Origin of the sequence: Segatella paludivivens DSM 17968 = JCM 13650, assembly GCF_000373185.1 — a bacterium.
Taxonomy (GTDB): Bacteria; Bacteroidota; Bacteroidia; order Bacteroidales; family Bacteroidaceae; genus Prevotella; species Prevotella paludivivens.
The window spans coordinates 1-57,671 of record NZ_KB890634.1 but is presented as its reverse complement, the minus strand read 5'-3'; the positions used below and the strand labels follow the sequence as shown (position 1 = coordinate 57,671).

General features: G+C 37.2%; 34 protein-coding genes. 22 read left to right on the top strand and 12 right to left on the bottom strand.

Features of this window, described 5'->3' with window-relative positions:
• Positions 1 to 1,137 precede the first annotated feature (1,137 nt).
• From B045_RS0104405 to B045_RS15840, 8 genes are all read right to left on the bottom strand, one after another.
• Positions 1,138 to 3,294: a DEAD/DEAH box helicase gene (locus B045_RS0104405; RefSeq protein ID WP_018463061.1), complete on the bottom strand. Its 2,157-nt coding sequence runs from the start codon at positions 3,292 to 3,294 to the stop codon at positions 1,138 to 1,140.
• A 6-nt stretch (positions 3,295 to 3,300) separates the two neighbouring features.
• Positions 3,301 to 4,626 carry an ATP-binding protein gene (locus B045_RS0104400; RefSeq protein ID WP_018463060.1) on the bottom strand — a complete coding sequence of 442 codons (1,326 nt, stop codon included), beginning with the start codon at positions 4,624 to 4,626 and terminating at the stop codon, positions 3,301 to 3,303.
• A complete protein-coding gene (locus B045_RS0104395; protein ID WP_018463059.1) occupies positions 4,623 to 6,596 on the bottom strand; it encodes a tellurite resistance TerB C-terminal domain-containing protein in 1,974 nt (657 codons plus the stop codon). The genes B045_RS0104400 and B045_RS0104395 overlap by 4 nt, the downstream gene beginning before the upstream one ends.
• A 927-nt stretch (positions 6,597 to 7,523) precedes the next feature.
• Positions 7,524 to 8,348 carry an ABC transporter permease gene (locus tag B045_RS0104390; protein WP_018463058.1) on the bottom strand — a complete coding sequence of 275 codons (825 nt, stop codon included), beginning with the start codon at positions 8,346 to 8,348 and terminating at the stop codon, positions 7,524 to 7,526.
• Positions 8,345 to 9,259: a daunorubicin resistance protein DrrA family ABC transporter ATP-binding protein gene (locus B045_RS0104385; protein ID WP_018463057.1), complete on the bottom strand. Its 915-nt coding sequence runs from the start codon at positions 9,257 to 9,259 to the stop codon at positions 8,345 to 8,347. The genes B045_RS0104390 and B045_RS0104385 overlap by 4 nt, the downstream gene beginning before the upstream one ends.
• 46 nt (positions 9,260 to 9,305) lie before the next feature.
• Complete coding sequence (locus B045_RS0104380; protein ID WP_044067611.1) at positions 9,306 to 9,905, bottom strand: RNA polymerase sigma factor; 600 nt, start codon at positions 9,903 to 9,905, stop codon at positions 9,306 to 9,308.
• Positions 9,868 to 10,035: a hypothetical protein gene (locus B045_RS15490; RefSeq protein ID WP_205619109.1), complete on the bottom strand. Its 168-nt coding sequence runs from the start codon at positions 10,033 to 10,035 to the stop codon at positions 9,868 to 9,870. The genes B045_RS0104380 and B045_RS15490 overlap by 38 nt, the downstream gene beginning before the upstream one ends.
• 210 nt (positions 10,036 to 10,245) lie before the next feature.
• The gene (locus tag B045_RS15840; protein ID WP_018463054.1) at positions 10,246 to 10,575 is read right to left on the bottom strand and encodes a 4Fe-4S dicluster domain-containing protein; all 330 of its coding nucleotides are present in this window, start codon (positions 10,573 to 10,575) and stop codon (positions 10,246 to 10,248) included.
• A gap of 387 nt (positions 10,576 to 10,962) precedes the next feature.
• On the opposite strand from B045_RS15840, the gene B045_RS0104365 reads away from it, so the two are divergent.
• The 12 genes from B045_RS0104365 to B045_RS0104310 all read left to right on the top strand — a co-directional run bounded on the left by B045_RS0104365 (position 10,963) and on the right by B045_RS0104310 (position 36,504).
• Positions 10,963 to 13,740 carry a glycoside hydrolase family 2 protein gene (locus tag B045_RS0104365; RefSeq protein WP_025883924.1) on the top strand — a complete coding sequence of 926 codons (2,778 nt, stop codon included), beginning with the start codon at positions 10,963 to 10,965 and terminating at the stop codon, positions 13,738 to 13,740.
• A complete protein-coding gene (locus tag B045_RS0104360; protein ID WP_044067609.1) occupies positions 13,737 to 16,877 on the top strand; it encodes a glycosyl hydrolase in 3,141 nt (1,046 codons plus the stop codon). The genes B045_RS0104365 and B045_RS0104360 overlap by 4 nt, the downstream gene beginning before the upstream one ends.
• A 7-nt stretch (positions 16,878 to 16,884) precedes the next feature.
• Complete coding sequence (locus B045_RS0104355) at positions 16,885 to 18,294, top strand: sialate O-acetylesterase (RefSeq protein ID WP_018463051.1); 1,410 nt, start codon at positions 16,885 to 16,887, stop codon at positions 18,292 to 18,294.
• 12 nt (positions 18,295 to 18,306) lie between these two features.
• A complete protein-coding gene (locus B045_RS0104350) occupies positions 18,307 to 20,862 on the top strand; it encodes a glycoside hydrolase family 2 protein (protein ID WP_025883927.1) in 2,556 nt (851 codons plus the stop codon).
• Between the two features lie 21 nt (positions 20,863 to 20,883).
• Positions 20,884 to 23,781, top strand: a complete 2,898-nt coding sequence (locus tag B045_RS0104345) for a two-component regulator propeller domain-containing protein (RefSeq protein WP_018463049.1) — start codon at positions 20,884 to 20,886, stop codon at positions 23,779 to 23,781.
• Positions 23,782 to 24,027: 246 nt separating this feature from the next.
• Positions 24,028 to 25,755 (top strand): hypothetical protein, encoded by a 1,728-nt coding sequence (locus tag B045_RS0104340; protein ID WP_018463048.1) that lies wholly within the window; start codon positions 24,028 to 24,030, stop codon positions 25,753 to 25,755.
• Positions 25,756 to 26,080: 325 nt separating this feature from the next.
• Positions 26,081 to 26,707 carry a Type 1 glutamine amidotransferase-like domain-containing protein gene (locus B045_RS0104335; protein ID WP_018463047.1) on the top strand — a complete coding sequence of 209 codons (627 nt, stop codon included), beginning with the start codon at positions 26,081 to 26,083 and terminating at the stop codon, positions 26,705 to 26,707.
• A 293-nt stretch (positions 26,708 to 27,000) separates the two neighbouring features.
• Positions 27,001 to 27,432, top strand: coding sequence for a hypothetical protein (locus B045_RS0104330; protein WP_018463046.1), 432 nt, complete (start codon positions 27,001 to 27,003; stop codon positions 27,430 to 27,432).
• A 1,161-nt stretch (positions 27,433 to 28,593) separates the two neighbouring features.
• Positions 28,594 to 29,475 (top strand): sugar phosphate isomerase/epimerase family protein, encoded by an 882-nt coding sequence (locus B045_RS0104325; RefSeq protein WP_018463045.1) that lies wholly within the window; start codon positions 28,594 to 28,596, stop codon positions 29,473 to 29,475.
• Positions 29,476 to 29,514: 39 nt separating this feature from the next.
• Positions 29,515 to 30,966, top strand: a complete 1,452-nt coding sequence (locus B045_RS0104320) for a DUF4992 family lipoprotein (RefSeq protein ID WP_018463044.1) — start codon at positions 29,515 to 29,517, stop codon at positions 30,964 to 30,966.
• Positions 30,967 to 30,990: 24 nt separating this feature from the next.
• Complete coding sequence (locus B045_RS0104315) at positions 30,991 to 34,299, top strand: SusC/RagA family TonB-linked outer membrane protein (protein ID WP_018463043.1); 3,309 nt, start codon at positions 30,991 to 30,993, stop codon at positions 34,297 to 34,299.
• A gap of 30 nt (positions 34,300 to 34,329) precedes the next feature.
• A complete protein-coding gene (locus B045_RS0104310) occupies positions 34,330 to 36,504 on the top strand; it encodes a RagB/SusD family nutrient uptake outer membrane protein (RefSeq protein WP_018463042.1) in 2,175 nt (724 codons plus the stop codon).
• 237 nt (positions 36,505 to 36,741) lie between these two features.
• On the opposite strand, the gene B045_RS0104305 is transcribed toward B045_RS0104310, so the two are convergent.
• Entirely contained in the window at positions 36,742 to 39,327 is a 2,586-nt protein-coding gene (locus B045_RS0104305) for a hypothetical protein (RefSeq protein ID WP_018463041.1), read from the bottom strand.
• Positions 39,328 to 39,619: 292 nt separating this feature from the next.
• Here B045_RS0104305 and B045_RS0104300 point away from each other — a divergent pair, with 292 nt between their 5' ends.
• The 8 genes from B045_RS0104300 (at position 39,620) to B045_RS0104265 (ending at position 50,709) form a co-directional block, all read left to right on the top strand.
• Positions 39,620 to 40,462 (top strand): alpha/beta hydrolase, encoded by an 843-nt coding sequence (locus tag B045_RS0104300; RefSeq protein WP_018463040.1) that lies wholly within the window; start codon positions 39,620 to 39,622, stop codon positions 40,460 to 40,462.
• A 5-nt stretch (positions 40,463 to 40,467) separates the two neighbouring features.
• Positions 40,468 to 41,574, top strand: a complete 1,107-nt coding sequence (locus tag B045_RS0104295; RefSeq protein WP_018463039.1) for an alpha/beta hydrolase-fold protein — start codon at positions 40,468 to 40,470, stop codon at positions 41,572 to 41,574.
• Positions 41,575 to 41,798: 224 nt separating this feature from the next.
• On the top strand, positions 41,799 to 42,299 hold the full coding sequence (locus B045_RS14235) for a glucosaminidase domain-containing protein (RefSeq protein WP_025883936.1): 501 nt from the start codon (positions 41,799 to 41,801) through the stop codon (positions 42,297 to 42,299).
• A gap of 125 nt (positions 42,300 to 42,424) precedes the next feature.
• Positions 42,425 to 44,161 carry a polysaccharide lyase gene (locus tag B045_RS0104285; protein WP_018463038.1) on the top strand — a complete coding sequence of 579 codons (1,737 nt, stop codon included), beginning with the start codon at positions 42,425 to 42,427 and terminating at the stop codon, positions 44,159 to 44,161.
• Between the two features lie 13 nt (positions 44,162 to 44,174).
• Positions 44,175 to 44,789 carry a DUF3826 domain-containing protein gene (locus B045_RS0104280; protein ID WP_044067608.1) on the top strand — a complete coding sequence of 205 codons (615 nt, stop codon included), beginning with the start codon at positions 44,175 to 44,177 and terminating at the stop codon, positions 44,787 to 44,789.
• Between the two features lie 11 nt (positions 44,790 to 44,800).
• Positions 44,801 to 47,755 (top strand): DUF6298 domain-containing protein, encoded by a 2,955-nt coding sequence (locus tag B045_RS0104275; RefSeq protein ID WP_025883940.1) that lies wholly within the window; start codon positions 44,801 to 44,803, stop codon positions 47,753 to 47,755.
• A 131-nt stretch (positions 47,756 to 47,886) separates the two neighbouring features.
• A complete protein-coding gene (locus B045_RS0104270) occupies positions 47,887 to 48,447 on the top strand; it encodes an RNA polymerase sigma factor (RefSeq protein WP_018463035.1) in 561 nt (186 codons plus the stop codon).
• Positions 48,448 to 48,459: 12 nt separating this feature from the next.
• A complete protein-coding gene (locus B045_RS0104265; protein ID WP_025883942.1) occupies positions 48,460 to 50,709 on the top strand; it encodes a DUF5703 domain-containing protein in 2,250 nt (749 codons plus the stop codon).
• Positions 50,710 to 50,732: 23 nt separating this feature from the next.
• Here B045_RS0104265 and B045_RS0104260 read toward each other — a convergent pair whose 3' ends face one another.
• Genes B045_RS0104260 through B045_RS0104250 form a run of 3 tightly spaced genes read right to left on the bottom strand, consistent with a single transcriptional unit; the run spans position 50,733 to position 54,502 of the window.
• On the bottom strand, positions 50,733 to 51,755 hold the full coding sequence (locus B045_RS0104260; RefSeq protein WP_018463033.1) for an L-rhamnose/proton symporter RhaT: 1,023 nt from the start codon (positions 51,753 to 51,755) through the stop codon (positions 50,733 to 50,735).
• A 3-nt stretch (positions 51,756 to 51,758) separates the two neighbouring features.
• Positions 51,759 to 53,012, bottom strand: a complete 1,254-nt coding sequence (locus tag B045_RS0104255; RefSeq protein WP_018463032.1) for an L-rhamnose isomerase — start codon at positions 53,010 to 53,012, stop codon at positions 51,759 to 51,761.
• 14 nt (positions 53,013 to 53,026) lie between these two features.
• On the bottom strand, positions 53,027 to 54,502 hold the full coding sequence (locus B045_RS0104250; protein ID WP_018463031.1) for a rhamnulokinase: 1,476 nt from the start codon (positions 54,500 to 54,502) through the stop codon (positions 53,027 to 53,029).
• A 137-nt stretch (positions 54,503 to 54,639) separates the two neighbouring features.
• Here B045_RS0104250 and B045_RS0104245 point away from each other — a divergent pair, with 137 nt between their 5' ends.
• Together B045_RS0104245 and rhaD are read left to right on the top strand one after the other, a co-directional pair.
• Positions 54,640 to 55,515 carry a helix-turn-helix domain-containing protein gene (locus tag B045_RS0104245; RefSeq protein WP_018463030.1) on the top strand — a complete coding sequence of 292 codons (876 nt, stop codon included), beginning with the start codon at positions 54,640 to 54,642 and terminating at the stop codon, positions 55,513 to 55,515.
• A gap of 119 nt (positions 55,516 to 55,634) precedes the next feature.
• Positions 55,635 to 56,447, top strand: coding sequence for a rhamnulose-1-phosphate aldolase (gene rhaD / locus B045_RS0104240; protein ID WP_018463029.1), 813 nt, complete (start codon positions 55,635 to 55,637; stop codon positions 56,445 to 56,447).
• The last annotated feature ends 1,224 nt before the right edge of the window (positions 56,448 to 57,671 follow it).

The window sequence follows — 57,671 nt, the reverse complement described above, 5'->3', positions numbered from 1 at the left end:
ATATGAGGCTATGATAGTAAAAAAATGCATAGTAAAAGAAAAAAACATCTTTTTCTGTGTAATTTATTACTATATTGCGCATTGCAAACAGTTATACTCGTATCTACATATAATGTAGTGTAGCATATTATTTTTGGCTTAAATTTCTCTGTGTCGATTTGATTTTTGTATGTTTAGGGGGCTTTCCCTACGTTTTTCGTGCTTTTTAGCTACGTGAACTACGTATTCTCTCGCAAATCCCATAAACAGGGGCTTTGACGATACGTAGCTAGGTCAATTTAACTACGAAAGCTACGTTCTAGCTACGTTGTCTATTTCTATTATATATTATGTACGTGCGCGCACGCACTTAGGACTTTTTAAAAATACTAGTGTCGAAGTGTCAACATAATGAATATCAATATATTATCTGTCATTTTTAATAATATATGATGACGGTGATATGACGAAGAAGCCTCAAATTTTATCATGCTTTTTACGAAGAAATGCATTGCGATTTACGTTGTTTTGGGGAGTGATAAGGGCCTTATCACTCGGCAAAGTAACACGAAACGCAATTTAGTTTTCCGCAAAAATTTGTATTAGAAGATTATGAAAAGTACTCAATTAGATTTTTGCTTGACACATTTTCGTCACTTGATTATTCTCGAAAAGAAGTCTAACAAGTTGATATTCAACGGATAGACATTTCGACGCTGGTATTTTTGAAAAATCCAAAGTGTGCGTATGCGCATGTGTTATTATGTGTAGCACCAGTAATTGAAACTTTGGCTAACTGCCCAAACTTGATTTCATTGCATGGATAAAAATCTTGAAGTATCTTTGCAGAGAATTCAGTGGAATTCGGCAGAACGTTTAATCAAGCTTGAAAATTCTGTTTTCGTTTACTGAATCTATGTATCCATCCTCAGTCCCTCAGATGCAGTAACGTTTCTTTGACAAATTCAATTATGAAATACATTCCATCCTCCAAATAATCCAAGTTGCCGTAGCTAAAACGTAGCTATCGTAGCTAAATCCTACCAGCTACGTATCGTCAAAGCCTCTGTTTATGGGCTTTGAGAGAGGATCCGAAGCTCACGTAGCTAAAAACAAGAGAAATGATAGGGAAATTCAATTGTGTTTTTTAGTTTGTATTTATTGCATCTTTAAAATTATATAACTATTTAGTTCTATTAATATTTCCCAAGCATGGTCTATATCTAAATAAGTATTTGCGTATTCAATATTCAAAAGCTCATCAGAAAGTAGATAGTCGTATTTTTGCTTTTCTTTAGCTCCTCGGTTTATAAGATTTGCTAACTCAATAGCATCTACTTTACCAAATCTAATAATTGATTCTATATCATTTATTTTGAGGTCTGTAATATATAAATGATTGTAGCTAATGCGTTTATCTAAATAATATTTAGCCATTAAGTAGATCGTTTTGTTAATTTTATCGCCTGCCCAAGTAAAAATATAGGTTTTAGTGCGGTATTGTATTATAGAACTCTTATCCAGTCCAATTTTCTTAAGAAAAGAGCGTGCTCTTAATAAGTGCTTGGGAGTATTAGTATTTTTATCAAGGTACGGATATATTTCATCCGATAAGTATATATCTCGCATCTTTTGTATGATAATATTGTCTTTGGGAACGAGACTCCCAGAGTAGTGTGTTATATTTCCTAGTCCGTTTTGTGTTACATAAACCTTATTATTCCTATAGTTTATATATTCTATTTTCCAACTTATTCCTGCTAAAATAATAGAGTTTCCTACTTGTGGATCTTCTTTAATATAACCAATGGGGACTGTATTATTCTTATTTATAACCATGTATCCTTTATCGCTATTGAATGCGGAATAAAAATCTTTCTTATTAAGAATACTCTCTCCTTTTGAACCAATAATAATTTGACCATTTCTCATTTGTGATATAATATCATTTTTTGCTAAAGACTTTATAATTTCCAAAAAAAGTTTAGCTGAGATATTACAAAAAGCGCCTTCTTGACAAAGGAGCTTCCATCCATTCTTTGGATGAAAGCTACCAAATTGCCCAATAATAGCAACTATCTGTTGTATTAGAGTTGAAAAGTGATAACCAGAAATGTCTGGGCTTTGGAAATGTTTTTCTTTTGTGAGTTCTACAGCTGCTATATTTTGGACAAGATTACTACGTAAATAATACATAATATTGTTACCTCTATCAATAGAATATATTCTTAATTTGGAAGAATCTCCTGCTCGTCCGGAGCGTCCCAGCCTTTGCATTAGACTAGATACAGAATTTATTGATTCAATTTGAGCTATAGATTCTATTTTGCCGATATCTATACCAAGTTCTAATGTAGAAGAACAAAAGACAGAAATGGGATACAAACCATTCTGTAAATCTTTTTCTGTTTTTTCTCGTATGGTTTTACTTAAACTACCATGATGAACTCTGAATGCATCTGGAATAAATAGTCTTTTACACATATTTGATAATAATGATGCATATTTTTCAGAATCATAGCGGCTATTTGTAAAAATAAGATTATTACTACCTCTAAGTCTTTTGAATATATCTTCAGTGATATTTTTAATATATGAGATATGATCTTTGGTTGTATATTCTTTAATAATTATCATCATTTGATGAGAATCATCGCCTTTTGATGGTATCTCGCATGGTATTATACTATCGTTTCTTAAGAATTTTTTAACGAAATTGTAATCAGAGAATGTTGCACTCATGGCAATTCTTGGTATCACTCTTTGCTGACAATGTTCAATTCTTGACAACAGAGATTGTAATTGTATCCCTCTCTCGTTCCCTATGAATGTGTGTAATTCATCAATAATTACATACTGTATTGCTTTGAATAAATTATGTGCTTCATCCTTACGATTTATTAAAAAAGATTCTAAAGATTCTGGTGTTATAATAAGAATTCCATCAGAATTTTTTAAGGATTTTACTTTGATATTATTTGGTACATCACTATGCCAAGAAGTTATGGGTATGTTTAATCCATAAACCATTTTTATTAACCGTTCATACTGATTATTTATTAAAGCTCTTAATGGACTTATGTACAAAACTTGATATCCATTGTTCCTTTTTGATTTGAGAATTTGACTTATTACAGGAAGAAAGACGGCCTCAGTCTTTCCTCCTGCTGTAGAAGCACTAATGATTACATCGCAATTTTTTCTCAATATAGGTGGTATGGAATTCTCTTGTATTTCTCGAAGAGAATTCCAACCTTGTCGTGCTATCCATTTTTGGATTCTAATATCTAATAATGTTAACGAAGATGGTTTCATATCGTTTTATATATTAAACGACGCAAATTCTTCATTTAAATTAGAATCTGATTTTTCATTCGTCATTAAATAACTTAAATTGTCAGATTCTATATCTTCTGTAACTTCTGTTTTTTCAACAAGATCTTCCCATTTGCTTTGGGGGGATTGCTCAAGCACTGATAATAGATCTATAAATCCCTTTATTGTATTTCGTGGAGTTCTAAAATAACTTTCACCAATTACCGAATTGCAATGTTTCATATATGCAATAATAGCTTCATCTGGTACAAGATATGAATCTTTTTTCCCATATGCATAAACATTGCGAATATTTTTTAATAGTAAAAGTAGTTCCTCTTGATGTAGATTTGCTAATCGTAGTACCGTTGAGTTGTAATCAGTTATTCCAATCTTCTTAGCAAAGTTGTTTTCTGCCAGTCGTGATCTTAATGCTTCATAACTATATAGTCCTCTTGTTTCATCTGTAAGAAAATCTGGTGTACCACTCATAATAAAACCAATATTTGATATTGTACCTTGATATGTATTATTCAATATGTTTAGTATTTCTTCGTAGTTTGATTTGCGAGATTGAGAATTTGTTATCTTATATAGATTAACCATTTCATCAAGACATATAAGTAATCCTTTATATCCTGCTTTTCTGACAAGTACAGAATAAAGTTCCATTATATTGAAAAAAGTATAGTCTGCTAAGATTTCTCTCACATTGAGATCTTTTTTAGCATCTGTTCTAGATTTGTATTCGCAACGTAACCATTTTATGCATTTGCTTTTAAGATCATCATTATTGTTATTATATGCGTACCAATAACAAGCTATAACCTTTATGAAACTTTCCCCTCCATAATAATCTTCCAATTCTTTAAGCATTTTGTATATTTCAGAAGCTACGTCATCTTTATTGGTTTGGGCTTCTTTGTTTGCCAAAGTGATTACTCTTTCCAATATGTAGCTAAGCGCATTACCATCTTGCTTAGTTCTAGTTGAAATATTTGCTATAAGTTCAGAAACTAATTTCTTTGGTTGATCTTGACTACCACAAATCCTCTTGCTTGGAGACAAGTCAGCATTTAAAGTGACAAGTCCTTTCTCTAACGCAATACTTCTGACAAGTGATAAAAAAAAAGTCTTTCCTGAACCATACTCTCCAATTACTAATCGAAAAGAATTTCCCCCATCAACAATGTTGGTTATGTCTTTTATAAATGAGTCTAATTCTTTTGCTCTACCAACTTGAATATGTTGGAGACCAATTTTTGGTACAATACCGCTTCTCAGTGAGCGAATGATTGCCTCACGCTCCATTGGCTTTATTATCTTCTTCATAATAACAGTTCTTTATAATCTTGTATAACAAATATATTCTCCCCATTATCTTCTATAATTGAATCTTCAATTTTAGAATATGAGTAATCATTTATTTTTTCTAAAACAGAGCTTGTTATCAAGCCTTTTTGTTTGCAAATATCATCTACTTCTTTTTTGCTCCACATTTCTTTTGAGAGCAATGTTGAGAGAATTTCTAATATTTTATTGTTAGGGACTATATCTTGTTCTTTCATTTCATTAGTAATAAGATCCTCTTTCTGACTAAATATTTCGTCTAGTATATTTTGAGACAAAAGAGTTTCTTCTTCTAATTCATTAAGTCTTCTTTTATTAATATTTACTTGAGTCTTTTCTTTGTTATTAATCAATTTGTTGACGTTTTTAAAGTCATTTACAGAGGGCTCTCTGCTAGTTATTAAATTGTGGATTTTTCCATGAATATTATTATTTTCTAATCCTAATAATAATAGTAAATTAGCTATAGCAGATGTTCTCTTAGGCCTTACTTCCCCTGTGCTATATGTAAATCTGAACAAGATTTCTCCAAACATTTTTTTCCTTTCATTGCTCAGTTCTTGAATGTTATCCTTTCTTGATTTGTACAAAATCACTTTTTTCGTATTCTGCCATCTAATAAATGCAGAAAGATAATGGCGTTCATTCACATTGTCAATTAAACTGGAAATTATTTTGTCGAATAGACAGAAATCTGCATTTGTAGCAGAATCAGCTTGCATCAATTTGTTTATTAATATTGAGAGCAAACAAAAATCCTCTATGTCTTTATTTCTGTATACAGCCTGCTCTCGTCTATATAAAACGCATTTATTTTCGTATGTAAAATTTTCTGGTATAATGCCATATCCTAAGCGAGATAAACTTCTTATAAAAGGATCTTGAATTTCTTCCAAAGTAGTTTCATTTAATTTTTTTGCAAGATTGAAAATTTTAACAATCTTATCTATATTTAGCGTTGGATAATCAGAAATACTAAATAATCGTTCTATTTCTTTATTAAAATGAATACATTTCTTATTATCTCTTATATCAATATAATGCGGCAAGTATGCTAGTGCTAAAATATTATTAAATCGTCCAAGATATTTAAAATCATCATTTATTTTTTTGCAAGCATCCTTAGTTGCTTCTAAATAAGAGTGTACCGTTTGTGTAGTTGTGTATATAGTGACAGATGATTTACTATCATTAAAAGCCTTTTCTATGAAATAACCTAATCTAATATTATAATCTTTATCATAATTCTGTGTATTTTTTTGCTCAGGAAGATTAAAATCACTAATAAAATATGTTTTGATATCTCTTTCAAACGAAGATATGGCAAAATGGTTAATATAAATTTTCGCAGTCTCAAAAATTAACGTTTTGTCAATTTTTGCAGATTCCTTGATTTTGTTTATAAAATAGAAATCTTTAATTTCATCCATATCGTCTATTATACGACTCTTAATAAGAGTTAGTATCTTGTCGGGAAAAAATTTGATTATTAAGGCTTGTATAAAGTTACTAAGAAAATATTTGTCTAAAGATGGCAGAATATTTTTATTATATAGCATAAGTACTCCTCCCAAGATGGATTCTTTTTCTATAATAGATGTATCTTCATTAAAGAATACTGTTTTTTTTGCAAGCCAGATATTATAATTGATTTGTTCACTTGTATATCCTTCTGTGAGATTAAAGTTCGAGAAAAAAAGCAAACACGCTTGTTTATCTGACTCAGTAATGTTAATGTCTTCTGATTCTTTTTGTTCCGAAATATAAAAATCCTTTTCATCTGTTTTTTTAGGTCCGTTTATCGTTAAATATATAAATGCCCCGATAATACTAATTAAGAGTAGTGCAGCTATAATTATAGCGTATATATTATTTGATTGGATCATTCCTGAAATAAGAAATAGTAGCCCAATTAGTATATACCAAATATTGCAACCATTATTTGAATTCATATGTAAATGGTTTGTTTTTTTGTGATTGTACTTGTTTTTTAATGCAAGTATTTTATAATTAATAGACTCATAATCGTCTTTACGAACATTACGGGGATTCTCATATCTAAAAGATCCTTGTAAGGCTTTGTTTTCATGGGAGTTATTTTATACATGTTTGATTTAGATATGTTCATATAGCTATTTTTTACATCATGTACAAATTTAAATATAAAATTATCAATATCCAAATTATTCTTTGTTTTTCTTGTTATTTGATTTTGTCATTATTATAATGATCTTATTTTTAATTACGGGAAATAATTTGCTTTCATAAAGGCTCAAGCGTCTTCTTGATTGTATATGTAGCTCTTTGTTATATTAATTATCTAAAATAAAAAGAAAATGTGATGTCATATATTTTGAATTTATCATTATATTAGTTTATTTTGTATGATAATAAAATACACGAAGAACATTGTAAATTAACAACTAATGAAGCTAAAAAAGAAATCGGGTATGATATATACTAAGAATACTAACAATGCTATTGTTATTATATATTACTTTATGTTCTGCTAAGCTTTTGATTATAAATAGCATACTTGTCTGTTCTCTGCTTTTAATACTAATATGGCTTTTATTTGCAGCATTTCACAGGTTGCATAAAAAATAGTGATAAAAATAAAACGAATATAACTTTACTTGTATTGTGACTAGTATTCTTGCTTGTTCATTATGTTACTATTGTGTGGTGGCTATGTAAGCTTTCTTCTTGTCGACAAAATGAATTAGCAAATTTCAAATGAAAGAATCCCAATATTTTATAGGGATTCTTTCATGCATATAATAGTAACTATCTTTTTATTTTGCTAAAAACATTTTTAGGAGCCTTTGGGTGTTTATTCAAGAGAATAAATCTTCTAAGAATGTCCTTAAATTCAATTATTAATGCCCGTGCTTGAATATTTTGATTCTTGAAAAATCGGCTTTGGAAAATTGCTGTACGCTTAGCATCAGGAAGATAAGGCAAATGACCATAATTATGACAAAACTCATCCATGGCATGATTGTGAAACTGCCCACTTGAAACGCTATGCCACTTTTCACCATTTCTGCTACCGATAAATGATCCATTTTCAATGTTACTTCCCGGAACAGAGCTGTGGCGTATGTCAGGGGATTTATCAGGACGATGGGAAGCATAAATTTGGGTAACGCAAATGTCGGAATGTAGGCTCCAGACAAGAACGTAAGGGGAAATGATATGATAGTGACCAACAGCTGAAAATTGCTTGATTCGCGTGTAATTGTTGCCAGATATAATCCCAAAGCACTGAATGTGAGTCCGGCTAAAACCATAATGAGAACCATACCGAGTCCGTGAACTGTATCAAGGTCTAATCCCATAAACAGACCGATGATTACGATAATAAGTCCCTGAATAACAGAGATAACGGTAGACGATAACATATGCCCGATAGCAATCTGCCAACGAGAGATCGGTGCTACCAGAATTTCTTTCATAAAACCGCTTGAAATATCATCGAGGATATTCATAGAATTATTCAAAGCAATTTGGAAGACGGTCATGATGATGATACCCGCAATCAAATAATTCATAGGGTTGGTAATGCCCGTAGCTGTGCTCTTCATTACAAATGAAAAGACAAAAAGCATGATAACAGACATGAATAGATTCATAAACAGGCGCATTCTATCGCGCACAAGTTTCAATAAATTTCTATTTAAGATGGCTAAAATGGCTCTCATGATTCTCTGATCTCCTTTCCTGTAATATTTAAAAATACGTCGTTGAGTGATCCTTTCTTAACTTCAAGGTCTTTGATATACTGTTTGTTGGTGGACAGGATCTGCAGAAAGTCATCGTAATCATTGATGTAGACCATAACTAAATCGCCATCCATTTTATATTTCATGTGATGCTGATTAAGAAAATCGACAATCACTTCGGGTTGATCCGATTCCAGTCTCATGACGGTTGATGTGTATTGCTTTTTTAGGTTGAACGGCGTGTCGTAAGCAATGATCTTTCCTTTGTCGATAATAGCAATTTTATTGCATATCTCTGCTTCTTCCATATAGTGTGTGGTGAGAAATATGGTGATTTTCTTTTCTTTTTGCAGTTTATAAATATACTCCCACACGTTGGAGCGTGTTTGTGGATCGAGACCGGTAGTGGGTTCGTCCAAAAACAAAACTTTGGGAAAATGCACCAAACCACGGGCTATCTCGGCACGGCGTTTCATGCCTCCCGAAAGATTCTTGACCGGTGAATTGCGCCTTTGTTCAAGGTCAACCAAATCGAGTACAAAGTCGATACGTGATTTTACTTCTTTTTTGGGTACGTTATAAAAATCGCAATGCAGTTTTAAGTTTTCTTCAATGGTAAGCTTATCATCAAGTGTAGACTCCTGAAAGACAATGCCTATGTTGTTTCTTACCTGCGCCATCTGTGTGCTTACGTCGAACCCATTTATAATCATGTCGCCCGATGTCTTTTCCTGAATGGTGCATAGCGTATTGATCGTGGTACTCTTACCCGCTCCGTTTGGACCAAGGAATCCGAAGATACTCCCTTCTTCCACTTCGAAAGAAATATTGTCTACCGCTATGAAATCACCGAATTTCTTTGTAAAGTTTTTAACTTCGATACTATTCATCTTAATTGTTTTAATTTTATTATCCTAATTCTTGTATCTTTTGTTTTTATGTTGAGATCAAGTCGTTGTAGATTGTTTGCAAACGCTTCCGCAGATAAACGATAGCGTAATGTTTGCGCGAAAGCAATGTGTTGACCGGTACACCGATAGTTTTGGAAATCTCTTTCACAGGGATACCGTCCAGTTCCGTCATCTCAAAAATCTCACGTTGTTCGGGTGGTAATTCTGCCAAAGCATTTTCAAGTTCCGTCCATACTAGTGAACGCAGATATTTCGTTTCAGGAGAGTCTTCGTCTTCCACTTCGTGAAACAGTAGCCCCGATATTTCTTCCAGCACATTTTCGTCTTCATCTTCCTGAAACACCGGCATCCTTACTTCCTTCTTTTTTGTTTCGGCATTGATGATCTTATTTTGCGTGACACGATACAGCCATGCAGAAATGTTTTCAATCGGGTTCATGGCATTATCCACGTTTTTTGCCAATTGATAAAACACATCCTGCAAAATATCATCCGCATCATCACGACTTGATATCTGCCCTCTGATAAACGATTTTAACCTCGGGGTGTATTTTGCAATCCACTCTTTCAGTTTCTTTTGGTTTGAATTATTGCTCACTGTTGTTTTCGCTATGGGAATGTCCATGTCCAAAAGGATAACCGTGGAAACCGTGGTGTCTGTTTTTAATAAATTCTTCACGTTCTTTCTCGTTCATCTCGGCCCATTTCTCATATAAAGGATGTCTGTGATGTCTGGCCATCTCTCTTCTTGCCATCCAACCGCTAGGAAATGATCCGAACAGTAGGCGCGAAAGAACCAATAGACCGAATGCCTGCCAAATGTTAATGCATGAAAGCCCGAAAATAGTTGGCATCAACCAATTCCAAAGCAACATGACAATAGCAGAAAATACGGCTGCAAACCCCAAAAAGCCTAAAAAATGCAAGAGTGAATGTTTAAAATAAGATTTCATAATGTATGTATATTAATGTTTATTATTAAATTGAATTTTTTCTTGTGTTGAAGATAATTGTATCTTATCAATCAGTCTGATGGCTCCAAAGTTACAACTTTTTATGCAATGTTCGCACTCCGTACATAGATTTGGATTTTTTACAGTTACATGCATATCCTTTCCTTCCTCAGGTTCCATTTTGAGAACACCGTTTGGACAGTGCGTAATACAGCTGTTACATCGAGCACACTTCTTATCGTCGATAGATATTATTCTATTAGTTTTTCTCTTTTTCCTTAATAAGTGCGTTACTAGATAAATTAGGAATACAGCACCTACTGCAAAATAAAGTTGTATCATTTGTCATATCATTTTTTATATTATAAATAGCTTCCTATAGATTAAGACAGATGAGTGCTGCAAATATTTTAATGAATTGCGAATTTATATCATTTTTGCAATAGATTTATCATTTCCTTAAATTGTTTTTATGAATCAGTGGCTTATCAACTTATTTTTATAAGCATTGGTTTTTGATGTAACTTTAGTCTCAATTTACCATCCTGGAGATCGAATTCCTAGATGGGAACAGAAAAAATATAAAGTATAGAGCAGTAAAAGAAAAGAGCTTAATCTGATTTTTTACTGCTTTTATAATTTATGGATTATATCATTGCCATTACTTTTTCGCTCTTTGTTATAGACAAAAACGGGAGTTTTGAGTCTTATAATAAATTAAGTAATGATATGAAAAGGTTTGCAACTTATATAGTGTTTTTCTTTGTTACGTTGGCAGCATTAGCTCAAAGCGATGTTGATACACAACGAATGTATCTGTCGGGACATGGATGTGACGATATGGTGAAATGGGATTTCTTATGTACAGGAGGACAAAATTCTGGCAAGTGGACAAAGATTGGTGTTCCGTCTTGTTGGGAATTGCAAGGCTTTGGAACTTATCAATATGGCATGCGCTTTTATGGTATTCCAAATCCTGAAGGTATAGCAAACGAAAAGGGACTTTATAAATATGAATTTAACCTTCCGAAGTCATGGGAAGGAAAGCAGATTGAACTGGTGTTTGAAGCTGTCATGACAGATGCGAAAGTAACCATTAATGGGCGAAAAGCTGGAAGTGGATTGCATCAGGGCGGTTTTTATCGCTTTATTTTTGATGTCAGTGATCGTATCTTCTTTGGTAAACATAAAAATATTCTTGAGGTAGAGGTTAGTAAAGAAAGTGCTAACACACAGGTAAACATGGCTGAAAGGCGTGCAGACTATTGGAACTTTGGAGGAATATTCCGCCCCGTCTTTGTTGTTGCTAAACCGTCTTATAATATTTCCCGAGTCGCTATTGATGCGGATATGAATGGTGTTTTTAAGGCAGATTGCTTTATTAATCATGCTCTAAACGGATCAAAAGTTAAGGTGAAGATAAATTCACTTGGTGAAAGTGTGGCTGAAGTAAGGGGAGATGTAGCACATTTTGATTTTAAAACATCAAATCCTAAACTGTGGACTGCAGAAACACCAAACATCTATACAGCAGAGTTTTCTTTAATGGACTCAAATAATAAAGTGATTCATCGTGAGAAACAGAAGTTTGGTTTCAGAACAATTGAATATCGCCAGTCAGATGGTGTTTATATTAATGGCAGAAAGGTGATATTCAAGGGTGTAAACCGTCATTCATTCCGTCCAGAAAGCGGTAGAACTTTGAGTAAGGCAAAGAATATCGAAGATGTGAAACTTATTAAGAGTATGAACATGAATGCAGTGAGATTGAGTCATTATCCTGCAGATCCTGAATTTCTTGATGCATGTGATTCGCTTGGACTATATGTAGAAAGTGAACTTAGTGGATGGCATTATGCTCACGAGACTATCATAGGTCAGCAGCTTGTGAAGGAAATGGTAACACGCGATGAAAATCATCCAAGTATCATATTCTGGAGCAATGGAAATGAAGGGGGATTTAATTACGAGCTTGAACCTGAATTCTCACGTTGGGATATTCAAAAGCGTGTGGTGCTATATCCTTGGGCAAACAGAAATGGATTTGAAACGAAGCATTATCGTTCATATGGCGAAACAGAGGAATACATGCGCCAGAAAGAAATATTTATGCCTACAGAATTTCTGCATGGACTTTATGATGGAGGCCATGGCGCCGGACTTGCTGACTATTGGAAAATGATGATGGCGAACCCAAGATGTGCTGGTGGATTCTTATGGGATCTGGCTGATGAGGGAGTGGTGCGTACAGACAAAAATAATATGGTTGACTGCATGGGCAACTTTGGAGCTGATGGAATCGTAGGACCTCATTTCGAGAAAGAAGGTTCGTATTATACTGTTAAGCAGGTGTGGAGTCCTGTTACGTTGTCGTTGTCTGGAAATAAATTGCAGGCTGTGAACACTTACAACTTCACAAATCTTCGCGACTGCCATTTCTCGTATAAGTATTTATCAATGCCGATGTTGGGCTCTTCTGATGTTAAAACAATTTCAGCTGGAAACCTTGTCTCTCCGAATGTAAATCCTGGTGATACAGCTTACATGGCATTACCTGATGGTTGGAAGAAAGCGGACGTGATTGAGGTGAAGGCTATTGATAATCATGGAAACGAATTATTTACGTGGGATTTCAAACAGAACGTAAATACGCTTGCACGTGTGAATGTAAACACATGCAAGATTGATTCTACAAAGGACAATCTGATCATAAGTTCAGAAGGTCGTACCTATAAATTTTCACGTGTTGACGGACAATTGAAAGGTGTAGCTGTAGGCGATAGAAATATATCATTTGCAAATGGTCCACGCTTCGTAGCAGCAAGACGTAGTGATCGAAGTTTTGACCAGTTTTATAATCATGATGATACTGATGCCGAAAAGAAAAAGACTCAATATACTCTTTATAAAGACCAAGGTGTGTTGAAGAGTATGCAGATCATAGGCAATGTGCTCACTGTGAAATATGATCACGGTTCACTTAATGAAGTGAAATGGCGTTTCCTTTCTGGTGGAAGTGTTGAGATGAATGCATGCTATAGCTTTGGTGGAGTTGTTGACCTGATGGGAATCATGTTTGATTATCCAGAACAAAATGTAGAGAGCAAGCAATGGGTTGGCGACGGACCTTATCGCGTATGGCAGAATAGAATGCAGGGACCTCAATATAATTTATGGCAGAATAAATATAATGACCCTATACCAGGAGAGAGCTTTGAATACCCAGAGTTTAAGGGATATTTCTCTAATGTGACATGGATGCAGATTAAAACAACCGAAGGACGTGTTGGAATAGTCAACGACAGCAACAGTTTCATCGGAGTTTATCAGCCACGAGACGGCAGGGATAATCTGCTATATACTTTGCCGAAAACAGGAATATCATTGCTGAGAGTGATTCCCGCAGTCAGAAACAAGGTGAATTGCACCGATCTCAACGGTCCTTCTGCACAACCAGTGTGGAGCAGTGGCAGTATGTCAACAACAGCAACATTTAAATTCGAATGAGAAGATTATCATATACTATATTGATTGCCTTTCTGATGGCAGCTTACGTCTATGGGGATTCTCGCCCTTGGACTTTTTGGTACTGGATGTATGGTGCGGTTTCTAAAACCGGAATACATGCAGACTTAAAGGGAATGAAAGATATCGGACTTGGTGGCTGTTACCTGATGCCGATACGTGGAAAGGCTGACAAAACAGAATTTGATGGCGACGCTACTCAGTTATCGCCTAAATTCTGGGAGATGGTCGATTATTCTTTCTCACAAGCCGACTCATTAGGTCTTGATATGGGTATTCATATCTGTGACGGTTTTGCACTAGCCGGTTCTCCTTGCATATCTCCTGCTGAAAGTATGCAGAAGGTTGTGTGGAGTGACACGATAGTTGCTGTCAATTCATCATCGCCAATCAATATAAAATTGGCTCGCCCAGAGGCTTATATGGGATATTATGAGGATATAGCAACATTTGCTTTGCCAGTGAAATACGACACAGCAAAGGTTAAACCTATTGTCGTGTCGCATTCTGATGATGTAGTTGTGAATCCTAATGGCAGTTTTAGTGCTTCCAAAGCCTGTTGGATAACCTATGACCTTGGTAGAAAGGTTACGCTGCGCAGTATAGATATTATTCCTTCTGGAAACAATATACAATGTCAACGTGTTAAGGTGATAGTGTCGGATGATGGGAATGATTATCATCAGGCTTCACAACTTCAACCGGCACGACAGGGATGGCAGAGTAATGGATATGGTTTTACTTATGCTATAAGTGCTGTTTCGGCAAGATTTGTAAAACTTGAATGGAGCCCTGATGGAACAGAACCTGGCAGTGAAGATTTGGATGCTGCCAAATGGAAGCCAAACTTTAAGTTGAAAGATGTGAAATTCGGTTTATCGCCAGTTATTTCACAATGGCGTGGCAAAGCGGGCTTTACATGGTTAGTGTCTCCAGAGACAATCCAAGATGAAGTTCCTGATAAAGATTGCATAAAGAAAGCAGAAGTAATAAGATTAAAACTGAATAATAATAGTGTTGTTACGAAACTTCCAAAAGGAACATGGCGCATATTGCGCATGGGACATACTTCTACTGGGCAGATGAATGCTACGGCAGGAGGTGGTAAAGGTTTGGAAGTAGACAAATTCTCTTCATCTTCCATAAACAAACTTTTGAGTAATTGGTATTCTCTTTTTCTTGCACGCCCACATTCATCGGTTGTGAAATATCTTCATGTAGACAGTTGGGAATGTGGAACTCAAAATTGGGGAAGCTCTTTTGCAAGAGAGTTCAGGTCACGCAGAGGTTATAATCTTGTGGATTGGCTTCCCGTAATGGTTGGAATACCAATGGAGAGTGCTGCAGAAAGTGAAAGAGTTTTGCATGATATAAGAGTTACGCAGAATGATCTTGTGAATGACATCTTTTTCAAAACAGTCGAAAAGTATGCACATAAACACGCACTTAAAGTGAGTCATGAGAGTATTGCGCCTACGTTTGTTGCTGATGGTCTTGAACATTACAAGTATTCAGATGTGCCAATGGGAGAGTTTTGGTTGAATTCGCCAACTCATGATAAACCTAGTGACATGCTTGATGCAATAAGTGGCGCTCACATATATGGAAAACCTATCGTTCAAGCTGAAGGTTTTACAGAGGTAAGAGGTGTCTGGAATGAAACTCCAGCAATGATAAAACCACTTCTCGATCATAACTTTGCCTTGGGAATGAATAAGTTGTTCTTTCATGTCGATACTCATAATCCGTGGACAGACAGGAAACCCGGCATGACGCTTGATGGGATAGGACTTTTCTTCCAGCGCGACAATACTTGGTATCATGAGGCTGGTGCGCTTGTAGATTATATCAATAGATGTCAGAAACTCTTGCAGAGTGGCACTCCCGTTGTTGATATTGCCGTGTTTACCGGTGAGGAAATGCCTTCGCGTTCGTTTACTCCTGATCGTCTTGTAGATATTCTTCCGGGCTTGTTTGGTAAGGAACGTGTGGAATCTGAACGTAGACGCATGGAGAATAAAAACCAACCTCTTGAAGAAAGTCCTGTCGGTGTAGTTCATGCATCAGGTATTATGAATCTAAGTGATTGGATCAATCCGTTGCGAGGGTATCATTATGACTCAATGAATAGTGATGCTCTTCTTTATGCTAAAATTGTAGATGGGCGTATTGTAATGCCTGGTGGCATAAGCTATGGAGTTTTGGTTATGCCAGGAAAGGCAAAGATGACACCTTCATTCTCGGGATATTCCAAAGTTATAGCTGATAGAATAGCGCAACTTCGTCAGAGTGGCGTTACTGTTATTAATGTTCCTTATACAGATGATGCATTCAACTCTGTTGGAATTCCACGAGATATTGTGCTGCCTAAAGGTATAGCTTTTAATCATGTAAAGGCAAAAAATGGCGATGATATTTATTTTCTTAGTAATCAGCATGATAGCGTTATGATATTCAATGCTGTTATGCGACAATCTGATATAAAAGGATGTATGTTGTATGATGCTCAGAAAGACATTTATTTCAGTCCTTCAACATGTAGCATTGATAACGGTCTTGCAAATGTAGAAATAACGTTGCCGTCTTATGGTTCCGTTTTCGTAATTTTTCCACATCACGCCTTGTCAACATCTCTAGAGAAGTTGCCAATATATAATAACGTGATGAATGTCACTGGTGATTGGAAGTTGACTTTTGGTGCTACCGGAATTAGTCTAAATACTCAACTTCCTGATGATTGGAGTCTCAATGAAAATGAGAAGATAAAATATTATAGCGGTTCGGCTGAATATTCAACTCATTTGAAATGTGATATACTAAAAGGACAGAAAGCAACGTTATCATTAGGAAGAGTATGTGATATAGCACATGTCTTCGTAAATAATGTTGATTGTGGCGTGGCATGGACATCACCTTATGAGGTGGATGTAACAAAGGCTTTGAAGACTGGAGACAACATCGTTAAGATAATCGTTACAAATACATGGGCCAATGCCTTACGTGGTAATGATATGGGAAAAGCTCCTTTCTCTGGAATCTGGACCAATGCGTCCTATAGAATGAAAAGCGATAAACTACTGAATGCGGGACTTATTGGACCTGTGGAATTAAAATACTAAAATCTATATGATATACAACAAACTACTTGTTGGTGTGGCAATGACATTGTCTGCCATAGTCATGAAAGCAGAGGTCAAACTTCCACGAATGTTTGACGACAATATGGTCATGCAGCGTAATTCTAATTGTAATATATGGGGAACTGCGGATGCTTTAAAAACCGTGACCATAACTACGTCATGGAATGGCAAAACTTATAAGGTTAAAGCTGGAGATGACGGCAAATGGAAACTGAAGATAAGTACTCCTGATGCAGGAGGTCCATATAATATAAAACTTTCTGACGGAAAAACGCTCACTCTTCATAATATCCTTATTGGTGAGGTTTGGATATGTAGCGGACAGAGTAATATGGAAATGCCGATGAAGGGATTTAAAGCGCAACCTGTTGATGGTGCTTTGCAGAAATTGATGACAGGAGCTGATAGTAACTTGCGCCTGTTCACGGTCAGTCGCAATGCTCGTTTACAGGCTGTTGATACATTGCTGGGAAAATGGAATGCTGCAAATGCAGAGTCAATACGTCAGTTCAGTGCGACGGCATATTATTTCGGCTCAACATTGCGTAAGAGTCTGCGAGTTCCTGTTGGATTAATCGTCACTTCATGGGGTGGCAGTGCCTGTGAGGCATGGATGTCTTCTGATTGGTTGAAGGCTTTTCCTGATGTGAAGTTACCCACCAACCAAACTGATGTTGACAAGCGGGCACAACGTTGTCCTACAGCTTTATATAATGGAATGTTGCGTCCTTTGATTGGTTTCACCATGCGTGGCGTGATATGGTATCAGGGAGAGGATAATGTAAATCGCGCATCTTCTTATTCTGCTTTAATGGAAAAGATGATAAGCGGTTGGAGAAATGAATGGAATGAGGGATCCTTTCCTTTTTACTACTGTCAGATAGCACCCTACGATTATTCTTTAATCAATTGGAATTACAACAGTGCGTATCTTCGTGAACAACAGTCTATTGTAGAAAACAAAGTGGAAAATTGTCGCATGGCAGTCTTGATGGATGCTGGTTTACAATATGGAATTCATCCACGCAAAAAGCGTGAGGCTGGTGAACGTCTTGCTATGCTTGCTTTGAAAAACACCTATAATGAAAGTGGACTTCCTGAATTTGCAGCATACAGTGGAGTGAAGTTTAGCGGTGATACTGCTGTGGTTTCATTCAGCCGTAGTCGTGAATGGGTATATTTCAATAATTCTACATCAAGTAATTTGTTTGAAGTAGCCGGAGCAGACAAGGTGTTTCATCCAGCAAAGGCTTGGATAACACGCAATCAGGTATATGTGAAGAGTGACGAAGTAAAGAATCCTGTGGCTGTGAGATATGCATTTCATGATTGGGCTGTAGGAGATTTGTTCCATGACGGACTGCCGGTAAGTTCTTTCCGTACGGATAATTGGTAAATAATGTTTAGTATGAAGAAAATAATTTTATTGTTTGTGGCTGTATTGTCATGCATTACTAGTATGGCAAAGAACGATACGTCTGTAGATGGACTTTTCCCTATCGCCTCTCAAGGTCGCCAAGTATGGAATTTTAATCCTGAATGGCGTTTTTGCCTTGGTGATGTACCCAATGCAGAATCAGTAGGTTTTGATGATAGAAGTTGGGAAGTGGTTTCAACTCCACATTGCGTAAAACTCGAACCTGCTGAGGCTAGTGGCTGTCGTAATTATCAGGGGAAAGCTTGGTATAGAAAGCATTTTGTTGTACCTGCAAATCATAGTGAGATATATTTTGAAGCCATAATGGGCAAACAGCAGATATATATCAACGGTAAACTAGCCACGACTCATTTTGGTGGCTATCTTCCAATAATAGTTAATCTGGATGAATTTGGACTTCATAAGGGTGATAGTTGTGTTGTTGCTGTGATGGCTGATAATTCAGATGATAAGAATTATCCTCCAGGCAAACCACAATACGCTCTTGACTTTGCTTATCATGGCGGTATTTATCGTGATGTGTGGCTCATAGCTAAAAACGATGTGTTTATTACCAATCCACAAGTTGAAGACAGACGCGATGCTGGTATATTTGTTCATTATGCTAATATATCAACACATTCAGCTGATGTGATGGTAGATGTGAATGTTAGAAATATATCAAATAAGGAACGTCGTTTGAATATTGAAAATACGCTTGTTGATTCTTGTGGAAAGACAATAAAGAGAGTGAGTAAAGGTCTTTTAATTCCTGCTGGGCAGAAGAGTGTTACTCTGAAGTTTACAGTACGCAATCCAAAACTATGGTCGCCTGAAAGTCCATATCTATATAATCTTGTTACACGTGTTAAGGAAGGTTCAAAAACTCTTGACGGTGGAATGACAAAGATTGGAATTCGTTCTATCGAATTTCGTGGAAAGGATGGCTTCTGGCTTAATGGTAAAAGATATCGCAAACTGATTGGTGGTAATCGTCATCAGGATTTCGCTTATGTAGGTAATGCTGTTCCAAACAGTCAGCAGTGGCGTGATGTCATGAGATTGAAGAATTGCGGATTCAATATAATCAGAACAGCTCATTATCCTCAAGATCCTTCATTCATGGATGCATGTGATGAGTTGGGTGTTTTCGTTATTGTAGCAACTCCGGGATGGCAATTCTGGAACAAGGATACATTGTTTGAAAATCGTGTGTTAAGTAATACCCATAATATTATTCGACGCGACAGAAATCATCCTTCTGTGCTGATGTGGGAACCAATCCTTAACGAGACACATTATCCGCTTGAATTTTCATTGAAATCATTGCAGATTACCAGAGACGAATACCCTTATCCATATCGTCCAGCTGCTGCCGCTGATTTAAATTCAGAGGGAGTTCGTGATCATTACGATGTAGTATATGGTTGGCCGGGTGATGAGCTAAAGTCAAATAGTCCGCGTCAATGTATATTTACACGTGAATTTGGTGAATTTGTTGATGATTGGTATGCTCATAACTGTATCAATCGTGCGAGTCGTAGCTGGGGTGAACGCCCTCAACTTGTTCAGGCATTATCACTAGCTAAGACGACAGGCGAAATGTTTACTCCAACGACTCAGTTTATTGGTGGCGCTCAGTGGCATCCTTTTGATCATCAGAGAGGTTATCACCCAGATCCTTATTGGGGAGGAGACTTTGATGCTTTCCGTCAACCCAAATATGCGGCTGCTATGTATGAAACATTGGGCAGCAAACCAGTTGTGAATATAGCTAATGAGTTGACTCCATTCTCGGACAGTGATGTAGTTGTGTTCTCAAATTGTGACAGCGTACGCCTTAGTGTATATGATAATGAAAAGAGTTGGACATTACCTGTTGTTCATAATCAGCAGTATTCTGCTCCTGTTATCTTCAAGGGCGTATGGAATTTCTTTGAAGCTCGTAACTATAGTTATGTAAAAAAGAACTGGCAGAAAGTGAATATGGTTGCACAAGGTATTGTAAATGGCAAAGTAGTTTGCACTTCACGTCGCATGCCTTCACGTCGCAGCACCCGTCTTCGTTTATATGCTGACACAATGGGAAAACCTTTGGTTGCTGATGGTTCCGACTTTATTGTTGTTGTGGCTGAGGTTACAGATGATAATGGTAATGTGCGTCGTTTGGCTAAGGAATGCGTTAAGTTTACAGTCACTGGTGAAGGTAGTATTATTGATGATGGTACAATAAATGCCAATCCTCGTGAAGTGGAATGGGGCTCTGCTCCAATATTGCTTCGCTCTACACGCAAAGCAGGCAAGATACATATCCGTGCAGAGGTGCAATTCCCTGGTACGCATGCACCTGTTCCTGCTGAACTTGACATTGAGTCGGTTCCTTATGAAGGCAGTTTTTGCTTTATAAATCAGCTGGATAAGAATAATTCCGAGAATTCAAATAACGTGGTTGAAAAGCATAATGGTATTGTATTATCTGCAAAGGAGAAAGAAAAAATGCTTAAAGAGGTAGAACAGCAGCAAGCAGATTTCGGAATATCAAAATAATTTTGTATTTTTGGCGGTGTAATGAGAAAACTAGCCTACATACTGCTTTTTGTTTTACTTTCCGTTTCAGCTTTGGCGAATAATTCGGGAAAGGATGATTTGTTGGTTTCTCATTACACTGAACAAAATGGATTGCTAAACAACATCGTAAACTGTTCCTTAAAGGATAAGGAAGGGTTTATGTGGTTTGGCACATGGTATGGCCTTACACGTTTTGATGGAACACGTTTTCAAAACTTTTCCAGTGCAGTGAACATTGTTTCCGACCAACCTCCACGAAAGATAGAGACTATTGTGGAAGATGGACAGGGAAATATATGGATAAAAACGTTGGACTGGAAGCTATCTGTATTCTTTAAACGCACTGAGCGTTTTGAGAATATCTTTGATGAACTGAAACCGTATTCTCGTAATCTACAGATCATAAAGATACAGTCGACACCAGAAGGACGGGTATTACTGCTTACGAAAGACAAGAACTTATTACAAGCTTACACATTGCCAGATGGAAGAATTAAAGTTCAGTTGATTGCGTCTTCTCGTGGAAAGCTTAATACGTTTGATTATCAACTGAAGGATAATTTTGTAGATATACGTTCTGGTTATGCTGGTTGGGTAGGAAAAGACTATCGCATTTTTGTTCAACCGATTAAAGGGTGTAAATGGACAAAGAAACAATGGTATGATTATTTTCAGCGAAAGTCTGTAGAGTCTAATGTTTATAAGGATCGCTTTGGATGTTTATGGACTGTTGGCACTACTTCAATAAAATATTTCAATCCTCGTAACGGCAAACAAAAAATGTTTCCGTTTTCTTATTTCGGTCGTGTAACATCCCCTTCATTTTGCGATGCTGGAGAACATGGCATATTCTATCTCACTGAGGCGGGTGAGGCTCTTTATATTGATAGACAGACTCTTGAAATGCGTAATGTCGCAACGTTACCGCAATTGAGTGATGAAAAGCAAGGAGCACATTTCTTTAGTATGAATATAGACCGTGATGGAATTTTATGGCTTTCGTCAACAAACAATGGCATCTATCGATTTAACTTTCCAAAACGTCAGTTCCGTATCATTCCCTTACCGCCTAGTGATAAGGAAGGCGTGAGGTCTTTGTTTCAACTTAAAAATGGAGATGTATTGGTCGGCACACGCAGTAAGAATCTTTATTTGCTTGACATAAACGGTAAATTGAAGTTCAAATATTCTTATGACAAGTATCATATAGGAAGCGTTTATTATATAATGGCAGACCATAAAGGAAATCTGTGGTTGTCAACTAAAGGTGACGGACTAGTAAAGGCTTTGCCAGATAAGAGCGTTGAGGGAGGGTACCGTTTTGTTCATTATTTGCACAATGTTGCCGATCGATCTACAATAAGTGGTAATAACGTTTATATCACCTATGAGGATAGTCATCGACGCATTTGGGTAGGAACGCTTGATGGTGGTTTGAATCTTATCGTGGAACATAATGGCAGGATAGAGTTCAAAAATAAGTATAACGGAATGAAGAACTATCCGGGATATGGACTTTATCTTGAAGTAAGAAATATGGTTGAAGACCGCCATGGTAGAATATGGGTTGGAACGATAGATGGATTGATGTCTTTTGATGCAAACTTTGATGATGTAAAGCATATAAAATTTGATTCTTACAGATTGACCGAAACAAATACCTTGGCTAATAGTGATGTTTATGCACTATATAAAGATCATCGGCAGAATATTTGGGTGTGTATGTTTGGTGGCGGCTTGAGTCGTATTTCTGGATATGATAAAAAGCAGAATCTTCCTTTGTTTAAGTCTCTTGGAAAACGTGAGGGGTTACGAAACGATGTTATTGTTTCTATTTTAGAGGATAACAGTGGCAGACTCTGGCTAGGCAATGATCATGGTTTGTCATGTTATAATCCTGTTTCTGATCGCATAAGGAATTTTGACAATACAGATGGTTTTCCACATGTGGATATGGAAGAGACTTCTTCTTTGAAAAATTCAAATGGAGAATTATGGATGGGGTGCAAACAGGGAATATTGGCATTTCGACCAGAGGCTCTTAAAACAAAAAATGTAAAATATCCTGTATATATTGTCGGCTGTCAGGTAAATAACAGGGATATACGCAGTTATGTTGATGATCCTATTATTGATGAGGCTATAAACTATGTTCACAGACTGGAACTTAAACATAATCAGTCAATGTTTACATTGGAGTTTGCTGCATTGAACTTTCATAATCGTGATGGAGTGAACTATCGTTACAAGCTAGACGGATATGATAAGGATTGGCATTATAATGGCAGCAACCGAATTGCGTCTTATACTAACGTGCCTCCTGGAGATTACACTTTTGTTGTTCAGGCAATAGATACTGCTAATCCAGGTAAGATGAGCAGTTGCAAGATGCAGATAACGGTATTGCCGCCTTGGTGGGCTACATGGTGGGCGTATACATTTTATCTATTGATTTTCATGGTAACGGCTTACTTTGTTATAAAGTATGCTAAGTATCAGCTGAAGATGAAGAACGATATTTATATCCAGACTAAGGTGTCGGAATTCAAGAAGAAATTCTATCTTGAACAGCAGGATAAATTATTTGTTGATAATGTTAGTAGAATCATTGATAGTAATCTAGTTCAGGAAGACTTTGATATCGAATTAATTGCCAAACAGTTGGGTATGAGTAGGAGCTCATTCTTCAAACGCCTTAAAGCTCTTACTGGATTATCTCCTTCTGATTTCGTGAAGGAGCGTAAGTTGGCTTGTGCCGTTGAATTATTGAAAACGTCAGAATTGAGTATTGCTGATATTGCCTATAAATCTGGTTTCAGTGATTCTGGCTATTTTGGTAAATGCTTCAGGAAGCGATATGGCGTTAGTCCTCGTGAATTTATTAATAGTCAGAAATAAAAGAATTAAATTATTCAATATAATCTTTATTAGAATTTCTAGTGAAATATAATTGCTTATTTTTTCTGAGGGATTAAGCCTCTAGTATTAAGTCTCATTTTGCTATCTAAGATAATTGTTTTATCTTTGCATAAGATAAGCTGCACTCGGCAGAACATTCAAACGAGTTTGATGTATCTGCTCTCATTTGCGTAATCTTTGCATAAGATAAGCTGCACTCGGCAGAACATGCCAAAATAATAACACATGAAACATCTTGTAATATTCTTTATATTAAGTATTAGTCTTATAGGTTGCACGAATAATGCACACACTGCTGAGTGGAATAAAATAGATAGTTGTATCCGTCACTCAGATACAACAGCATTACAGTTATTGCGAAAGATTGGCAATGATCAAAATAATTTATCAAAAGCTGATAGAATGAGATACGAATTGTTGCTTGCTAGTGCACACAACAAGTTTTTTATCTCTATGACATCAGATAGTACTATGAAGGATGTCGTTGATTATTATTCAGATAATGGTAACAATAATCAACGTATGGAAGCATTCTATCTACTAGGATGTGTATATCGTGATATGGGTGATGCTCCTCTCGCAATAAAATATTATGAAGATGCTGTTAAGCATGCAGATGTTACAGATAAAAATTGTGATTTTTATACCTTGTCAAGAATATATGGACAGATGGCAGAAAGATATGAAGAGCAGGACTCATATAATATCATGCTTTCTTATTTTAAACTTGCTGCTAAATACGCGTTCATAGCCAAAGATACCTTAGGAGCATTATCATATTATAGAAATGAAGAAAGAGAATATTATTTTAAGGGGAAGTACGACTCTGTTTTTATAATTAATAGGCACGTGCGTAGTTTGTATAGACGATATGGATATAAAGAATTAGCCACAGTACCTTCCGACCTAGAAGTATATATTTATCTTCTGCAAAAAAAGTTTGTTAAGGCAAAATACTATATGGATATTTCAGACAAGTATTTTGATAAAAAATATATAGATACTAAGGAATATGGTATTCGTGGATATCATAAGGGGCTTTATTATTTAGGCGTTAATAAATTAGACTCTTCAAAATTTTTCTTTGAACGTGAACTTTATAACTATAGTGATTTTAATAATAAACAAGCTGCTGCCAAGGGTCTGTTCATGTTATACAGAAAAAAGAAAGATGCTGATTCAATCGCAAAATATAGTGAACTATGGAATAATGCAGTAGATTCATCTTACGCACATATGTCTACACGGCATCTACAACAGATGCATGCTATTTTTAATTACAGCAAATATAAGGATTTAGCACAGCAGAAAGACTATGAATTAAAAATCAGAACAACATTTATTATCGTTGTGATCATAGTCTTATTCTTGCTTTTCCTGCTCTTTTATCTGAGAAATAGACTTCGTTACAATAGAATAAAAGAGCAAAATACAAGTTACGCATTCGATATTCTTACCTTGCGCAATCGAGAAGAGGAATTATCACGTGCTAATAAAAAGAAAGACTCGCAGAATAGTGAGTATATAGACCGTTTACAGAATGAGATAGAAAGCCTGCAAGAAAAGCTTTCATCACAGCAAAGTGATAAGTTGCGTCCTGACCAATGGGGTATGCGTGATATATTCTTTAATGCTCCAATTGTGAATTATCTGCATGCAATATCTCAAAAAGGGAAAATAGCATCTTATTCAGATATAAAATCTTTACGCTTGCATTTTGAGAAATATGATAATGTATTTTTGTCATTTCTAATATCAAAAGAAAGCGTATTGAAAGAGCGTGAATTTCTACTTTGTCTTTTGACGAGATTAAGATTTTTACCTTCAGAAATGGCTTGTCTGTTGGATGTTTCTCCACAGGTTATAACTAATATTCGTGCAAAATTGCTGTCCTCTCTTTACAATATTAAGGGTGGAGCACAAATATTTGATGAAAAAATTAGGAAATCATAATCGAAATATGATTTGATATGTTTTTGGTATATTGCTTATTATTAGTGATATACAAAAAACATGTAAAATATGTAAAGATTTAAATTAATAATTATAAAATTCACGTTTCATGTTGCTTATCAACATGTATTTTACTATGATAGTATTAGAAAACTTTTAGAAATTATTTGAAATACAAAAAAAAATAGTAACTTTGTCCTATGTGATTATAGCGATTCTTGTTGGTGATCTATTGATCTTTAACCTTAAATTATAATGATATTTCATTGATCACCAAACGTTTTAATGCTTACAATTCATTGAACTCACGTTAATATAATAAAATATGAAAAGATTATTTTTATGCTCATCATTTGCAGATGTTGCCAATCTGTTTGTCGATTATGTCAAAGAGGATTTGCAAGGGAAAACTATAGCTTTTATACCGACTGCAAGCCTTACCGAATCAGTACGATTTTATGTAGAAAAAGGAAAAAAAGCTTTGGAAAAAGCAGGATTAATTGTAGAAGAAGTCGAGATCACTCAACTTTCCAAAGAGGAAATATCTTCTCGATTACACAAATGCGATTATATTTATATAACAGGTGGCAATACATTCTTCCTTTTGCAAGAGTTAAAAAGAAAAGGTATTGATAAAATCATAGCTGAACAAGTAGAATTGGGCAAATTGTACATTGGAGAATCTGCTGGAGCTATAATAGCATCTCCTGATACAGAATATATAAAAAGTGTAAACTTTGATCCAATAGAAAAAGCTCCAGAATTGGAAGACTGTACTTCTTTAGATTTGGTCGACTTTTATACGGTTCCTCATTATGGAAATTTCCCATTCAAGAAAAAAGGTGAAAAGGTAGTTCAGCTATATAATGAGAAGTTGCAGCTTATTCCAATAAGTAATAAACAAGCTATTTTAATTGAAGGCTTAAATATTCAAATCGAAGATGCCAAATAAATAGAATAGATTGTATTTCTGCTATATTGATTCAGTTGATATTTCTATATAAATAAAATGATAATATGCAATTGTGTCAATATAGTGATTTCAAAAATGATTGCTTGATAGATGAATTTTGTTGCATTTAAATTTCTTTATATATAGCTTTGTAAGCTTCATTTTATAATATTTTCTCTAATATAATTTTAGGTTGCTAAAGAGAAATGTAGCCCTGTCTAAAAATGGCATTGAATAATACAATATTAGGAAAATGGATTAATACTTTAGAAAAGTAAGCAATAAAAAATAGCATGAAAAAAATCCTTGGTATTATGTTGCTGTTTTTTGTGTCATGTTCTGCTTTAAATCAGATGGCACATTCTTCCATTGAAAGTGAACGTGTAGATTTGCTCTCAAAGAGCATTGTCGTGAAGATGCCCAATCCTGTTCATTTTCAAAAAGAAAATTATGAAGAGGGTGTTGTCTATATATATACATTCAATGATGGGGGATGCATTATCTTTCATGAAGGGGGACTAATGCAATTTGATGTTGATTCTTATAAGCCATCTGCAATAGTAAACAAAAAAGGACATACAATTTATGTTGGGAAAGAAAATAATAGATGTTGGAGAAAAGATGTTTGCAAGGGTGTGCAATTCTATTATTATAATGTTCCTACTGAGAATAAAGAAAAATATGATATGCTTTTTGACTCAATTAAGATTTTTAATAAAAAATAAAGTGAGGTCTTTTGTGTTGTGAATCTATATTTATGATATCTATTGTTAAGGCAGGGGTGGCTGATAATGAGTGTTAATATTTAGGTAAGTATTATGTCTTAACAGCAGTAATAATAAATATAATTAGACGATGCTATAGCAACGTTATATTGTTCATTTCTTATGATATTGTCTTATACCAGAAAAAGTTTTTTCAATGCCACTAATGTCATAATGTCACAAACGCCCTGTTTATAGGGTCTGAGCGAGTGACATTAAGTGACATTATCGGGCTAAAAGTGACATTAAAATCGAAAACACACCTATTTTTGGCGTTTTATGACCAATTATCATACCCGATTCTTTGCAAAAAATATAATCCAGCTATTTTATTGGATAGTGATAAGGGCCTAATCACTTTCTAATGTATCGCAAAGTGCAGAGTGATTAGGCCCTTATCACTCAATGGCATGTCGGAGAAACTAATTATATGATCATTGTGTTTATACACTTTGCTGGTAACAATAACTCGGTTTCACTACACGAGTTTTTGCTATCGTGAAAAATGTTTCTATTTTATAGTTACTAAGTTTCTATTATTAATCATCTATCTCCCCGTTCTATCGATCAAACGTTTGCGTTATATCGATGTAAAGTTTCCATTTCATCGTTATAAAGTTTCCATTTCATCGATCAAACGTTTTCGTTTTGTCGTTGCTAATGTTTAAGTTGCATCAACGAGATGTTTGTTGATTAAGATATAGTAAATAAATTTCTATTTTATTCTTTTACTATAATCAAACCTTCAAAGCTGTAACTTTGTTGCGTCTTGTTGTTTTATCCTAGAAAATAGCAAATTTTAGTGGAGGATAGTGGATGATAGTGGAGGTATACCTCCACTAGTTAACAGGCTGAAATATAATAATTTACGCTTGAAGTGGAGGCTGTTCCTGATTTTTGAAACTTTTTTGTTTTTTGTTTTTCTATTATTAAGTTAGTAATGCAAAAGTAATAAAATAGTCATGTATATACAAGTTGTTAAAATGAATATACAGAATGGGCATAAATATTTCTTTTATGGAATAATTATATTTTTTTATTTTATCTGATTACAAAGTTCTGTAAATATCGTCTATAGAGATAATTTAGTTAACTAAGTATCTAATTAGAAATTAATGCCAAATGGCTGTTAAGTCTTTAAAGTTAATCGTTGTATCGGTTATTCTGCTGGTACCATTTATAAAAACAGAAGCGCAAAATACGCCAAGATATCGTGTTGCGGTGTGTGACTGGATGATTCTGAAAAGGCAAAAATTGGGTGAGTTCGCTTTGGCGCGACAAATTAATGCCGATGGGGTTGAAATGGATATGGGACCTTTGGGTAACCGTGTGCTTTTTGATAACAGATTCCGTAATGCCGATGATGCTCGTATTTTTAAGCATACAGCAGATAGTTTGCAGATAGAAGTGCCATCTATTGCAATGTCTGGTTTCTTTGCACAGAACTTTATTACTCGTGAAAACTATGTAGAACTATTGAAAGACTGTTTTAATACGATGGAAATTTTCAATAGCAAAGTAGCTTTTCTTCCTTTGGGCGGATGTGGAAATGATTGGAAAAAAGAAGGCGCTATTCATGATTCTCTAGTTGACAGACTGCATGTGGCAGGTGAGATGGCTTTGAAGCGAGGTGTTATCATTGCTATTCGTACCGCAATGGATGCCAAATATGATATAAAACTTTTGAAGCAGATTCATAGCAATGGTGTGAAGATATATTATAACTTCCAGGATGCTGCTGATTCCAAACGAGATATATCTTATGAATTGAAAAAGCTAGGGCGTGATAATTTAGCCCAGATTCATGCTAGTAATACAGATAGTACAGTTCTGAGATACGACAGCAAAATAGATTTGCCCAAGATTAAACGGACTCTTGACAAAATGGGGTGGAACGGATGGCTTGTAGTGGAACGTAGTCGTGATGTTAGGCGTATAAAAAACGTGAAATACAACTTCGGAAGCAACGTCGAATATCTCAAAGAAGTATTTTTGAAAAAATAATGAACTAAAATGATATGTTAAACTTAAAAACGTTAAATCATGAAAAAAAATCATTTCATAGCACGACGTAAACTAGGTGGCTACCTTATGTTGGGTGTAGCTGTCTTGACATTTGGCTCGTGTGCACAGGATGGTTTTGACAATGGAGAACGATTTACTACTGTTTCGGGGGTTAAGCTCGAATCACCAAATGCCGATTCCATTGTTGTAACTCCTGATGCAAGTGGTGCAAAACAAACAATCTCTTGGCCTGTGGTATTTGGCGCAGGCGGATACATCGTGTCGGTGTATGACGTTACTACTCCTGACAAACCTGTTGCTGTGGATAGTATTGAAAACAAACTTGTTGACGGTACAGCAATAACATTCTCTCGTAAGGAAGATACTTATTATAAGTTTTCTATAAAGTCGGCTGCAAATGCTAAGGCAAATAATACTGCGGCTGAACAGAATTCTGAAATTTCATATAATACTTATACTCCTACATATAAGACTATTCCTGACAATACAGATTTGACACAGTATTTTGCTGGTATAACACTCCCTGCTGACAGCACATCAAATGATTTGTGTTTCAATCTTGCTGACGGTGGTAGCTACACAATGTCTGGTGTTATAACTCCAAAACTTAATAAGATTACACTTCGATGTACGAATAAAAACAAGCGTCCAACAGTAAAATTCACTGCTAATGCGGGGTTTGTTATGGATGCCGGACTCACACTAAAGAATATTAACTTTGACTGTGGGACCTCTGCAACGCCTTTTGTTTCGATGGATGCAACACCATTAATCAAAAACGTGATAAGTAGTAACTATTTCTTGCAGGACAAGTTGAATATCCAGTCATGTAATATAGACAATGTAAACAACTATTTTGTTTATGACAACAAGCAGCCTGTGTATATTGAGAATGTCGTTGTAAATAATTGTATTGTTCACCTCACACCAGCTGCTGTATTGGATGCTGTTTTCTATTTGAATAAGGGTGGAAATATATTGTCGCTAACAGTGTCAAATTCAACATTCTATGAAACTGGTTCTTACGATTATAAGTATTTCTATCAGACAAGTGGTCGTGCAAAGAATATAAGCTATTTAAGTAATAACACCACTTATGCCAACTCAACATTCTATAATGTATGTAATAATGGGCAATGGGGTAACTACAATGGAATGGCTGGACAGACTAATGCTTATTGGAATATGACAGACTGTATATTTGCGTATTGCAGCCCTTCAGGTGTGGCTCGTAGATTCTTAGCAGGTAAAACAAATCAAAAAACTGCTACATTTAAGAATAATACATATATGCAGAAAAATACAGGCGGTATAACCTTTGATGTTCCAACTGGATATGATGATACAGGAACAGATATAAAGGAAAATCCAGTTTTCAATAATCCAGACAAAGCTGATTTCACTATTAGTAATGCTGCTCAGGTGAATGCAAAGACAGGAGATCCAAGATGGCTTCCTTCTGCTCAATAACAACTAATCAAACGGAAACATATTATGAAAAGTAAATATATAAAGACTTTGGCTCTTGGACTGGCTCTAGTTTGTGCTGCGCCTGCAATGGCTCAGAATAAAGTTGTTCAGGGAACAGTTGTTGACGAGAATGGCGAACCAATTATCGGTGCTACCATACGTGTTGCCGGCAGCAAGAACGGAACAGTATCTGATCTTGGAGGAAATTATAAGATTAATGTCCCTAATGGGGGTAAAATTACCATCACTTATATAGGATATAAAGATACCACCACAACAGGAGGACGAATTCAGATGGAAACAAATTCAACTGATTTGACAGACGTTATTGTCGTGGGATATGGTACTCAAAAGAAGGCTCACCTTACGGGTTCTGTAGCAAGTGTTCCTGTAGCAGATATTCAAGATCTAGCTAATGGAGGACTTGCAAGCAGTCTTAGTGGATTGGTCAATGGATTAAGCATTAGCGGAGGCGATGCTCGTCCAGGCGAAAATGCAAAGATGTCTATTCGTGATACCAACTCACTTAGTGATATCGGTTCTAATGCACAAGAGCCTCTTATCGTTATTGATGGCTATATTTACCCTAATGATGTGAAAGTTGGTAACACAACTCAGAATCTAGGTGTTGAGGCTTTCAACAATCTTGATGCATCAGAAGTTGAAAGTATTTCTGTATTGAAAGATGCTTCTGCTGCTGTTTATGGTGCACGTGCCGCTAACGGTGTTATTCTTGTTACAACGAAAAAGGGTAAGTTGGGAGCACCAAGCATCAGTTATAGCGGAACATTTGGTTTTGCTGATGAAGTGTCACGACCAAAAATGCTCAACTCTTATGAATACGGTCGTTTGTATAATGCAGTGGCTGCAGCTGATCCAACAAATACTGCACTCAACAGAAAGACTGGTTTGTTTCAGGCTGATGAACTAGAGGCTATGAAGGGACTGAATTATGACTTACTTGATAAGTATTGGAAATCCAGTACAACAATGAAGCATAGTGTGAATGTAAGCGGTGCAACAGACAAAGTGAATTACTTTGCAGGCCTGTCTTATTATGACCAAGGAGGTAATCTAGGTAAACTTGATTATAATCGTTTTAACTATCGTGCAGGAATTGATGTGAAGGTCAGCAAATGGCTTGGCGCAAATCTTACTGTATCTGGAGATTATGGTTCGCAGAAGACTCCTTTGGTAAAAGTCGGTGGCTCTAGCAGCGAAAAAGATTATAATCTTTTGCTTACCCATCCTTATTATATACCAGAGTCTGTAAACGGATATGCTATACCTGCTTATGGCGTTAGCAATTCTCAGAAAGATCAAAGTCAGGGTTACAATTATGGTGTACTTCAGAATAATGGTGACTATAAAAAGAATATGAACTCTAATATAAATATCATGGGTAGTATTAACTATGATTTTGGTTGGAGCAATATCTTAAAGGGCTTGAAACTTAGCTTCTCTTATAGTAAGAGCATTAATAACGATAAGGGCAACGAATACGGTACAAAATATACACTGTATCAGATGACAAATCGATATGGTAGTGGTAGCCATCTTTATACTCCTGTCACAGGTTCTGAAGATGATTCGTACCTAGCTGCGTCTAACTTCGTAGGAACAACAACATCTAATGGTAACTATTTGGAACGTTCTATGACACGTACAGATAACTACCAGATGAACTTTACTGCACAGTATGCGCGCGACTTCGGATTGCACCATCTTCAGGCTTTATTCTCTGTAGAAAAATCTGAGTCAGAGAGTGAATATCTAACAGGTCAGCGTGAAAATCCTTATGAATTTACTACCGGTCAGTATAATGCTGCAACAGGTGAAATGACTACAACTTTCACACGTAGTGAGAGTGGTACATTGTCATATATTGGTCGTGTGAATTATGCTTATGCAAACAAATATTTATTGGAGTTCCTTTTGCGTTCTGATGCGTCAACAAAGTTTGCTCCTAAAAACTATTGGGGAACATTCCCTGCAGTAAGTGCTGGTTGGGTAGTATCAGAGGAACCTTGGTTCAAGAAGAACGTAAAGTGGATGGACTTCTTGAAGCTTCGTGCATCATTTGGACTTACAGGTCGTGATAATACAGCAGCATGGCAGTGGATGCAGGTCTATGCGCTGGATGCTAATAAGGGTACTGTATTTGGTGAAGGAACAAGCAATGATTCTGGCAGCCGAATTACTATTAATAAAAACAACTCTGCCGTAAACTCTGATGTTCATTGGGACAAGGATTATAAGCTTAACATCGGTATTGACGCAAACTTCTTTGATCAGCGTCTTGGTTTGACACTTGATCATTATAGAGAATGGAATCGCGAAATGTTGATGAATATTCTTCAGACTGTTCCTTCTACAGTAGGTACTGTTTCTGCAGCTTCAAATCTTGGTGAAATGGATTCTTGGGGCTGGGAGCTTTCTCTTAACTGGCACGACAAGATTGGTAAAGACTTCAAGTATAAGATTGGTATCAATACAGGATATTCTGATAATAAGGTACTGAACATGGACTGGGAAGACGAATATATCTATCGTCAAATTAGATATGGTAGTCGCACAAATGTGGGTACATGGGGTATGCAGTGCATCGGAATGTTCCGTAGTTTCCAGGATATAGATGAGTACTTTACTAAGTATAATATTACATCTTATATGGGATTGACAAAGGATAAGGTACGCCCTGGAATGCTTATGTATAAAGATGTGAGAGGTGCTCAACAAGCTGACGGTACTTATGCTGCTCCAGATGGTATTGTTGATCAAAATAACGATCAGGTATGTTTGTCAAATCGTGATAATATCTATGGTCTAACAATGAATCTTGGTGCAGATTATAAAAACTTCTCAATAACAGCGCAGTTAGGTGCAAGTTGGGGTGGATACACTCTTATACCTAGTGCAGCCTTGAAACCAACGGGAAGTTTGGAATATTGCAACATGCCATCATTCTGGAATGTAAAAAATATGTTCTCTTACAAAGATGTTTATGATGCTTCAGGCAAACTTGTTGTTGCTCAGAATCTTGACGGATATTATCCAAACCTTGCATATTCTGATGTTAATGCTGTAGCTTCTAGTTTCTGGCGTGTGAGTGCTGCAAGAATAGAACTTAACCGTTTGACTTTAGCTTATACAATACCTTCTCTGTTAGTAAAGAAGATTGGTTTACAAAGTGTACGTCTTAATGTAACTGGCCAGAATCTCATTAGCTTCCTGAACCCTTATCCTGATAAATTCATGAGTTCAATGGCTGGTTCTTACGGCAGTTATCCAAACCTTAGAAAGTTCACGGTTGGTGTGAACGTTACTTTCTAACAGATAGCAAAACTATAAATGTCAATTACAATGAAAAAGAATATAAAAATATCAGTTTTCTGCATGGCAGGTCTATTAGCTATGGCTTCATGTAGTGATGGTTTTCTTGAAGATAAGAAAAACTATGATAATGTGAATACAGATATTTATAATTATTATAGTGGATGCAACGGCAGAGTTAATGATGTATATAGTTGGTGTCTGCCAACTTCAAACGATCTGTCATGGAAGTATCCTTCAATGGGTAATGCTGATAATGCAGGTAAGTCTACTGAGGAATATAGCGGATTCAGTGATTTTGTAAATCCTGAATTTGAACTTTCTTCAACAAGTACGACTAATCAGGTGCCAGATTACTTTATGGCTACTCAGTCTAATATACAGGAAGCTGTGTATGGACGCATTCGTAATATCAATGATGTCATCGAAGGCATCAATGGCGGAACGATCTCTCAGGATCAGAAGAATACATTACTAGGACAGTGCTATTTCTTTCGTGCATGGTGTTATTACAATATCGTAAAATGGTATGGCGGCGTGCCTATTGTGACAGAGACAATGGATCCTGTTGTGACATCTGTAACTCCACGTTCTTCAACTAAGGCTTGTATTGAGTTTATGTTGAGTGACCTTGACAAGGCTGCAACATTGCTTGCTTCAAAGACGATGAGCGGTGGCTGGAGTGGTGATGATTACGGAAGAGTAACAACTGGTACAGCTCAGGCTCTTAAAGGACGTGTGTTGTTGCTATGGGCTAGTCCTATATTTAACCGTGCAAATGATGAGAGTCGTTGGACAAAGGCATATACTGTGATGAAGCAGGAGATGGATAGTATAAAGGCTTGTGGCTATGGACTTTATCAGGGCTCTGGTGAAAATGCACAGGGATATGCTAACATCTTTACGCAATCAGTGAAGAATCCTGAAGCTGTTTTTGTAACTCTTTATAATAACATCACTGGTGACGGTCTTGATAATCAGAAGAACAACAGTTGGGAAAAAGGTATTAGACCAAAGAATGCAGGCGGTAGTGGAAAGAATGCTTCGGCTATGTTGGTTGACATGTTCCCTATGAAAGATGGTAAGATTCCTTCTGGTACTGGTACATATACAAAACTACAGACCTCAGATGATGCTTATGATTCTGAGACTCCTTTTGTAGATCGTGATCCTCGTTTCTATCGCACATTTACTTTTCCAGGTTTCAGATGGGCATATAATGGCGATTATAGTACAGCTGTAGCCAACAACCCTTCTGACGGTAAGAATTTTGTGTTGTGGAACTATGTATGGTACACTTCTCAGGATGATCAGAGCAATACAGAAAGTGGAAACTCTTACGGTGCAGATAACTTATTACTAAATAGATCTGGTGTATACGTGCGCAAAAAGTCAGATGACCTTGATGCTAATACCAGTCCTCTTTATACATTTGTTGCAGCTGATGTAAAGGGTGCCGCACCATATTATTCAGCAGCTCCGCTTCTCGAAATAAGATTTGCTGAAGTATTGTTGAACTTTGCCGAGGCTGCTTGCGGTGCAGGACATCTTGACGAAGCCGTGGCTGTGTTGCAGCAGATTCGTCAGCGCGTTGGATATACTGGTGACTGTGGTTTGCAGGCAAACCTTTCATCTGATCAGGCTGCATGTATGAGTGCTATATTATATGAACGTCAGATAGAATTTGCCTATGAAGGTAAGCGCTTTGATGATATGCGTCGTTGGATGCTGTTTGATGGTGGTGCCCAGAAAGTCGCAGGTGCTCCTGCTTCTTGGACTTTGACAGGATGGGGTGGAAATACTTGCACATGGCTTGGATTCAAACCATTTAACGGACAGCGTCGTGAAAATATGGAATTCCGTGTTGCTGACAAGTATGGTCTTGGTGGAACTACTTATGATTCTGATCCAATGGTAAAGGCTGGTGTCACACGCCCTACCGGTGTTGACTTGCGCAAACCAATCACTGATCAGCTTTCTCAATTGGCAACATGGTATAAGACTAATCTGAAACGTAAGCTAAAGAAGGGTGACGGATATAATGCACAGCATGTCTCTGAGTATATGAATTTCCGTCCAAACTATTATCTATTGGGCCTATGCTCTGGTGCTGCTTCTGCCAATAAGGCTTTGCCTCAGACAATAGGATGGGCAGACTATAACAAGTCTGGTTCTGCTGGAACATTTGATCCATTGGCTGAATAAAGCAAATTCAGTCGTCACATATACAAGTGACGATTGAAACTAAATACAAGATGAGGGCACTTCATATAGAAGTGCCCTCATCTTATTTATATATAGTAGCTATTGTTAAGATATCTGGCAGTGTGTGTTTACCCGTTCATCTTTTTCTTTCCATTGGTAGCAACAACACCTTTACTTTTCCCTTCAATTCTTTGACCTAAAATGTTATAGCTTTTGCTAGAATGGGCTTTTATGTTATTACATATCTTTCTTTATTCCTGTCGTGTTATTGTCAATGTAAAAATTGAATACTCGTTGCATTGTGCCCCAATGGTCATTATCTGATGCCTTTATTGTTATGGTGTAGAAACCAGTCTTGTTCTTTTTTGAATTTACAGTAAGAGTATTTTGTCCGTCAAAATGATAGATTATGTTGTTTGAACCGCTAATTTCAAATTTTGGATTGTTAGTAAAACCTGCAAAGAAATCTTTTAGATTGATAACTGAAGTCTCATTTTTAAATATAGTGAAATGTGGAACAGCTATCCAGTTTAGATAATTTTCAAGGTTTGTATACCCGTCTCTGTTTGCGTCGGCGTTGTTATCTGCTGTTGTTGTACTTAGTGAGTTAGCTTTCTCCCACCAGTCTGGCATACCGTCTCCGTCAGTATCAAAGTTGGAACAGCGTGTTGCAGAATATACGTTCAGCCCGCCAAATCCTTCACATCCTTTGTCTTCTTCTGAATCTATCAGTCCCGCTTTACCAGAAACGCTGCCTTTTGTAGAAGTTGTTCCGTTTATTGTTTCGTTGATCATTCTCTTGTCATGATTATCTAGATAAGGCATATTGCATCCTACGTCGCTTAAAACATCCTTGTAGGCTGCTTTTGCACTTTCTATAGTAGCTTGACTTGCAAAGAATGGCTTATCAACAAATACCTGCCAGTTATATACCTGGCTTGCTTCAACGCGATAGGTTTCATTTTCTTTGTCCTCAGTTAAAGTTCCGTCTTTTTCTTGTCGAAGATTACCGTTTACGTAGTATGATTGCGAACCAGTACCAGTACCTTCCAACTGCGCTCTTAAAAGATATTTCTGTGTTGTGGCAGGACCTTCCTTATAGAAGTTACCTACAAAGTTAGCTTGGTGTGAGCCTCCGTCACATGCACGCCCTCCCCAGTTGTAAACAACATTATTGAATATGTCGTGATGCCCGTCATAAGCGCCGCTTCCATCCAGTCCTCCGCTGATACTCCAGTTTCGTCCTTCGTCGTGTGCAAGGAGGTTGTGATGAAACGAACCAACACCGGATGCCTCACCGCCTCCAATCGTTGCTGCGTATCCGTGGGCTGTTCCTGCTTTATAGTTAGGATGTCCAGCCACATTCAATGCTTCTGATATAAGCGTGCGTTGTAATGTTATGCTGCGTGCATTGCGGCTACTGAAAGCTTCGTCGATAGTCCATCCGATAGAGCAGTGGTCCATAATAGAATTGTTATTTCCAGCCATACCCATACCATCAAGTCCTGCAGCTTTGTATTGATCATCAATCACACCGTTTGTTTTAGTTTTATGTCCTAGTCTCATGCGCATGAATCTGGTTATTCCGTCTTCAGCCATTCCGAAAGGACAGTCGCGAAGCATGATGCCGTTACCTGGTGCAGTTTGTCCAGCAATAGTAACATACTTATCAGAACATGTAAGTCTGTTTTTTAGTGCAATCACTCCACCAACGTCAAAAACAATAGTCCTTGGTCCTGTTGCTTTCTTTATTCCATATCTGAACGACCCACTGATAGGATTCTCATCATCACCGTTATCTGCAAGTGTTGTTACATGATATACGCTTCCACCACGTCCGCCGATAGCGTATTTGCCATAACCTTCAGCACCTGGGAATGCAAGATGTCTGGGACGGAAAGTCCACAAGTCACCTTCATATATATTGCCGTTAGCATCTTCTTCGTCTATTCGCCAGAAATATTCATTAAGGTTATACATGTTGCCTAGTTGATAATATGCGTCTGTAACTGTTGCCACTTCATGCATGTTATCTGACGATGTACCTATTCTTACATGATGTTTCACAGCTGTAGAAGCTGCTGCCCATTGCAGTTGTATGTTTCCGTTGTCTGTGTTAACGTGATAGTCTCTGTTTGCCGGAAAAGGAGTTGATGCAGTGGTCTTTGGATTAGGACGGTCAAGTACCAATGCATTGATAGTGAGACTTGTCGTTCCATTATCTTTGGTGTAGTCTTTTCCTGATTCAGGTGTGGTCACATACCATATTGTTACATCCTTTCCTTCCTCGGCATTAAACTCTATATACGACATTCCGCAATCGTCAGTATTCGTAACTCTGCTTGATTGTTTCACTCCTGTTTGTACCTTTGTTCCATTAGCGTAAACATCTAGCTTGGCAGGAGAGTTTCCGTCGGTATCATTGTGATATGTCAATAGGGTATGCTTGCCGGCAGAAAGCCCGCTTATAGTGACAATTATCTTTACCGCTCCACTCCGAATCATCGTCGTGTTTCCGCTTGCGTCAAGTCGGTATACAGTTACGCCGTCAGAAATAAGTTTTGAGAATTTGTTTACTCCGTCTTTCCACCAGCATGACTTCATTGTCATTCCTGTTGCGGAATTATCCAATGCAATTTTAACAGTGATGCCACCGTCTTGAAGCAGCATAGATTCAGATCTTGTTGTAGCAATAGCCCATGGAGTAAAACCGTCTTCGGTTACTTGTGAAGCCTGTCTCCCTGGAAGGTTGAAGTCTATTTGTTGCGCATTGGCAGACAAACCGGCTGCCATTGCTGTGATTATAAGCAGTTGTCTTTTCATATTAAATTAATGTCTAAATTATAATAAGACGTATGAAGCTAAAAAAGATACTCATTGGGATTATCTAAAAAGCATACTGATAGACAAATATCAGAATATATATATGAGTAAATGTAAATACTATTAGTATTATTGCCTCTTAGTCAATCTTTTTCAAATATTAAATTCATATTTCTTTTGTTAGATATTAATTTGGATATGTAACATTGCATAAAGTATTTGAAACATTTGAATCTTGTATAATGGAATATTTTTTGTTACTTTGCATATTGAAAATATTATAAATCTGATAATGAAGAAAATAATTTTATCATTTCTACTCTTATTTGTTTGTGGCGGAATGTTTAGCCAAGATAAAGGTAGAATAGAATATATGAAAATGCCATGTAAAATGTTGAAGGGCATATCACAACGCGACTATACATTATATCTCCCTCCTGGCTATGATGCTGAAAAAGCAGAGAGATATCCTGTGCTATATCTATTGCATGGTGGTGGTTGTGAAGACACGCAATGGGTGACTGACGGACGCCTTCCTGAAGTTGCCGACAGTCTTATCAATAATCATATTGTTCCTAAAATGGTTATTGTTTGTCCCGAAGCCAATAAGAACAAAATGATTTGGTTTAATGATCCTGATTGGACTTACGAGGATTTCTTCTTCAAAGAATTCGTGCCTTATATAGAAAGTCACTACCGTGTGCTTAATGATAAGAGTAGTCGTTCGTTAGCAGGCTTTTCAATGGGAGGTGGTGGCTCTGTGGTTTATGGAGTACATCATCCAGAATACTTTAACATGGTTTATGCCATGAGTAGTTATCTGCGTCGTCAGCCATTGGAATTCCTCAAAAACGATCCGCTTGGTGAATGGCGACAGACAGTAGTTGAAAGAAATAATCCTATAAAGTATGTTGCAGAATGTCAGCAGACAAAGATTAATCAACTGAATACCGTTCGCTGGTTTATTGATTGCGGAGATGATGATTTTACTTTAGAAGGCAATATGGATTTTGTAAAGACATTTAGAAGTCGTGGCGTTCGTCATCAGTTTCGTGTGAAAGACGGTAATCATAATTGGGACTATTGGCGTCCTGCACTTGTTGAGGCAATTAAAAACGCATTTATAAACAAATAAAAACCATGAAGAGACAATTATTTTTAAGTATGCTTGCCATGGTATCTGTAGCTACATTTGCACAGACACCGGCAACAACTAACATTAACAAATCTGGCTTTCCTAAAATAATGCCAGATAACAGTATTGAATTCAGTATCAAAGCACCTGAGGCACAAAAGGTTCAGTTAGACTTGGGACGCAAGTATGACATGACGAAAAGTACAAATGGAGTTTGGACTGTAACTACAGAACCACAAGGCTCTGGAATTCATTATTATAGTTTGATAGTAGACGGACTGTCTGTTGCCGATCCGTCAAGTGAATCATTCTTCGGATGTAGTAGGATGATGAGTTGTGTTGAAGTACCTTATGCAAAGGAAGACACTCGTTTTCAGGTACGTGATGTTGCTCATGGCAATGTTAGCACAGTGAGATATTTCTCAAAGGTGACAAATAGCTGGAGAGTGATGTATGTATATACACCTGCTGGATATGATAAGAATATTGACAAGAAGTATCCTGTATTGTATATAATGCACGGTGGTGGCGAGGATGCACGTGGATGGGTACAGCAAGGTAGAGGAGATATAATTCTTGATAATCTTATCGCTGATGGCAAAGCTAAACCAATGTTGATGGTAAGCTTTGATGCCAACGTTGGAGGCTTTGATAATGTTGGTAAAGAGATATTGGATAATGTAATCCCTTCTGTAGAAAAAGATTTCCGCGTTGATGCTTCTGCGGATAGTCGTGCTATTTCTGGTTTGTCAATGGGCGGAATGTTCACATTGTATGTTGGTGTTCCTAATACAGACAAGTTCCATTATCTCGGTGTGTTCAGTTCAGGATGGTTTGCTAAGTCTTCACCATTCATGAATGCAGATAAGGAACGTGATGCTAATTATGCATATATTGATAATAACGTATCGCTATTGAATAATAATCTGAAACAGTTTTTTATCACTATAGGTGGTAAACCTGATATTGCTTACGACAACTGCCAGGTAATGATGCAGCATTTGAAGCAGAAAGGCGTTAAGTTTGACTATTACGATTCTAAAGACGGTGGTCATACATGGCCTGTTTGGCGTGAAGATTTGTACCTGTTTGCACAAAAACTTTTCAAATAAACATATAAAGATTATTTGATTTTTTAGAGTCTCGTGGCTCTCTTTATTATACCATACGAAAAACGACCGAAGAAACAATTTTATATTAGTTCTTTGGTCGTTTTTTTACGTACGGATAGCATTGCTGTGTTATTATAAAACTTCATAATATCAACAATAGTAGTAAGGAGCCTTTTTTGTTGATTATACAATAAACTGAAAAATATCGCGTTCCTTTTATTGGTATGGCAATAAATAGAAAATTACTTATAATTATATACGCGCTTTTATTATCATTGGAAATTCAAGCTCAGCAATATGAGCCTGATGCGCTCCCTGCTGTTGCACGTATTGATAAGACATGTGATAGTCTAGCTGAACTTGAAATGAAAAGCGATAGCGATTATATGATGAATGACGCTGCATTGACAGCTGAAAATGTGTTGGCGATGCTGCAGAAATATGATGTTAAATTTCCTAAGATTGTATTGGCGCAGGCATTATTGGAAACAGGCAACTTTTCAAGTGAACTATGTCGTGTAAATCATAATCTTTTCGGACTTCGCCATCCTTCTGATGGTAGCTATTATGTTTTTAACAATTGGGAAGAAAGCGTGAAGAGTTATCGTGATGATGTACAGTATAAATATACAGATGGGGATTATTATTCTTTTCTAAGTCGTATTGGTTATGCTGAAGACCGCAACTATACAAGCAAAGTGAGGCGTATTGCCAATACGTTGTAACCTTAATCACGAACTTATACAAATAGATTTTTAAAAATAAATATTTATTTTTTGTTTTAGTTGATATTACATTTTTTGCTTTAGTTCGTCTTTACATCAGAACAAACAAAAAATGATAATATAAAATGAAACAGAAACTATTACTTGCAGCATGCGCAATGATATTGGCCCCGGTTGCAGCCGAAGCACAATATCCAAGCATAACAGATGCTGCAAAAGCTAAGATTGATTCTCTACAGAAAGTGTGGACTGCACATTCTGATTCAGCATGGGCTGTTGCTTTTCCAATTGTAAAGAAAGAAGCTATGGAAGGACGTCCTTACGTGCCTTGGGCTTTCCGCCCTTATGACTTGAAACAAGCAAAAATTCCTTCTTTCCCTGGTGCAGAAGGTGGCGGTATGTACACCTTCGGTGGTCGTGGTGGTAAGGTCATTACCGTAAGCAATCTTAATGATGACGGAATTGGTTCTTTCAGATGGGCTTGTGAACAAGGCGGTGCACGTATTATTGTATTCAATGTAAGTGGTATTATTAAATTGAAGACTCCTATAATTGTTCGTGCTCCATATATTACTATTGCTGGACAGACTGCTCCTGGTGATGGTGTATGTTTAGCAGGTGAAAGTTTTCAGGTTAATACCCATGATGTAATCGTTCGTCATATGCGTTTCCGTCGTGGAAATACACATGTATGGTATCGTGAAGATTCTTTTGGTGGAAATCCTGTTGGAAACATCATGATAGACCATTGCTCTTGCGAATGGGGACTTGATGAGAATATTTCATTCTATCGTCACATGTTTGACCTTGGTGATGCTTTCGGCAGTCGTAAAGAACCGACTGTAAACGTAACAATACAGAATACAATTTCTGCTAAATCTCTTGATACATATAATCATGCATTTGGAAGTACGATAGGTGGAGAGAATGCTTCGTTCATGAGAAACCTATGGGCTGACAATACAGGACGAAACCCGTCTATTGGATGGGGTGGTGTTTTCAACTTTGTGAACAATGTTGTTTATAACTGGGTACATCGTACTGCTGATGGAGGTGAATATTCAACAATGTCCAACTTCGTAAACAACTATTACAAGCCAGGACCATTGACTCCAAAAGACAGTAATGTAGGTTGGCGTATAATAAAGTCTGAAAGCCGTAGTGGTAAACTATTTCCTTTCAAGCAGTTTGGTAGAGTATATGCCGATGGCAATATTGTAGAAGGATATGATGCAATAACAAAGAATAACTGGGCTGGTGGAATACAGACAGCTGATAAGGATGGTGATCTTGCAGAAGATGAATTGGCTATTATGCATTCAAAAGAACCTTTTGTAATGCCTTATATTACAATTCTTCCAAGTAATCAGACATTTGACTATGTTTTAAATAATGTAGGTGCTACAATTCCTAAGCGTGATATCGTTGACCAAAGAGTCGTAGATGAAGTTCGCACAGGAAATGTTTATTATGAAAAGAAATTGCCAAAGGTAAATCCTTATGGTGATCTTTGGGGACTTAGTCCTAGATCACAGGCACCAGATGGTTCATTCAAGTATCGTCGCCTTTCAAAAGATTCATATAAAGAAGGTATCATAACAGATCCACGTCAGATGGGAGGATATCCACAATATAAGGGTAAGCCTTATAAGGACAGTGACAAAGATGGTATGCCTGATGAATGGGAAATCGCAAACGGACTGAATCCAAATGATCCTTCAGACGCTGTTAAGGATTGTACTGGTGATGGATATACAAATATAGAAAAGTATATTAACGGAATCAGTACCAAGGAAAAGACTGATTGGACCAATTTGAAAAATAATCATGATACTCTTGCCGAAAAGGGTAAATTGATGTAAACGTAGATATATCATGATTATCAGAAAAAGATTATTACTCGGTGTATTTGCTATAATGTGCGGATGTCTTTGCGCTGTAGGTCAAGTAAAACTTGACAGCGCAGGACGTGACGCCAACTATGTGAAGTCTATAACCGAGCGTTCAATAAAAATAGTTGATGGGCTTAATATAAATGATGGCAACGTACGCAATAATGTACTAAATATCATTTGTAACCGTTATTTCAAATTGAACGACATATACGAAAAAAACAAAGATCGCAATGCGATTGATGCAGAATTGTATAAGCATCATTTCGAGTTTGCTGCAGATTTGGCAAACTATGTCAACGATGCTCAGATAGAAGCCATTAAGGACGGAATGACATACGGTGTTGTTCCAAAAACTTATAAGGCGCATCTTGAAATGATACCAGGACTAAAGGAAAATGAAAAACTTCAGATTCTTAATTGGTTGAAGGAAGCTCGTGAATTTGCTATAGACGCAAGTGATTCTAAAAGCAAACACGCTTGGTTTGGTAAATATAAAGGACGTATAAACAACTGGCTTGCAACTCGTGGATATGACCTAAAAAGTGAGCGAGAAGGTTGGTATAAGCGTATTGAGGCAGCAAAAAAACAGAAATAATTACGTTTTTGATGAAAAAGATAATTGCCATATTGGTGTTTATGATTGGGGTTGCGTGTTGTTATGCGCAACCCTTCCCTTTAGATTACAGTTATGTGGGTTACCACATGTCGCAGCAACCAATTCCTAATGCAGATGTAAAAGTGTATGTGGAATGGCATGCTGGTAATCAAAGTTCACGCATACAAAAAGCCATTGATTATGTGGCTTCATTGAAACCTGATAGAAAAACAGGTTTGCGTGGTGCCGTACTCTTAGGTAAGGGATGCTATGAATTGTCTGAACCTTTGCGTATCCAAGCTTCAGGAGTTGTGATCCGTGGAACTGCAAAAGGTGAAACTGTATTGTTCAAGACTGGTGTAGACCGTGGAGCAGTTGTATATGTTGAAGGAAAGGATAACCGCATCGTAACAGATACTATTCATGGTAACGCCAAAAAAGACGATGATGTAATTATCGTAAGGAAGTCTACTCAGAAATGGATAGATCTTATGAAATGTGGTAACTTTGGCGGCGGCCTGGACTTGGGCTATTGGGGATGGCATCCTGGTGAAATGGATTTGGAATTCACTAGAAAGATAACTGGTATTGTAAACGGACTGCCTTCTTTTGACGCTCCATTGCCTATATCTTACGACAAAGACTGCATGATGCTTCGTTATAATTGGAGTGGTAGAATAGAGAATTCTGGAATAGAGAATATCACTGTTGAGTCTGATTATGACAAGGCATATCCTAAGGATGAAGATCATGCTTGGAATGGCGTTTATCTTGCGAATGCAATCAACTGTTGGGTTAGAATGGTTGATTTCAAACATTTGGCAGGTTCGGCTGTCGTTATACAGCGCAGTGGTAGCCAGATTACTGTTGAGGATTGCAAGTCGTTGTCTCCAGTTTCAGAGATTGGTGGTTACCGACGTCGCACATTCCTAACGTTTGGCGAAAAATGTCTTTTTCAAAGACTATATAGTGAACATGGCATCAACGACTTCGCTGCAGGCTATATAGCTGCTGGTCCAAATGCTTTTGTTCAGTGTGACAGTTATGAGTCATTGGGATTCAGTGGTTCTGTTGGAAGTTTTGCCTCAGGTCTGCTATTCGATGATGTAAATATAGATGGCAATGATATTAAACTGTGCAATCTTGGTATAGAGAAATACGGTACAGGTTGGAATTCAACAAACTCAACAGTATATCAGAGTACTGCAAGTGGTATCTTTGCTGACAGTCTTCCTGACGGAACAAATAATTATGTATATGGATGTTGGGCGCAATTTTGCGGAACAGGTTTCTTTGATGAATCAAATAATCATGTGAAGCCTTGGAGTCTTTTTGCGTCGCAGTTGAGTAAACGTTTGGGTAGGGATGTAAGTAGAATAACCAGAACACTGGAGCGAAACACCGAAGCATCAAGTAGTCCTACTGTAGAGCAAGCTCAGATTATGATGGCTAATGCAAAATTGCCACGCATCACAATGCACTCTTGGATAGACAGTGCTAAATTTGTTGCCAATGTATCTCCGACAGGAACTAAAAATGTTGATGCAATAAAAATCGCTAACAAGACTGCTGTTGCAAAACATGAATATGCCATAGTGGATGGAAAACTTCTTGTTGATGGAAGTCTCCTTGTTGGTGGTAGACATAACAGTCCATGGTGGAGCGGAAGAGTAAAATATTCAGTATTTTCCAAACTTCCTTATGCCGTTACACGATTTGTGCCTGGAATGGAAATGTATGGTACTACTGATCGAATGGATAGTGTTATCCTAAATATGAAACGTGACAACAACGTAGTCTATAGTCAGAATTACGGACTATGGTATGATCGCAGACGTGATGACCACGAACGTGTGCGCAGACGTGACGGTGATGTTTGGGGACCTTTCTATGAACAGCCTTTTGCACGCAGTGGTAAGGATACAGCTTGGGACGGATTGAGCAAATACGATCTTTCAAGACCGAATAAATGGTATTTCTATCGTCTAGGGAAGTTTGCTGACAGTGAGGCTGATAATGGGATGCTGTTGATGAACCAGCATTATTTCCAGCATAACATATTGGAAGCCGGTGCGCATTGGGTTGATTGTCCTTGGCGTACAGCAAACAATATCAATAATACAGGATTCCCAGAACCAGTACCTTTCACTGCTGATAAGAGAATCTTTATGGCAGATTATTTTTATGATGTCAATAACAGTCATCTTCGTGAACTGCATCGTAAATATATATATGGAGTTCTTGATGCCTTTGCCGATAAACCGAATGTTATTCATTCAATAGGTGAGGAGTTTACGGGACCTTTCAAGTTCGTGAAGTTCTGGTTGCAGACAATATCTGAATGGGAACATGAACACAACAAGAAGGTTTTTGTATCGCTCGCCATAAATAAAGATGTTCAGGATTCTATAATGCAGGATAAGGAGTTGGCAAAGACTGTTGATATAATAAATATTGAACAATGGTTTTATAACAGTCGTGGATTGTATGCACCTAAAGGTGGATTGAATCTTGCTCCTCGTCAAGCCTTGCGTAATGGAAGGACAGGAAGTGTTAGTTTTGCCGATGTGTATCGTGGCGTTTCTGAATGTCGTAATGCCTGGAGTGATAAGGCTGTTATGTATTATGCCAATAACTATACTGAAATGTCATGGGCTGTATTGATGGCTGGTGGTTCTTGTCCTGATATTCCTGCTAAGGATAAGCAATTTTTGCATAGTGTTGCAGCAATGCAACCATCTTTTCACAAAGATAATGTTTATTTGATTAATGATGAAAAGAAGGATGCCGTGGCATATATTGGAACGGATAAGAATACTATTAGCATTTCACTTTCCAATGGAGTTTATGATATTTATCAGATAGATTCTAAGAGTGGAGAGATGAAAAAGATGAAGACTGGAGTGACAATAAATGGCAATTATCTTATCTCTTCAAAAGGCATTTATTGGTTAAGAAAAAGATAATATTAGACCTTAAATGGTAATAAAAATGGGGAAAATACCAATTTTTCCCATTTTTATATCTGATTTTACAAGACCTTAATAGGTTATTTAGGTAAATTTGCATTTGAAAATAAAACCTAAAAAATACCTAAATGACTTCTTCTACTATTAACAATGAAAAGAGTTCGCTTGTTTTACTGAAAGCTTACCAATTTGGTGATAATGCTGCCTTCTCTGAATTATATAGTATGTATGTTCAGACAATGTTGAATTATGGTCGTTGCATTACATCTGATGTGGAACTTATAAAGGACTGCATACAAGATGTGTTTGTAAAGATGCTCGATCGTAGAGATTCCTTAAAGATTACTTCGGTAAGTTCTTATTTAATTGTATCTTTGCGTAATCGTCTGCTTGATGAATTCCGCAAGGCATCATATAATAATGTTACAGAATTGGACAGAGCTACTAATATGCGTATGTCTGATGATGTAGAGAAAGCTTATTTAGATGCTGAGAACGAACGATTGGGACATGCAAAGATCGTGTATCTTTTGAATACATTGACTCCAAGACAGCGTGAGGCTTTCCAACTTTACTATCTTGATGAACGCAAGTATGATGAAATATGTGATATAATGAATATGAACTATCATTCAGTGCGTAATCTTGTTCATCGAGGAATGATAAAGCTACGAACTGCTGCAGTGTAAAAAAGAAATACAATGAGGAAACTGTTTTTACTTTTATTATTTATTCCGCTTTTTGTGTGGGGACTACCCGCAGATGTAGTTTGGCATAGCCAAAGTCGTAATTCGTCAGAGTCAATGCCTGTTGGCGGAGGGAGTATCGGAATGAATGTATGGGTGGAAAATGGTGATATATATTTTTATTTGAGTCGAAGCGGATCTTTTGATGAGAATAACACTCTCTTAAAACAAGGTCGTTTTCGTATAAGACTGACTCCAAATCTTAACACAACCCACAATTTCTCACAGCGATTGGTTGTCAATGCTGGATATGCCGTGATTTCAGATGGTAACATTTCAGTCAAACTTTGGGCTGATGTATTCAAGCCGGTCGTTCATGTTAGCATTGACAGCAAAAAGGCGGTAGCAGTTGAATATGAGTACCATAATTGGCGCTATCGTAATCGGGAAATAGGCAAAAAAGAAAGTTTTCAGACATCATATAAATTTGGTGTACCTAGTGGAGTTGTTACGTCTCATGATGTGATAACTCCATCTGATTGTGGAATTACTTTTTTCCATCAGAATCCAGATACTACGGTTTTTGATGCAACTGTCGCGCAACAACATCTTTTGCCATATAAGTCTGAGATGTATAATCCTCTGAAAAATCTAATCTTTGGAGGAAAGATATTTGGTAACAACATTAAATATTCCGGAACTTGTGATGGAGTATATGACAATACTGATTATAGAAGCTATAATCTACGTTCACGTTCAGCTTCAAAACATCATGAACTGTGTATAGCTTTAACTGATAATCAGGGAACAGTTGCCGAATGGAATAATAAACTTGAGGGCATTATAAAAGCTATTGATGTTAGCCGTGACAGTAAATCTTCTGTAACATGGTGGCATAAATGGTGGCAACGCAGTTATATTGAAGGAGAGGGAGAAGCTGAAGAGATTACTCGAAACTACACGCTTTTCAGATATATGATGGGATGTAATGCTCTTGGTGAATGGCCAACGAAATTCAATGGCGGACTTTTCTGCTTTGATCCTTCTTATGTTAAATCTGATTTTGCTTTCACTCCTGATTATCGCAGATGGGGTGGTGGAACTCATACTGCACAGAATCAGCGACTGCTTTATTGGCCTATGCTAAAAAGCGGAGATTATGATGCCATGAAAAGCCAACTTGATTTTTATGTACGTATTCTTCATAATGCAGAATTGCGCAGTCGTGTTTATTGGCATCATGGTGGTGCGGCATTTACCGAACAGTTAGAGAATTTCGGACTCCCTGAATATGATGAATATGGAACAAAGCGCCCTGAAGGTTTTGATTCAGGACTTGAATATAATGCTTGGTTGGAATATACATGGGACACCGTGCTGGAGTTTTGCCAAATGGCATTAGACGCACATAGCTATGGTGGCGTAGACATCTCAAAATATGTGCCTTGGATTGAATCTTCACTTGATTTTTTTGAACAACATTATCGTTATGTGGCTTCACGTAATGGGCGCAAGCAACTCGACGATGATGGTCACTTAGTGATATATCCTGGTTCAGGAGCAGAGACATTTAAAATGGCTTATAATCCAACTTCCACAGTATGCGGACTAAAAACGGTGACTGATTATCTTGTTAAATACTTATCAAGTATTGGAGCTGACAGTACAACAATAGCACATTATAAGACAATGTCTTCAATATGGCCCGACATTTCATATAGATATGTTGATGGTCATAAAGTGATTTCACCTGCCGTTGTATGGGCGCGTGTAAACAATACAGAACCGACGATGCTTTATCCTGTCTTTCCTTGGCGAATGTTCGGTGTAGGGCGTGATAGTCTTAGCGTAGCCGTTGATACATGGAAATATGATCCTTATGTGAATAAGTTTAATGGTTATGCAGGTTGGGAACAGACAAATATATGGGCAGCATGTCTTGGACTTACTGATGAAGCCGTAAAATGGAATACTTTGAAATTGAAAAGTGGTCCACATCGCTTTCCTGCTTTCTGGGGACCTGGACATGATTGGACACCCGATCATAATTGGGGAGGTTCTGGAATGATTGGTATTCAGGAAATGTTACTTCAGGAAGTAGGTGATAAAATTATTATCTTCCCAGCTTGGCCCAAGTCATGGAATGTGAAATTCAAACTTCATTGCAGTCGTGGCACAATTGTGGAGGCTGAAATGAAACAAGGTAAGGCACACATTATAAGTGTATATCCAAAAAACCGCATCAAAGACATTACTGTACAATGATGCGGTTTAGATGCAATTAGTTATTATTTGTTTATCATATCTATGATCTGCGGAAGGAAACATGATATAACAAGTATCAATATTCCTGTTATCAATACAACGATAGTTTTGCTAGAACATCCTTTCCACTCTTTTAGGATGATTCCCCATACATTAGAGAATACAACGTTAAGAGCCATCAGAATGCAGAATGCGAATGTGAGCAGAGCTGGACTTTCTGAGAGAAATCCTTTTCCAAGTGAAAGACCGAAGAACTGACTGTACCATAGTCCGCCTGCAAGCAGACAGAATAATACATTGTTCATCCATACGTTTGATTTGCCATAGTCATTCCATGTATGATTCTTCTGGTTTTGATAGAAGCAATATATCGCATTTGTGATAAATCCTCCTAGCGTAACCAAGAATGTAACAGGTAATGATATGAACATTGGGTTTACACCTTCGAAATGAAGGTCGGCACCTTGTGCAAGTCCTATGTTGAAACATGCCGACATGAAACCAGCCAATAGAGCTACTGTGATTCCTTTTGTGAAGTTGAAGTCCTTTACTGCTTCACGCTTTTCCTCATCTGACAGTGAAGCCGATTTCATAGAACCAGCTATTCCTATTATTGCAATACCGACTAGAGTTACTACGACACCAACTATTACGGATGTTGTAAGGTCGCTAGCATGTCCTGTAAAAAGCGGAGCTAATATCGTTCCAAGTCCGGCACATGTTCCTAGTGCTATAGACTGACCGAGAGCAACTCCAAGATATCTCATAGACAAACCGAAAGTAAGTCCGCCGATACCCCATAACACGCCATAGAGCATTGTCATAATTGTGGCATGCATATCCTGACTGAACAATTCTATCATAGAGTGTCCGGCAGGTATTGCAAGCATTGCTCCCAAGAGAGGGAGCAGGAGCCAGGCAAATACTCCCTGGACAATCCAGTAGCTTTCCCAACTCCAGTTCTTTATCTTATTGATAGGAACGTAGCAACTTGACTGGCAAAACGCTCCTATCGCAATGATAATAAGTCCTAATGCAATATTCATTGTTTACGCTCTCTTTGAAAGAACATCCTTTTCATATTGCTGAACATCTGCTATAAACTCTTCGCCTACAGGTATGTTATGCTTCATGTTGAAGTAATCGTATACTGCACCGAATGGAAGAGATTTAGCTTCTTCAAGAAGAGCAAGACGTTCAAACCACTGTCCCTTATCTTCGTACTCACGCAGTTTAGCCAAAGGTTCAAGAAGTGCAGAAAGAACACTCTTCTGTGTAGCTCTTGTTCCTACGATGTATGCACCGATACGGTTAATACTTGCATCAAAGTAATCAAGTCCGATGTGAACTCTATTGAGTGCGTTTGCACGTGTAATCTCCTTGAACAAGTCTAGAGTCTGATCGTTCATGATTGTTACGTGATCGCTATCCCATCTGATAGGGCGGCTTACGTGAAGCATCAATTCTGGTACAAACAGCAATAGTGAAGCAGCCATGTCGCTAACGTTCTCTGTCTGCTCGTAGTGACCGGTGTCAAGTGTGTACATCACGTTGTTCTTTGCGCAATAACTTGCATAGAAGTCGTGAGAACCTACAGTGTAGCTTTCCATTCCAATACCGAATAGTTTTGCTTCAAGACATGGTTTCATATCTGGCAAATTCTCTGCAAGAATCTCGTCAAGACTGTTTTTCAGAATTTCACGATAGCGATTACGCTCAACAGTGATATCCTTCATACCGTCGTGTACCCAGATGTTCATGATACAAGGATCATTCTGTGCCTTACCCATTGCGTCTGCAATGCGGCGACAACGCTTTGTGTGCTCAATCCAGAAATCACGTATGCTCTTGTCTGGATTTGAAAGAGATAGGTATCCGCTCTTTGGGTGAGAGAAACTTGTTGAGTTGAAATCAAGTTTCAGTCCGTTTTCCTTAGCCCAGTCAATCCATCCCTGGAAATGCTTAACCTCAACCTCATCACGGTCAACAAATTTGTTTCCGAATTCACCGTATGTTTCGTGAAGGTTTAGGCGGAATGTTCCACCAAGAAGTGATGTAACCTTATTTATATCTTGACGAAGTTCGTCGATGTTGCGTGCGCGTCCAGGGTAGTTACCTGTAGTCTGGATACCACCAGAAAGAGCTTCGTTACGCTCAAATCCCACTACATCGTCAGCTTGCCAGCAATGAAGTGATATTGGAGTCTTCTCCAATGTATCAAGAGCCTTGTCTGTGTCTATGCCAATCGCAGCATAACGCTCTTTGGCAATTTGATAGTTCTTTTCAATTAGTTCTGAATTCATAATTTTAGGTTTTATTATTTTGTTATTTTTAAATATTTATCGTAAGCTTCATCCCAGATTTCCTTGTCTTCTGGTTCAAATATGTTTAGCTGAACAGAGTCGGCAATAAGCTTTCTCATATCCCAAACATCTTTTACCAATCCTGCTGCTTTTGCCTGCATCATTATATTGCCAATAGCTGTAGCTTCCTGTGGACCAGCGAGTACAGTAACACCACATGAATTTGCAGTAAACTGATTCAAGTATTTGTTAAGTGAACCTCCGCCGATGATATGTAAAGCCTTGATGTCGAAATCGGCAAAGTCTTTCAGCCATTCCAATACCTGTCTATATCGCAGTGCAAGTGAATCGAATATGCAACGGCATATCTCGGCATATCCTTCAGGTACGTGTTCGCCGTGATTAGCACAATATTTCTTTATTGCTTCAACCATAGAAGTAGGATTAGCGAATACTGCGTCATCAGGATTAATAAGACTTCTGAATCCTTCCACCTTCATGGCCTCGTTAAGTAGTTCGGCATGTCCCATACCCTTAGTCTCGTGCCATTCTTTTCTGCAACTTTCATACAACCACATACCGCAGATATTCTTTAGGAATCTTGTTGTTCCCTCAATACCGCCTTCGTTAGTGAAGTTAAGTTTGTAGCTTTCTTCATTTATGATAGCGTCCTTTGTTTCTATACCCATAAGGCTCCAAGTACCCGAACTAAGATAAGCGAAGTGCTCGTCTTCTGCAGGTACGGCAGCTACAGCACTTGCAGTGTCGTGTCCGGCTACAGCTACAACAGGTATATCACCAAGTCCTGTAATATTTTTAACCTCATCGCTAAGGTTTCCTATTACTGTTCCTGGAGCAGTCATTTTACCAAATTGCTCACGTTTCAGTCCAAGTGTTTCAAGCAGTTCTTCTGAAATATCGCCTTCTTTTGGATTAAGCAGTTGTGATGTAGAGCATACAGTGTATTCGCAGATAGCTTTTCCTGTAAGCATGTAACTCAACGCGTCAGGTATGAACATAATCTTGTCTGCACCAGCAAGAGCATCATTCTTAGCTTTCTTCATAGCGTAAAGCTGGAAAATGGAATTGAAGTTCATCAATTGTATTCCAGTTATTCCATAAACGTCTTTTTTAGACATCTGCTCAGCAAAGTATTCCTCCATCGTGTTCATAGTGTGAGGATCACGATAGGCTAGTGGATTGCGAAGAATGTTTCCGTCTTTACCCGTGCATACAAAGTCGCATCCCCAAGTGTCAATACCGATACTTTCAATCTTTATATTACGCTCGGCTACGATTTTCAGACTCTTTATTATCTCATTGTATAGGGCAAATATATCCCAATACACATGCCCGCCTGTAGAAATCAGATTGTTGTCGAAACGTGTTAGCTCATCCATTTTCACCTTTCCGTCTTTCAGAAAGCCAACGATTGTACGTCCGCTTGTTGCTCCAAGGTCAACGGCAAAGAAGTGTTTTAGATTTTCCATTGTTTGTAGGTTAGTGTTTATTATGTTGGCAAAGATAGTAAATCAGTGATGTGACAGACTAGATTTTTTGATTTTAAACCCATAATTTTTGTCATTACCATGTTTTTTGATAACTTTGCACAATACAATTTGGTAACATGAAAAAGTTTAAATATCTGGTTACTGATACCAAGGACTTGCTGTGGGGATTGAATGTCGACACCGTTGGTTATGAGGAGAATCTTCCTGGTGAGGATTATCCTACGCATGGTCATGCCGATGGCTTCTACTTCAATGTTGCCAAAGGGCGCATTTTGCAAGAATATCAGATGCTTTACGTCAAAGAGGGCGGTGGTATGTTCAAGTCTCATAGTGTAGGAGAAGTTGAATTGCGTAGTGGCGATATATTTCTTCTCTTTCCTGGTGAATGGCATAGTTATCATCCCAATACTAATACTGGTTGGAAATGTTATTGGCTTGGATTTAAAGGGCGCAACATGGACGATCGTGTAAATGCAGATTTCTTGTCTCCAGAACATCCTATATATCACGTGGGCTATTCAAGTGAGATTATCCGCATGCTCGACATGGCTTTGCATGTAGCAGACGAGGAGGCTATACATTCTCAACAGGTGCTTGCCGGAATAACCAACTATCTTATCGGGTTGATGTATTCTCTAGAAAGCAGCAATCAGTTGCAACAGAATTTTGTGCATACTGATATAGTGAATCGTGCCCGTCAGATGATACGTGAGACATTGGAAGATGGAACGACTATTCAGGAGATTGCAATGCGGTTAGGAATGAGCTATTCGAATTTCAGAAAAATATTCAAGGAGTTCACTGGTTTTTCTCCGTCTATGTATCAGCAGGATTTAAAATTGCAGCGTGCCAAAGATCTATTGGCGACTACAGATATGACAATAAAGGAAATTGCTTATCAGCTTAATTTCGAGTCACCTGATTATTTTTCTTCTAAGTTCAGACTAAAGACGGGACTTAAACCGAGTGAGTTTCGTGGTAATGAAAGATAATATATTCATTATATGATAATTGAAATATCAATTATTGAGGCTTAAAAATCATAATTCAAAGCCTTTAAAGGTAAAATAAGGCTATTTTTGCCGAAAGAAAAAAACAAATCAACAAAAATATGAAACAGACAGTTTTGGAAGGCCGTGAAGCCTTAAAGAAAGAAATTGATAAGATTGCAGAGGTTGCTGGTTATCTGTGGCAGAACGGATGGGCAGAGCGCAATGGTGGTAATATCACAGTAAACATTACAGAATTGGTGGATGACAAGATAAAGAGTCTTCCTGCAATCAGTGATGTTAAGCAGATTGGTGTTACTTTGCCTGCTTTGAAAGGTTGCTACTTCTTTTGCAAGGGAACTGGTAAGCGTATGCGTGATCTTGCACGTGAGCCTATGGACAACGGAAGTATCATTCGCATATTAGACGATTGCGCAAGTTATGTAATCATTGCCGACAATGCTGTTATGCCTACAAGTGAACTTCCTTCACACCTTACAGTTCATGCACATCTTATAGAAACTGGTTCTCCATATCGTGCTACTGTACATACACACCCTATTGAACTTATTGCAATGAGTCACAACCCTAAGATGATGGGCAAGGATGTGCTTTCTAATTTATTGTGGAGCATGATTCCTGAAACAAAGGCTTTCTGTCCACTGGGATTGGGAATAGTTCCTTACGAACTACCAGGCTCAAACAATTTGGCTCAGGCTACATTGAATGAACTTGAAAACTATGATGTAGTTATGTGGGAAAAGCATGGTGTATTTGCAAAGGGACTTGATGTAATGGATGCTTTCGATCAGATTGATGTCCTTTCAAAGAGTGCCAAGATATATATCAATTCTCGTTGCATGGGATTTGAACCTGAAGGAATGAGCGAAGCACAGATGAAAGAAATGTCTGTAGCTTTTAATCTTCCAAAGTAATAAGGATACAAACAAAAAAGGACTTAGTTTTATATGTTTTTAAAGCTAAGTCCTTTTTTTATTATATAGATTTTATACCTAACCCTAGTTGTTATATGGCTGTGATTTTTTATTGCTTTCCCATGAGTGTTTAATAATAGAAAAACGAAAAACCAAAAAAGTTCCAAAAATTCTAAATAACCTCCACTTTAAGCGTAAACTGCTATCTTGTAGTTTGTTAACTGGTGGAGGTATACCTCCACTATCATCCACTGTCCTCCACTAAAATTTGCTATTTTCTACGATAAAATAGAAGATCTGGCTAGACTACTACTTTGAAAGTTCGGTAGCATTAAAAGAATATGATGGAAATTTATTTACTATATTATAATCAATAAACATGTTGTTGATACAACTAAAGCATTAGTAACGACAAAAAGAAAACGTTTGATTGATGCAATGGAAACTTTATAACGATATAATGGAAACGTTTGATCGTAGAATCAGAAACTTTATAACGACATAACGCAAACGTTTGATCGATAGAACGGGATGATGGACAATTAATAATAGAAACTTAGTAACGATAAAGCAGAGACATCCTACACTATAGCAAAAACTCTGTATCATGAAACAGATTTATTACTAGCAGTAAAGCGTATATGCGCAACGATGATAAAATTAGTTTCTTCGACATACCATTGAGTGATAAGGCCCTTATCACTCTGCACTTTGTGATACATTAGATAGTGATAAGGCCCTTATCACTATTTAATAAAATATCTGAATGATATTTCTTACGAAGAATCAGGTAACTTAATAATTTGAAATAAAACGCTAAAAATAGGTGTGTTTTCGATTTTAATGTCACTTTTACCCCGATAATGTCACTTAATGTCACTCGCTAAAGCCCGATAAACAGGGCGTTTGTGACATTGTGACATTAGTGACATTGAAAAAACTTTTTCTGGTATGTCTTTAGCCGGAATAGGTTTACATTTGTTATTAAATAAGTTGTCTAACCTTACCAGATTGGTTGTCATTCAATCCAATATGGTTGTCACCTTCCCGAATTAGTTGTCGGTTGATGAAAATTTTGTTACAAATATCTTTTATTATCATATCTTTGTCTACAAATTTAGAAATAAAATCCGATACAACAAAATTAAATAAATGAAAGACACTCCGAGGAAGTTGTCGACTGTGGGCAGACAGCCCCCGTTAGACTTTTCTCTTCATATAGCA

Coding starts and splice junctions, on each gene's coding strand:
- B045_RS0104405 (WP_018463061.1), bottom strand. CDS start 3,294: ATGAAACCATCTTCGTTAACATTATTAGATATTAGAATCCAAAAATGG.
- B045_RS0104400 (WP_018463060.1), bottom strand. CDS start 4,626: ATGAAGAAGATAATAAAGCCAATGGAGCGTGAGGCAATCATTCGCTCA.
- B045_RS0104395 (WP_018463059.1), bottom strand. CDS start 6,596: ATGAATTCAAATAATGGTTGCAATATTTGGTATATACTAATTGGGCTA.
- B045_RS0104390 (WP_018463058.1), bottom strand. CDS start 8,348: ATGAGAGCCATTTTAGCCATCTTAAATAGAAATTTATTGAAACTTGTG.
- B045_RS0104385 (WP_018463057.1), bottom strand. CDS start 9,259: ATGAATAGTATCGAAGTTAAAAACTTTACAAAGAAATTCGGTGATTTC.
- B045_RS0104380 (WP_044067611.1), bottom strand. CDS start 9,905: ATGGACATTCCCATAGCGAAAACAACAGTGAGCAATAATTCAAACCAA.
- B045_RS15490 (WP_205619109.1), bottom strand. CDS start 10,035: ATGGCAAGAAGAGAGATGGCCAGACATCACAGACATCCTTTATATGAG.
- B045_RS15840 (WP_018463054.1), bottom strand. CDS start 10,575: ATGATACAACTTTATTTTGCAGTAGGTGCTGTATTCCTAATTTATCTA.
- B045_RS0104365 (WP_025883924.1), top strand. CDS start 10,963: ATGAAAAGGTTTGCAACTTATATAGTGTTTTTCTTTGTTACGTTGGCA.
- B045_RS0104360 (WP_044067609.1), top strand. CDS start 13,737: ATGAGAAGATTATCATATACTATATTGATTGCCTTTCTGATGGCAGCT.
- B045_RS0104355 (WP_018463051.1), top strand. CDS start 16,885: ATGATATACAACAAACTACTTGTTGGTGTGGCAATGACATTGTCTGCC.
- B045_RS0104350 (WP_025883927.1), top strand. CDS start 18,307: ATGAAGAAAATAATTTTATTGTTTGTGGCTGTATTGTCATGCATTACT.
- B045_RS0104345 (WP_018463049.1), top strand. CDS start 20,884: ATGAGAAAACTAGCCTACATACTGCTTTTTGTTTTACTTTCCGTTTCA.
- B045_RS0104340 (WP_018463048.1), top strand. CDS start 24,028: ATGAAACATCTTGTAATATTCTTTATATTAAGTATTAGTCTTATAGGT.
- B045_RS0104335 (WP_018463047.1), top strand. CDS start 26,081: ATGAAAAGATTATTTTTATGCTCATCATTTGCAGATGTTGCCAATCTG.
- B045_RS0104330 (WP_018463046.1), top strand. CDS start 27,001: ATGAAAAAAATCCTTGGTATTATGTTGCTGTTTTTTGTGTCATGTTCT.
- B045_RS0104325 (WP_018463045.1), top strand. CDS start 28,594: ATGGCTGTTAAGTCTTTAAAGTTAATCGTTGTATCGGTTATTCTGCTG.
- B045_RS0104320 (WP_018463044.1), top strand. CDS start 29,515: ATGAAAAAAAATCATTTCATAGCACGACGTAAACTAGGTGGCTACCTT.
- B045_RS0104315 (WP_018463043.1), top strand. CDS start 30,991: ATGAAAAGTAAATATATAAAGACTTTGGCTCTTGGACTGGCTCTAGTT.
- B045_RS0104310 (WP_018463042.1), top strand. CDS start 34,330: ATGAAAAAGAATATAAAAATATCAGTTTTCTGCATGGCAGGTCTATTA.
- B045_RS0104305 (WP_018463041.1), bottom strand. CDS start 39,327: ATGAAAAGACAACTGCTTATAATCACAGCAATGGCAGCCGGTTTGTCT.
- B045_RS0104300 (WP_018463040.1), top strand. CDS start 39,620: ATGAAGAAAATAATTTTATCATTTCTACTCTTATTTGTTTGTGGCGGA.
- B045_RS0104295 (WP_018463039.1), top strand. CDS start 40,468: ATGAAGAGACAATTATTTTTAAGTATGCTTGCCATGGTATCTGTAGCT.
- B045_RS14235 (WP_025883936.1), top strand. CDS start 41,799: ATGGCAATAAATAGAAAATTACTTATAATTATATACGCGCTTTTATTA.
- B045_RS0104285 (WP_018463038.1), top strand. CDS start 42,425: ATGAAACAGAAACTATTACTTGCAGCATGCGCAATGATATTGGCCCCG.
- B045_RS0104280 (WP_044067608.1), top strand. CDS start 44,175: ATGATTATCAGAAAAAGATTATTACTCGGTGTATTTGCTATAATGTGC.
- B045_RS0104275 (WP_025883940.1), top strand. CDS start 44,801: ATGAAAAAGATAATTGCCATATTGGTGTTTATGATTGGGGTTGCGTGT.
- B045_RS0104270 (WP_018463035.1), top strand. CDS start 47,887: ATGACTTCTTCTACTATTAACAATGAAAAGAGTTCGCTTGTTTTACTG.
- B045_RS0104265 (WP_025883942.1), top strand. CDS start 48,460: ATGAGGAAACTGTTTTTACTTTTATTATTTATTCCGCTTTTTGTGTGG.
- B045_RS0104260 (WP_018463033.1), bottom strand. CDS start 51,755: ATGAATATTGCATTAGGACTTATTATCATTGCGATAGGAGCGTTTTGC.
- B045_RS0104255 (WP_018463032.1), bottom strand. CDS start 53,012: ATGAATTCAGAACTAATTGAAAAGAACTATCAAATTGCCAAAGAGCGT.
- B045_RS0104250 (WP_018463031.1), bottom strand. CDS start 54,502: ATGGAAAATCTAAAACACTTCTTTGCCGTTGACCTTGGAGCAACAAGC.
- B045_RS0104245 (WP_018463030.1), top strand. CDS start 54,640: ATGAAAAAGTTTAAATATCTGGTTACTGATACCAAGGACTTGCTGTGG.
- rhaD (WP_018463029.1), top strand. CDS start 55,635: ATGAAACAGACAGTTTTGGAAGGCCGTGAAGCCTTAAAGAAAGAAATT.